Source organism: Microbacterium yannicii PS01, from assembly GCF_000304335.1.
In the GTDB taxonomy this organism is placed as follows: domain Bacteria; phylum Actinomycetota; class Actinomycetes; order Actinomycetales; family Microbacteriaceae; genus Microbacterium; species Microbacterium yannicii_A.
The window spans coordinates 1-57,671 of sequence record NZ_CAJF01000016.1 but is presented as its reverse complement, the minus strand read 5'-3'; the positions used below and the strand labels follow the sequence as shown (position 1 = coordinate 57,671).

The window sequence follows — 57,671 nt, the reverse complement described above, 5'->3', positions numbered from 1 at the left end:
GACCTCAGGATCGTGCGCCCCCAGGCGCGTGCCCTGCTGCGGATGCTCGCCCTCAACGCCGGCGCACCCGTGCACCGCGAACTCATCGCCGACATCCTGTGGGCCGACCTCGGCCTCGACTCAGCCGTGCACGCCCTGCACGTGAGCGTCTCAAGCCTGCGACGCTCACTTCCCGCCGAGATGGTCGGCGCGGCGGTATCCATCGTCGAGCGGGTGGGCGAGGCATACCGCCTCGGCCTCGGCGACCGTCACGACTGCGACCTCGCGGACTTCGACGATCGACTCGCCGAAGCGGCCGCCGCCAAGGTGCGGCGCGACTCCGGCGCCGCGGCCGACGGCCTGCGCAGCGCGCTTGCCCGGTATGTCGGGGACGTGCTCCCCGAAGACGGGCCGGCCGAGTGGGTGACGGGCGCGCGCGAGCGCTACCGAGTACGCGCAGCAGAGGCTGCGTCGTCGTTGGCGCACCTCGAGCTGCGCCTCGGTGACGCCCGCGCCGCGGTCGCGGCCGCAAGCCGTGCCGTGGAGATCGACCCCTGGCTCGACGAGTCCTGGCGCACCCTCGTACTGGTACACCGCAGATCGGGTGACGTCGTAGCCGCGGCCCGCACGGAGGAGGGATACCGCAGCATGCGTGTCGCGCTCGGGGTGGACTGAGCCCTGGTCAGCGAGAACGTTCGGTCACGGAGACCTCAAGATGTGTCGGCAGGTACGCCGGCACGACGCTCGCCGCCACGCGCTCCAGTCGCCGCGCCAGTTCCGCAGGGTCGCCGCCCGCCACGGTGATCGTGATGACGAGCGCGGGGTCGTCCGCGCCGGGCAGTGACGCACCCGGTTCGGTCGACCACGACGTGCCCCCTGACTCCGTCACCTCGACGACAGCATCGGGACCGGCAGCGAGTCGCAGGGCGTCGTGGATACCTCCGACAGTTCCCACACGCCGGTGCAGCCGCGCCGCGTCGGCGACGATGCGGCGCCGTTGCGCTTCGGGCCACTCCTCGTCGATCGCGACATTTACCCAGCCGCCGAGCCACTCCAGGAAGTCGGGTGGCGCGTACGCGGGCCGGATGTACGCTTCGAGGTTGTCGAGCGTGGCGAACACCGGCGCTATGGCGTCGTCGAAGGCGGGCAGCGCCCGGTTGAGGAACTCATCCTCCTGCAGAATGGCGGGAAGCCGGGTGATCATCGGTGCGGGGCTCGCGAGCCGCGGGACGATGCCGCGCATGTCAGACACCCGCCATCACGCGAACGCGGTGCTCGAAACTGAATACCAGCGCGTTCGTTCCGATCTCGATCCGCTGTGCGGGCTCGCCGCGCCTGCCTGTTGCGGGGTCCGCCGTGAAGAGCAGAACCTCATCGACAAGCTCCGTGCCGGGCAGCGACTGCAGTACCGAGTACACCTCCCCCGCGAGGACGGGTCTGCCGAAAGGCCAGCCCGTACCCTTCGACCCGCCCCGGATCGGATCGAAATAGCGATACAGCGCCGCGAGGGCATCGGCGCGGAGTCGATCGACGGCCACCCTCGGATGGGCGACGAGCTTCGCGACCACGGTGATGCCCTGGTAGTCGGGCCCTTCGATCAACAGCCGCGTACCCGCGAGCCTCCGCGGTTCGAGCTCTTCGGCGATGGCGCCGAGAAGTTGGGCGCCAGGTACCAGGTCCTCGAACTCGATGCGGCCGTCGCTTCCGATCGCGGCAGTGGGCACGACCAGCAGGCGCACTCCGAGCGCTTCCGGCGCGGCGACCGCGTGGGCGCGCGCCACCCCGGGCGCGGCGCGCTTGGCGAGCTGCTCGTAGTCCTCGAGCGTCACGGCGCGATCGCGGGTGCGCAGCGCGAGCGGCCCGCGCACCTTCGCCTCGTCGACGGTCTCGCCGTCGGTGCCGTCGTGTGCGGCCGCGCGGTTCTCGGCGCCCCGCACATACGGCACCGTCGACCGCAGCACCGAGAGCGATCCCGCGGCGACGTTGCCGCTCCGCCCACCTCCGACGCGGTACCGCGGTACCCGCAGGGGCGCTCCCTTCGGCGGGACGCCGCCGTAAGTGCGCAGAGTGCCGTCCGGCTCCCGGACGGCGGGCGGGAACGTCACGATCGCCCGCGCTCGGTCGACCATCACATTGCGGCCCTCTTCCTCCGATCCGGCGAAGGAGTCGATCTCGATCCAGTCGTCCCATCCGCTTCCGGAGCCGACCTCGACGACGAACGGCTCGCCGTCGTCGACCACGGGTCGTTCCTGAAGCTCGAACGACTGACCGGGCACGCCTTCCGAGAGGCCGAGAATCTCGTCGTCGATCGTGCGAGCATGCATGGCCTGCACCACCGCGCCCACCGTCGCGGCCGACGCCTCGCGGACCAGCGGCGGCGACTTGTATCGCGGAACCCCCTCGTCGCGTTCGATGATCCGGCACCGCAGCCATCCGGCGCGTTCCTCTCCGATGAGGGATGCGACGTGGTCGCGCGCCACGATGACGACGATTTCGCCCGGCTGGTTGAGTCCGCCCGTGCGGTCCGAGACGAGATCGCACCGCGACCAGCCCGTGCCATTCCACGACTCCCAGACGGTGGGTGGATCCAGGGGATCCACGCCGACCCCACGCACCGCGCAGTCCAGCTGGAGCCCGACCGCCAGTCCGGGTGCCGGCTCGTCCAATCCGAGAAGGAACTCGTCGCCGACCTTCGGCGGATTCGCGAACGCGTCGAAGGAATCCACGCCCGGCCGGGCGCCTCGCACCGTGAGCTCCTCGCCCGACCGGGTGCCGATGCGGGCGAGCCTCCGCGGCGGGATGGCGAGGTCCGCCGTCGTCTGGAACACGGTCGATTCAGTCTGCTCGGTGCGGGGTGTGCCGACCTCGGTGTGCTCCGGCACGATGATCACGTCATCCCTGGGCGCGGCGAGCCAGAACACGAGATCGGCTCGCGCGGCCGTCGGCGGGAAGAGCGTCGTGCCGATGAGGTCGAGGAAGGCGATGTACAGCTTGTCGGGTACCCGATTCAGGCGGTAGAGGAGCTCATCGGTCATGAATGCGAACGTCTCGATAAGGGTCACGCCGGGGTCGGAGACATTGTGATCCGACCACTCGGGACACCGTGCGGCGACGAGGCGCTTTGCGTCGTCGACGAGGTCCTGGAACCGGCGGTCGTCGAGACGCGGAACAGGAAGGGTCATGGCAGTCGCTCCGATGCGCGGTCGGGAATCACGTAGAACGGGAACACGAGATTGCGAGGGTCGTTGGAACCGCGGATCGCGTAGCCGATGTCGATGAGCAGGACGCCGTCGTCGGTCCGATCGAAGGTCACGGTGACACCGGTCACGTCGATCCGCGGCTCCCAGAACGCGAGTGCGACACGAACGGCGTCGCCGACGGCACCGGCCGTCGCCGCATCTGCCGGCGCGAAGACGTAGTCGTGCACTGCGCATCCGAATTCCGGTCGCATCGGTCGCTCGCCGGGTGCGGTAGCCAGGATCAGCCGAATGCTCTCTTCGATCTCGTGCGCGTCCGACGAGAGCGCGATGCGCCCTGCCGCGTCGGCGCGCACGGGGAACGACCAGCCTCTGCCGACGAACTCCTGCGACATCGATGTCTCCTCAGTTGATCTTGACCATGCCGCCCTTGACGACGGTCACGCCGGATGCCGAGAGTTCGGCGGAGCCCGCCGCCTTCACGGCGACTGCGGCCCCGGTGAGATCGAGCGTCGCCGATCCGTCGACCTTCACCTTCGGGGCCGAGATGGTGAGCTCGGACGACGCGTCGAGCGCGATATTCATTGCCGCGAGGGAGATGGCGCCCTGGCCGGCGGTCACGGTCGCGTCGCCGTCGACGGTGACCGTCGCGTCCCGTTTGGCGACGACCGAGACCGATCCCTCGGCGACGATCTGGATGCCCTTCTCCGCGGTCTGTGTGAGGGTGACGTGCTGTGCGCCCCCGTTCGAGGAGATGCGGACGGATTCCTCCCCCGCGCGTTCGAGGAACTCTGCCACCATGCCGGTGCGGGAGGTGAAACTGCGTCTGACCACGCTGCCCGACTCGACGAACGAACCCCAGCCGCCCTGGGGCAGGTCCTTGCCGTTGTAGAGCCCGCCGAGCACGACGGGACGGTCGAAACGCCCCGCCTCGAATGCGACGAGCACCTCGTCGCCGACCTCAGGCAAGATGACCGCGCCACGCTCGGCGCCGGCGCCCGGCTGTGCGAGTCTCGCCCACCCGCTCACGTAGTCGTCGGAGAGCGAGGGGAAGGTGAGCCGCACCCGCCCGTCGTGCCCGGCGTCGCTCCCGGACACGTCGCTGACCAAGGCGCTGACGACACCCGGCACCGTGAGCCCGACAGCGGCGCCCTCCGGGCGTGAGCCCACCCCGAGCAGCGAGCGGTCGGATGCGTCGCTGACGGTGAGAGTCGTCGTGTACCCCTGCTCGGAGCTGAACTCGTGCCGGGACTCGGTGACCGTGTAGCGGCCGTCGAAAGGCACGCCGAACCCCCGGAGCCGTATGGCCACGCCGGAACGGATCAGCGGATTGCCGAGGATCTGCGCCTCGACCTCTGCGAAGCCGCCGGCGATGCGTGCGGCGATCGCCTCGGCGAGCCGATCCTGCGGCTGCTGCGCGCCGACGCCGGCACCGCTGACGTAGCGGGGACTCTCGAACACGTCGGCGACCTTCGACGGGTCGATCGTCGGCAGCTCCGTCGTTCTCGTCTTCGCGGGTGCCGTCGCGACGACCTTCGCCTTGGACGCGACATCCCATCCCCGCACCTCGACTTCCGAGACCTGCTCGGCGCTGGTGATGGTCGCGTGCAGATACGTCGTGTTGCGCCCGTGCTCGACGACCACTGGATCGTCGTCGGCGTTCGCCGCGCTCGACCCAGCCGTGGATGCGTTCGTCGGTGGGCCGAACTGCAGCTTCTTGTCGACGACCGAGAACACGCACCCGGACGCGTCCGCGAGCCGCTTCAGGAACACCCAGTCGGTGATGTTGTCCTGCGTCGTGTGCGCCATGATCGTGGCTGGCCCGCTGACCGAGCCGACTTTGATTCCGGCGCGCTGGGCCACCTTCTGCACGATGTCGGCGACCGACATGTCGACGTAGGCCGCGACCCGGCGGCCACGGAACAGGCGGTGCGACGGGTCGAGGCCGCGCACGCGCGTGCGCAGCTCCCCGCTCACGTCCTCGCGGTCCAGGGCGGTGACCTCGGCGTCGAGCAGTTTCCGGGGTCCGTCGCCCCCGTTCTGGGAGACGGCGAGCGTGACGGCGGCCCCGATGGCGAAGCCGCCCTGTTCGAGCACGATCCCGGCGGAGTCGACGAACTCGAGCTCGAACGAGTCCGGAAGGTTCGCCGCATCCGTCATCCGGCTACGCTCGAGCAGGCTCGCGACCGCCGGAGGGAGAGGATCTCCCCCGACCGAGACGAGCAGAAGGCTCGTGTAGGTCTCAGTGGAGGCGGGCACGGAGCACCTCCCGCCGAGCGGTCTCGCGGCCCTCACTGTGCGACAGCTCCTCGAGGGTGGGAATGAGCACGATGCGCCCCGGGCGCAGGCGGAGCGGGTCATCGATGCCGTTGACCTCAGCGAGCGTGCGCCAGTGCGCCGGGTTGCCATACTCCTGATAGGCGATGGCCGCGAGCGAGTCGCCCTCGCGGAGCGTGTGCGCATGGCGGGGCTGCAGGCCCCCTGACGTGGGATTCTGCTTCTTCGGCTCGTTCGCCAATTCCTCGAGAGCGACCGTGCAGACCGCTCGGAGCGGCTTGCCGTCGGGCGAGAAGAGCGTGTACTTCGCCGACACGCTCTTGATGTAGCCGACGAATCCCGTGAGCACTCCCCAGGTGAACTTCACCCACGGGGCCGACGGCTTGTCACCGTCCTTCGACGCACTCGTCGGTGTGCACGCCTGGAACAGCGCCTCGACGTTCTTCACGACGCTGCCGTCCCGTTGACGCGTCTCGTCGAAGTACATCTCGACGCTCATCTTCTGCGGGTCGGGACCCTGATAGGTCGCGGGAGGCGCGGATGCCGCCTTCTTCTGGTTCTTGCTCTCCCATTTCGCCGACTTGGCGATGGTCAGCTCCTTGGGGTTCAACTGGAACTCGATCGTGGTGAGGAGCGCACCGACCTTGCCCGGGGTCTGTCCAGGCTCATGCACGTCGATCGCAGCGTGAACGAGGCTCTTCGTGTCGGAAGCGGTGTTGGTGATGGGCATGGTTGCGCCTCAGTAGGTCGATCCGGTGTTGACGAACCCGTTGTGGGCGATCTCGAGCGTCTCGGTGAGCACCTTCGGCTGGTCGGCGTTCAGACTCGGTCCGCTCCAGCGCACGGGGATGACGTCATGCAGGTCGTACGTCGCGACGGTCTGACCGTCAGCGGTCTTCGCCTCGATGTGACCTGTGCCTCGCGAGAAGCCCGAGACGGCGGCGACGACCCAGTTCAGGATCTTGTCGGCGGACTGCTTGCTCACCGGCCGGGTGAGCTTGATGTTCGGATACTTCAACCGCGTCGGAAACTGCCAGATGAATCCGTTGTTGCCGCCCTCTTCGCGCGACTCCAGCACGACTTCCACGCCGATGCCGTCACAGCTCGAGAAGTCCCCGAGGTCCTGCTCGTCGAGGTGCACGAGGTAGTGCACGCCGACGGCGATCTCGGTGTCGGTGAGCATGGTTCCCCCTCCCCGTGCCTTAGATCCCGTCGATGCGAATGCCGCGTCGCTCACGGTCGAGCAGCAGTTCAGCCTTGATCCGGCGCACGAGTGGGCCGTAGAGCTTGCGCACGAGCTGTTCGACGTTGTCGGGGGCTCCAGCGGTGGCCGCCTCCCCCGCGGTGGACAGCGCCTGCCCCGCCCGCGTCAGCGTGTCCGACGCGGAACGCGCCGCATCCGATGCCTCCGGCACTGCTTCGGTGGCACGAGACCGGAGCTCATCGGCCGACGGGAGATCCGGCGCGCGCGACGCCAGGGAGGACAGGTCCGGGGTTGACGGCATCGGGGGCGCGAGGGACGAGAGGTCAGGTGCCGACGGGCGTGAGGGAAGGCTGGTGGGAAGGCCGAACGTGCGCTGCACCGGGACGGACGCGGCGACACTCGGCTGCCCGCGCCGGGTCGTGATCGGGGCCGGCACCCAGACAGCAGCGGCCGTGCCCGTCCGCACGGACGTGACCGCAGCGGGGGATGCCGGCGCGGCCGAACCCGTTGCGTTCGTCGCAGCCGACGGCTCCGTGGGCGAGGGCGCGGTGATCGAACGGGCCACCGACACTCGTTGCCGCGGCGCTGTGGCCGGCGATGAAGTCATCGCTGCCGCCTCGCCCGGCGTCGCGGACTCCACGAACGCGGAGTCGGACGTCGTGGTCGCGTGAGCCGGAGGCGCGGCGTCACGGTCCGCCTCGCCGCTGAAAACTGCTCGCTGGATCGGAACGGCCCCGACCGGAACCGGCGTCTTCACACTTGGGCGCGACTCGCGTGCGGCGGTTGTCGGCTCGTCAGAGCTGCTCTCGATCGTGCGGGGTGAGGACCCCGTGACCCGGACCGATCCTTCGCCAGAGGCTTTTTCGCCGATCACGGCGGGCGCTAGGCCTCCGCCGACGGTCGCGCCTGGCGCGATCGCACGCGCGGCGACGACTCTGTGAGCCCGGCCTGACGCAATCGCCCGACCGAGTGGGAGCGGACTGATCGCAGGAGCGATGCTACGCGCCGCGACGATCGGCACGATTCGCCCCGGTTCCGAAGATGGACTCTGCTCGAACGGGGTGCTGACGCGGGTGAGCCGCCCATGCGGCGCGAGCAGCGTCGATGCTGTGGCGGGGGGCGGCGCCGAATCAGGTGACGGCGATGAAGCGGGCGGCGGTGGGAAACCGGATGCGTCGTGGACCAGACGGTGCGCCGCGGCGACGATCAGGTCGCGTTGGACGACGGTCGATTCTGCACCCCCGGGTGCATCGGCTGGAGCCTCAGCCCCATCGGCAGCGATCAGGTGTACGTCGTCTTCACCGGAACGCAAGAAAATCTGCTCTGCGGTCGCTTCCGTGACCTCGCCCTCTACGGTGCCCGACACAGCTTCTTCCGGCACGGCCGTGGGCGCGGTCACCGCGCTTCCAGCCTCGGGGGCGTGAGACGTCGGGAGTGCGAGCGGTGACCCCGGCTCGGATCGTCTCTGCACCGGCGAGACGGTCAGTGCGGGTTGGCCCGTCGGTGAGCCGGCCGGTGCCGGCACGCGAAGAGGAGCGCCCAGTCCGGCCCGCCGCATCGGGGTCGCAGCCGGTGGGCCGACAGCTGCCACCCTCTGAAGGGGAACCATAGGCTGGGGATCCTCTCCGGCCGGAACAGGCTCCGACACGGCTCGACGCTGTATGGACGCGGAAGGAGAATCCGCGGCGTCCGGCGACAGCATCAGTGGAACTGCCGGCTCTGACGACGACGCCGCCGCCGCGCCACCGGACGGCGCCCGTCGCTGGAGCAGCGAGGCGCCAGGCAGCGGCGCGGAGGAGTGGTCGAAGCCGCTCGGTGCGCTCGGCCCCCCGGGGGCTGACGGGTGCACGACCGGGATCTCGCTCGCGTCCGACGAGAACTCGAGTGCGCCGCCGTCCGTGTCTGCGGATGGACCGGCGCCCGCGTCCGCAGGCTGGTCAGACGACTGCGCCGCTGCCGCATCCACCACCGCCAACGCGTCCCGTCGTGTCGCCGCGCCGACGCCTTCGGCACCGACCCCTGCTTGCGGCAGGGCACGCACCGGAGCCGGAGCAGAGGCACGCCGCAGGCTCAGCTCGGTCACGGCCGCGCGCTGCACCGGGGCTGCCGGCGCGCCGTCGTCGATGGCGATCGTCCCTGACGGCGCCCCGTCGTCGACGAGATGCCCCATGCTCCCGAGCAGCGCCGGCACGACGCGGGTCGGCAGCGAGGCCAGGAAGGCCGGCCGCATCGCGGTCGGCGCGACATCGGAGATCTGTCGTTGCAGCGGCGGCAGGAACGCCCACCCCGCGGGGGGCACGATCCGCTCGGCGCGGGATGGTACACCCCCGGCCGTCGCCGAGACGCGAGGAGCGGCATCCGTCATCCGCTCCTCGGATCGCTGCCACGGCCACCGCACGTCTCAGCCGCCTTCGCTCATCCGCGTGTTGATCGCTGCGATCTCGCGCACATAGCGCAGGCGCTCCGTGTGCTCCATGTCGAGGATGTCGTCGAGCGACCAGTGGAAGTGATAGGCGACGTACGCGACCTCTTCATGGATGCGGTCGGCCGAGTACGTCATGATTCCCCCAGGCGACCGCCCGCAAGATCGGCCGTGAAACGGTGCGAGCACTCCGGGCATGTGACCGCGATGCGCGTGTGGCCCTCGGCGTTGATGCGGCGGTAGAAGTCCTGCAGGAACGCGACGTCCGACGCGAACATGTTCTCGATCACCGAGCCGTCCACCGTGCCGAGCGAACCGAGCGAGGTGATCACCCGCCCCAGAAGCACGACAGTCGTGAAGGCGGGATTCTCCTGCACGCGGGCGTCGTAAAGCGGGAGCAGTTCGTCACGGGCCGTCGCCAGCCGCATGACCCCACGGCGGTGCACCGTGCCGTCGGCTCCGACGTAGCCACGCGGGAGCTCGAAAGCGAACTCGGTGCGCATGGCGCCGTCGTCGGTCACGGATGTCGTGGACGGGGGCGCGCCTTCGGCGTTCTCGGCTTCGGGCCGACCCGACCGCGTCGCCAGCACCCGCTGCATCAGGTCACCTCGGACTCGTCGAAGCAGACGGTGAACTTCTCGGTCGCCTGCTCGGTCGCACCGGCCTTGAGCGAGTTGATCTCGACGACTCGCACCCAGCAGTTGCGGAACTCGTACTTCTTGAGCGTGCCGCCCTCGTAATCGAGCAACTCGACGGACGCGTTCTTCCGGGCGCCGGCGACGTCGCCCTTCATCACCACTTTCAGCCAGTCCGAGATCGTCTTGGAGTCGGTGAGTCCGCGCGTCACTGTGAACTCCCCCGTCTTGGCGCGTCCGATCAGCTGCCGCGCGACGTACTTGCCGTCGGCGAGCTGCTGTTTCAGCTCGATCTTGTCGACCTCGTTCTTCAGGCCCGACACCTCGGTCACCTTGGGGATCTCGATGCCGTCGATCGTGACCTTGAAGGCGTAGGCCGGTGAGGAGTCGAAGGAATCTGCAAGTGCCATGTCTAGCTCCTAGTGGTTGCGATCGTCGATCACTCGGTGACCAGGCTCGTGCCGCCCGAGAATTGCGACAGTTGGAACACGACGAACTCCGCGGGCTTCACGGGAGCCACGCCGATCTGGCAGATGACCTGGCCCGCGTCGATGACGTCGGCCGGGTTCGTCTCGTCGTCGCACTTCACGAAGAACGCCTCATCGGCTGAACGCCCGAACAGCGCGCCCTTTCGCCACTCGCCGATCAGGAAGCTCGATATCGAGCGGGTGAGCTTGCCCCACAGTGCCGGGTCGTTCGGCTCGAAGACCGCGAACTGGGTCGCGGCCAGGATCGACTTCTCGAGGTAGTTGAACAGCCGGCGCACGTTCACGTACCGCCACGCCGGGTCGCTCGAGAGCGTGCGAGCACCCCAGACACGCACCCCTCGCCCGGGGAAGCTGCGGATCGCGTTGACTCCGATCGGGTTGAGCAGCTCCTGTTCGGTGCGTGTCAGCTGCGTCTGAGGCTCGAGCGCGCCGCGGATGACCTCGTTCGCGGGCGCCTTGTGCACTCCGCGCTCATTGTCGTTACGGGCCCACACGCCGGCGATGTGCCCAGACGGCGGGATGACCCGGTTCGTTCCCGACATGGGATCGAGCACCTTGATCCACGGGTAGTAGAGCGCCGCGAACTTCGAGTCGTATCCCGCCTCGATCCGCCGCCATCTCACCGCATCCTGCGCAGAAAGCTGCGGCGGCGGGTCGAGGATGGCCATGCGGTCGCCCATGAGCTCGCAGTGCGCGATGACCGCGAGCTGCACCGCCTTCACCGTCTCGAGGTCGACGGAGCCCTGCTCGTACGCGGCCATCAGGTCGGGCACGGCAACCATCGTCACTTCTTCGATCTGCTCCAGCCCGCTGAACCCGGTGCGATCCGCGGCGTCGCCGATGTAGTCGGCTGCGCCGATGTCGTCGAGCACGATGGGCTGCGACTCCGGCTCGGGAACGACCAGGTCGAAGGTGCCGTTGCGCAGCCGCAGCCCGGCCGATGCCGGATCGACCTCCTCGACCGTGACGAGCTTCGAGGCGGCGAGCTTGGTGACGATGAACTGCGGGCTCTCCGGCTTGGGTGAGAGGTTGTCGAACACCTCGGGCGCACGCCCTTCGACCGTGACAGCGACCTTGAAGCTACCCTCTTCGGAGCCGTCCCCGTCAGGATCGGCGACCTCCACCTTGATCGGCTTGGCGTTGGCAGAGGCGGTCTTCGCGGTGAATGAGTACGCCCCGATCTGAGCAGTCTGGGGGCCGGCCACGAGTTGCTTCGCGTCCTTCCTGCTCGCGTTTCCGGCGGACGCCGTGCCGATGCGCACCACGTAGCAGTTGCCGCCTCCGTTGAGGAAGTAGCCGTAGACGGCGTAAGCCAGGTAGGCGCCCTCGGCGAGGCCCCCGAAGGTGTCGACGAACTGCGTCCAGTTCGACACGAGGGTGGGCGCGTTCTCGGGTCCCTTCGGCGCGAAGCCGATGAAAGCGGCGACCGCGGTGCCGACGCCCTCGATCGGGCGCGTCGCGGCGTCGATCTCCTGCACGTAGACACCGGGTGAAAGGTAGGTGGGCATCCCGGACTCCTTCGCTGAATTGCGTCTTTCCAGCGTCGATGAGCGGATGCCGCGGAGGGCAGTCTTTCGGTGCGTGCGGGTGGGTAGCGGTGTGTGCGCGATAGGGCATCCCTAGGCCCTGCGACCGCATGCCTCCACGTGATCAGATACCACGCGACGCGAAGATCGCCTCGATCTGCTGGCGTTCGGTTGCGGCGGCACTGGTGATCGTCGCCGCGTCCGGCTTGAGGGGGTATGCCACGCCATCGGCGTCGACCCTCGTCGATTTGTGACCATTCCAGTCGGTGGCGACCGCGTCTATGGTCCGCTTCACCGCTCCGTTCGACAGCATCGAGAACGCCTTCTTCACGTTTGTGAGGTTCTTCGTCGAGAGCGCGGCCCGGTCGGAGTCTTTCCCGGCTCTCACCGCCTTGGCCCCACCGTAGAAGCCGCTGATCAAGCTGAGGTCGCGATTCGGGCCGAAGTCCTTGTCTCTGCGAGCTGTCCGGTACGTCAAGACGGTTTGCAGGCTGCCATACTCTCCCTTCGTCAGGATCGCCACTCCCCCGACGGACAGCACGGCATTGGCGTAGCCACGAGGGATCACATGCTCCGACCAGAGGCCCGGTCGCGGCGACGGCTGGGAGTCATGAGGCGCGACGGTGCCGACGTGCTTATCCTGTTCGCCCGGTTTGACGGACGACTTGGCGACTCTGGTGGGGTTCACCGCTCCTGAGACCGCCCAGACACCGTCCTGGACGAGCAGCTCCAGCGACGCCATCCGGTAGCGAAGCCGGATCGCGGTCATCAGCGGTGCGACGACAGCCTTGAGGAGGGGCCGCGTTGAAAACCGTTCCACAACTTTGAGCCCCGCCGCGACGCCTTTGTCGAGCCGCTGCTGCTTATCCTTCTCGATCTGCTCCGGGGTTTTCTCCTTGATCCCCAGCTTCTTCTTCAGCTTGCCGAACGCGGCCTTGCCTTTCTCCTTCGCTTTGTTCCAGAGCTTCTTGCCGATGGCGATCGCCTTCTTGCCGAACGCGACCGCTTTGCCGATCACCCAGTCGATGGCCTTGTTGACCGGCTTCTGGACGGTCTCGAGGATCTTCCTGATCTTTCCCGAGATGCCGCCGAGGCCGAGGAGCGAGGCGAGGAAGCCGATCAGCACCGGCACCATCCGCCCGAGGGTCTTCTCGATGTAGCCGGCAACCGCACCGACGCCTCCTGCAGCGATCGACTCGACCGAGTCGAGGATGGAGTCGACGAACGCCTTGATCTGATCCGCTTTCTCGACGAAGAACATGACGACGTCGTAGATCATCTTGCACGCCTTGACGAAGGCTGAGGCCGGGTTCAGCAGCGAAATGAGCCACACGATGCCCGCCTTGACGATCTCGATCGACACCATCTCCTTCACCTGCGTCAGCACCATCTCCTTGATGTCTCCGACTTTCTCGAGGATCACCTTCCACAGTCCGCCGACTCCCTCCTTGATGAGGATCTGGACGATCGTGAACCCCTGCTCGACGAACTCGATCGCGCCCGGCGGCAGCTTGGCGGCGATCTTCGCGCGGATGGAGTCCCAGGTGAGCCCGAGGATCGAGAGGACGAGCTTCAGCACACCCTTGAGATCGAACTTCTCCGGCAACTCGATGCCGGCGTCTGAAAGCGCCCCGAAGAGCCACGACTGGAGGCCGGTCTTGAGGTGGGTAAAGATGTTGTTTCCGAACTGAACGATGCCGCCCTTGACAGCGTTGACGAGGTTGCCGAGGAAGCCGATCGGGTCCTTGATGATCTTCTCAACCGCTGCCGCAGCGCGGGCGAGGACGCCGAGGAGCATGTCCTTCAGTTTGAGGATCGTCTCGATCGCACCGCCGACCGCATCCTTCGCCTTGTCGACGAGACCTTTGTTCTCCTCTTGCATCTTCTTGATCTCGTCGTCGACCGCGGTGCGCGCTTCGACATACTTGTTCGCGAGATCTTCGGCGAGCGCCTGGCCCTTCTCATCGATCGTTCCTACGAGATCGTCGAACCGGCCGCCGACGTCCTTGGCGGTGTCCGCGCCCATCTTCTGCAGCGCGGGCTTGAGCCCCTTCACGTATCGGTCGATGTCGGCCCGACCCTTTGCGACCCGCTCCTTGGCGCGAGTGAGCTCGCGCCCGACGAGGTCGGCGATGGCGTTGATGACCTTGGTCATCTCGGACTCGTACCGGGCGCGCGCCCGCTGGAAGATCCGATCGACCTCTGGCTCCGGACCGAGGAGAAGATCGGCGGCCCACTTGGCAGCGCCGATCATGTCGTAGGAGTACCGCTTGTCGCGGAAGGCCTTCATCTCGGCCGTGTGCTGGTCGGTGAAAGCCTTCTTGGCGGCGGCCTCGCCATCTTTGAACGCCTGGTCGACCTGGGGGTCGATGCCCGTCAGGATGTTGTCGACGTCGTTCTTGGTCGCATCGAAGATCCCCGTCACGTGCGTGGTGACGTCGGCGCGCTCCTGCTCGTCCTTCGAGCGCGCCTGCTGCTGCTTGGCGGCGACTCCCGCCTGCCCGGCGGTGCGGGCACCGAGCAGCGCGGTCGCCGTCCCTCCGCCGGCCGCGCCGGCGTTCTGCTTGACCGCAGCGATGGTGGCCGCCTCACCTTCGCGCACCGGTCCGACCGCGGTTGCCGAGTGCTGCTCGGCGTCCTGCTTCGCGGCGAGCGCTCCGGTCAGCTCCGGTTCGTTCGAGTGCCGGAACTGGGCCTCGGAGACTCCGGCATCCGCCATTTTTCGTTCGGTCTCTGCGGGCCCGTTGCGAAGGTCTGTCTGCTCCGGGGGCGCCCGCGCCGGCGCAGCCTGCGCCGCCTCGATCTTGGGCTTCGCGACCGGCGGCTCCAGGGGGATCGGGATGACCTCTTTCTCGACCGCTCGCGATGGATCGGGCGGCTTCGCGGATGCCTCGGCCATCGGCTTTGCCGCCGCGTCCTTGCCGTGAGCGACCCTGCCCTTCACGTCAGCCGCGATCGCATCCGACTTCCCCGACTTGCCGAACTCGTCGGCTTCCTCCAGCGTCTTGGGCGATTGTCGATCTATCGCGGCCTTCACGGCAGCGACGAAACCGGCCTTGTCGAAGCCGCCCGGCGGCGCGGCTCCCATGGATGCGGCTTTGGCCTCCTTGGCCTGTGCTTCGCGGTCTCCGACCGGCGGCGCCGCGGCCCTGGCTGCCTCTGCGGCCTTCACCGCGGGCGGCGGATGTTTCGCCATCGAGTGCGTCGCCGATCGAAGCGACGCCTTGGCGGCGCGAAGTCCCGGGTGCGCAGCCGGGTTCGCCGGTCGAGGCTGAACGGGCGGGGGCGGGATCGCGCCGCGCTGCAACCGCTGCAGTCGCGCAGGGGTCTCGGCCGCCGACCTGATCATCGCACTGACGGCCGCGTTGCCCGCGGCCTTCTGCAGTTGAAGCACCACTCGGGCGGCCGGGCTCCGCGTCGTGTCGGGCGCGCCGCGGTACGACCCGGTCACGGGTTTTGCGGTGCGATGGCTCCCGTCGGCGTGCAGCAGTGCCACAACGAGTCGCGGCTCAGCCAGCCGCTTCCTCCTCTTCCTCCTCACCTACGCGCTGAACGAACACGCCCTGCACCGGCTCGTCTTCGTCGGTGTCGTCTTGTCGTTGCACCGGCGCCGGTTCGCTCATCACCCGGGTCGCGTTGTCGGCGGCGCCCCGCTCGAAGCGGTCGCCGGGATCGCTCACACTGATGCCGCCGCCCGAGGGCGCTCCGTCGACCGGACCCGACCGCTGCTGTACGACATGGGTCAGCTCGTGCGCGAGCGTGGTGCGTCCGGCGAGCGACGACGTGTCGTATGCGTCGCGCTGGAAGACCACGTTGCTTCCGACCGTGTAGGCGTGCGCGCCCACCGATTTCGCCGAGTCGTGGGCCGCGGCATCCGTATGCACCTTCACGTCGCCGAAATCGTGACCGAGCCGCGACTCCATGTCGGTGCGCACCGCCGGCTCTAGCGGCGACCCGCCCGACGAGACCACGTCGAGCACCGGTGAGCGCTGCTCCTCGACGAGCTCGCTCACCGCGCCGTTGCCGGCCTCGCGCTGCAGGCGCATCAGTCCGGCGCTGCTCAGGATGTCCGGCCTGCGCTCGGCGAGCCCGCGCGCAGGCGCAGCCTGTTCACGGGCAGCCTCGGCAGCACGCCGGCCGCTCTCGACGTCGATACCGTCCCACTCATGTGCGTGCATGGCGCACCTCCATGATCGACCTGTTCCATTGCACCGCGGGCGGGTCGGGCGCTGTGGCTTTCTGCCCGTTCGGGCAACGACTCGTGCACGAGCGGGCACCGTGCATCATCGGCCCACCACCTCCGGCCAGAACGCGCCGAACTCACTCTCCACCACGAGCCTGCCCAGCTTGCGGTACTCCCGGTGGACGGCGACGATGCAGTGCCTCATCAGCACGGTGCCGCGATCCGCCGCAGCCAGGTAGGCCGCGGTCACTGCGGCAGCGCGGATGCCGCCGCCGGCGAGTTCGAACGAACGCCCGAGAAACTCGAGATCGATGTCGTCGGCCCGTCGCACCAGATTGCCGAGGCTGCGGTCCCAGAGGCGCGTGCGTTGCACGGCATCCGGAATCGGGAAATCCACGATGATGTCGAGCCGGCGCGTGAAGGCCTCATCGATGTTCGCCCGCAGGTTCGTCGCGAGGATCGCCAGTCCGTCGAATGTCTCCATGCGCTGCAGCAGATAGGCGCTCTCCACGTTCGCGTAGCGGTCATGCGAGTCCTTCACATCGCTGCGCTTTCCGAAGACGGCGTCCGCTTCGTCGAAGAGCAGCACGGCGTTCGTGCCTGCGGCCGCACGGAAGATGCGCTCCAGGTTCTTCTCGGTCTCGCCGATGTACTTGTCGACGACCGTGGAGAGGTCGACGACGTACAGGTCCAGTCCCAGCCCTCCGGCGACGACCTCGGCGGACATCGTCTTGCCGGTGCCCGAGTCTCCGGCGAACAGGGCAACGACACCATGCCCCCGGCCGCCACCCGGTCGCATGTTCCAGTCACCGAGCACCTGCTCGCGGTGCCGTGCGCGCAGCTCGATCTCGCGCAGCGCGTTCAGCGGCCCAGCCGGAAGAACGAGATCGCTCCAACCCACCGTCGGCGTCACCCGGCGGGCGAGCCTGTCGAGTGCCGACGCATTTTCGGCCCGCGCCCCCGCAGCGACGTGCTCGGCGGTGATGACGCCTGATTTCGAGAGCGTCGCCTGCGAACGCGCGGTCCCGGCCGCCCGTTGCACCTGCTCCGGTCCGAGGCGGAACGGAGCGGTCGCCTCGGCCACGTCCAGCCCATCGGCAGCAGGTCCGAGTGACGTGCGCCAGAGCCCGGCTCGCTCGGCCGTCGTGGTCGGTTCGACGACGCTCGCCACGGGCAGCTCGCTGAACCACCCTGGATCCCACGTCGACTCGCCGACGAATACGGTCGGCTGCGGTGAGTCTGCGAGCGCCTCGATCAGACCGGGCTGAACCTCGGGGGTGACCGGCGCTGCGATGAGACCGACGCCGCGCAGTCGCACCTCGCGGGTGACAAGCCGCGCCAGCGCGATCGCGTCGCGATCGCCGCCGAGTCGCGCGAGGTCGAGCTGGACGACGTCGAGCCCTCGCGAGTGGATCCCGCGAACGGCCACCGCGCTTCCCGATCCGGTCGCCGACTCCCGCAGGTACACAAGACGGATGCCGGCGGCGAGCGCCTGCTCGACACGGCTCGGGTCGCCCCACTCGACCGTCGATGGCTCACTCAGCACGCCGTCGAGCGCCCGGTCCGGCGTATCGTCGCCGAGCAGGTGTCCGACGACCCGGTCGGGCACGCGGACCGCGCGGCCGGGCAGCGGGCGCTCCTCATCCTCGATGATCACGAGCCCGCCCGACACCAGCGGCCCGGAGATGAGTCGGGCACGATCCGCGGCCGACGTCAGCGGGACCCCGCAGAGCTCGAGGGCAACCGACACCGACGGGCGACGGCGCCCCACATCGTCGTTGAGGTAGCCGAAGAACCGCTCGAATCGCGGGTCGAGGTCGGCAGCGAGTGCGATCACCAGGAGATCCACATCGATGGGACTGAGGGTGAAGGCCTGCGCCATGCGCCGAAGGCGGAGCCGGTGCCCTGCTGCCTCGGCCAGATCGGCGTTCTGCTCGGTCTCGGCGAGGCGGGCCGAGGCATCCGACCAGTCCGGAACCCCCGGAACGCCGGCCAGCAGGCGGTCTACCATCTCGTCGCTGAGGTACAGCCCCCGGAACGGGTCGTCGGGCTGCGGGTCGACCGCCCGGCGTGCGGTCACGAGTCGCCGGATGCGATCCTCGATCGCTCCGACCCGCCCCAGCAGGTGGGCGACGCTGGGGTCGTCGATCATCTCACTGCCTCGGCGGTTCTTCGCCGGGAATCGGAGGCGGTTCGGATGCCTCGCGCACAGCGCTTTCCTCGATGCCGAAGGCCGGCGCCGCGAACTGCGCCTCCAAGCCCGCGGTGACAGGCGGCCCGACCGCGTAGGTGAACCCCCGCGCCAACGGGGCGGTGATCACCAGGTCGAGCGACGGCTTCAGTTCACCGCCGAGCGACGACCAGACGTCCGCGAACGCCCGGTCCTCCGGTGGCGGCTGAGCCACCGCGAGCGCGCACGGCAGACCGGTCTCGGCGATGGTTTCAGTGACGAATGAGCCAGGGATGGCGTCGAAGCGAAGGAAGCAGCGCAGCAGCGCATCGAGCAGCCGGTGCTCGTCGTCGGGCCGCTGCGTCCAGGCGGTCACAAGATACGAGAGCTTGAAATAGCGCGGCGCCGGAGCGCGATGTGTGATGAGCCCGCGATCGTCGCGTCGCTCGGTGAAGCCGTACTCGCGGCGTTTCGTGTCTTCTCGGATGTCGTAGAGGAACAGGTCGACCGTCGGCGCGTTGCGCCTGGCTGCCCAGTCCTTCGTCGGCGCGTCGAGCGCGACGTCGATGTCGGCGGCGATGCCGTCCGACGCCTTGACGAGCGCACGGATCGCGTCGTCGATCTCGCCGATCATGCTCTCAGTGTCGGGGCTGCGTGACGGTCGCGCCCCGTGAGTGGGGCACCCATGCGGGCAGGGCTGGATTCCTCCTTGGGCAGAGCCGCCGCCTCCGCTCCACCCTGCTCAAATGAGACCTTCGCGCATCGCATACGCCACGGCGTGCGAGCGGTTCCGCAGCTGCAGGCGCGTGGTCACGTCGTGCAGCACGTTCTTCACGGTGCGTTCCGAATACGACAGCCGGGCGGCGATCTGCGCGGTGTCGCAGCCGTCGGCGACAAGCCTCAGGACTTCGATCTCGCGCGAGGCAAGCCCGGTGAAGGTGATCCCCCGCGGGTCGAGCACGGTGCGCTGCAGGCGCCCGACCTGATCGAGGAGGCGTCCCAGCAGGTCAGGCGGCACGGTTCCCTCCCCCGCGGCCGCGGAGGCGATCGCCGACAGCAGACGATCGGTGGTGGCGTCCGATCGCCGGACGAGGCCGACGACCCCGCATTCGACGGCGCGCACCAGATCCTGGTCATCGAGGTGGGCGGCGATCAGGATGACGTGGGCCTCGCCGTTGCGGCGAACGAAACGCAAGGTGTTCAGGGCCTCCTCGTCGACGGCGTCGACGATGACGAGCACGACGTCAGGAGGCGTTTCCTCGTCTGGCGAGACCACACGCACCTCCGGGCGCGGCCGGAGCGCGCTCGAGACGCCGGCTTCGGAAATGGGATCGCGCGCGTACACGCGTACGGTGGTTCGGTTCATGACGTCCTCCCGGTGACGACGCGAAGCGGTCTGCTCCGCCGAAGGAACGCGGTAAGTCTGGCTGAGCGCGCTCTTCGCGCACTCAACGCGCGCTCAACGGGCAGATCCTGTGCACGAGCGGTCGCACCGCCGGTCTCGTCGGACATGTCCGCTGAACGTACGGTGAGGTCATGCCCACAGGCCCCGCACTTCGCGTCGGTGACGTCGCGCTGTGCGCCCTCGTCGACGGAGTGAAGCCGCACGTCGGCGGGCCCGTCACGCCGGCCGCCGGCGTGCCCACAGTCATGATCGGCGGGATGCCGGCCGCCGTCGCGAATGCCGCGCCCGGTGGCATCGCCTGCGTCTCTCCAGCACCGAACGGCATCGCCCAGGGAAGCCTCACCGTGCTGATCGGCAGCTTTCCGGCCGCGCGGGTCGGCGATCTCACGATGCATGGTGCCCCGATCGCGCCCGGGCCGGGTGCGCTGAACGTCATCATCGGGGGCTGACCACCGCAACGGTGGCGTGCGGGACTCAAAGGGCACGAGATCTGCCCGGACGGCGGGTCGGAGGGCCGACCGCCGTGCGCCTGTCACTCCGTAGCGTCGGATCATGGCCACGGTCGACATCGAACCCGCCTCCCTCGCGGTCACCCCGGGTGAGTCGTACGTGCTCACCCTGACGATCACGAACGACGGCGACGACGTGGAGGCGTACCACGTGGCCGCGGTCGACGACGCGGCAGCGCACGTCACGATCACGCCCGACACGCTCCTCGTACGCGCGGGCGAGACCGCGTCGGCCACAGCGACTCTCACGCTCGAGGGCGCGGGCAGATGGCCCGTCGGAGACATCATCGTGCGGTTCCGCGTCGTGCCCGCCGGACAGCCCGACGAGTTCCTGGTCGTGGAGGCCATCGCCGCGATCCAGTCGTTCAGCGAGGTGGCGGCGGCGCTGACGCCGGACGCTCTCGAGGCCTTTCGCAGCTCCACGGCCGAGGTCACGATCGCCAACGCCGGCAACGCCGACACCTATGCAGAGGTCTCGCTGTCTGCTGTCGAGCTCGAGTTGAGCATCGCCCAGTCGCACGTGGCCCTTCCCCCCGACAGCACCGAGTCGATCGGGTTGCGGGTCGGCGCCAGGTCGCTGCTGTGGCGCGGCGCGGCGGAGCAGCATCCGTTCGTCGTGACGGTCAGCCCTCAAGGCGGGCAGACGATCTCTCTGGACGGCACGTTCACGCAGAAACCCCTGCTTCCCAGCTGGTCGCGCACGGCCGCGATCGCCGTCGGCGCCGTGGTGGCGGTCGCCCTCCTGGTGTGGGGCGTGGCATCCTTCTTGCCCCTGGGCGGCGTCCCCGTCGCATCGACCCCTTCCTCAACGGCCGGCGCGACGCCGACGCCTCCGACCGAGCCTGTCGTCACCGTCGGTCTCACCGTCACCTCCGACGAGGAGGTGAAGGGAGGCGACGATTTCTCGGTCACTTTGGAACCGGACGTCACGGAGGCGCCCACGGATTCATTGCTCTCCATGGCGATCGATTGGCCGGCGGGACTCGTGCTCACCGACTCCGATTGCGAACACTGGCTGCTTCCGGGAACCGAGAAGGTCCTGAAAGGCGACCCTCAGCCCGGCGACGAATGCGTCGTCACCGCGTCCGGGGCGAACCCGAGGGCGACGTTGAACTTCTCGACACCGCCCGCGGGGTTCGAAGAGGAGGAGACTGTGACCGCCACCGCGACTCGCCTCCTCACAAGCGCCGGCGGAAGTATCGAGGAGCTCGAGATCGGACAGGATTCCGTATTCGGCGAAGCCACCGTCGAGGTCGACCTCCCGCCCTACGCGTTCTGGATGGAGATCGAGGACCTGGGGCCGTCGGAGAGCGAGGACGACGTCGTCGTCATCATCCACCACGCCTTGGATGGCGGAGCCGCCAACCCCTTGGAGTTCGACGTCAAGCTGCCGGGCTTCGTCGCGGGAATCGAGGAATCTCACGACCAATGCGGCGATCGCGGGCCGACGAACTGCTTCGCCACGGTCAGCAGCGACGCCGCTGAGAAGAGGATCCCGATGCGTCTCGACGTCGACGAGGGCGGCGGTATCGGACTCTTGGAGCTGACGGGAACGTCCCTCAACGATGTCGCCGAAGGAGTCGACGAGCAGGTCCGAGGAACCGAAGGACTACTGGTGAGCGACTACCTCTTCGATGTGGTCATGCTGCTGGGCTTCGACCCGCAACCGGATGGCGGGGAGACGGCTACCGCGTACATCCGGGTCAGCGGCGCAGAGCTCCCGAGCGGGGTGGATGCGTACAGCGGGGGCTTGTGGGAGAAGACGCTGCAGCTCGAGTGGCCGGACGGGCTCATCCTCGCCGGAGAACCCGAGGGCTGCACGTTGTTGCCCGACAACCGGTGCACGCTGCCCTGGGTCGAAATCGGCAAAGATGCGGACATCACGATGCAGTTCACCGTCGAGAACCGCTTCGGTGGCGGCTCGGTCACGGCGAGCGGCGCCGGTCTCCGCTACGACCCGACGACAGCCGCCGACAAGAGCGACGGCCGGCCGCGGGATCCCGAAGATCTCAGCCGCTTCGCTCATTGGATCGACAGCGCCGGTTGCTCACTGGACGGGCAGTGCGAGTGACGATCGTTCAGGCGGCCGTGAGGATCGCCTCGCGACGCTCCAGCAGCGTGCCGATCCGCGCTGAGGCCTCTACGGCGATCGCGGCGAGGTGTTCTGCGAGCTGAGTGAGGCGGTCATCAAGTTTCTCGGCGCCCGCCCGGGCCTCGGAGATGCGATCCATCACCATCCAGTCGCTGAGGATGTTGTCGAACAGCACATCGAAGACCGCCAGAGTCTCAGAGATATCGACGCCATCGACACTCGCAGCGCCGAGGTCGGCAAGCTCGGTGGAAAGTCGCTCCAGCGCCCGGTTGACCTCGGTGAAGGCGGCCGTGGCCTCGCCGATGTGCGAGTGCTTGACGATGTCCGCCACGAAGCCGCCGCCGAAGAAGGTATCGTACGCCGACCAGCCGCCCGCGCTGTCCAGTTTCACGAGTGCTGCGTCCAGTGCAGCTTTCGTGGCGCCCAGCGCATCGACAGCCTCCGCGATCTCGCCCTGACGTGCCGCGGCCACGCCCAACTGGTCGGCGATCGCAGTCAGTTCCGCCGCGTCGCGGCCGCCAGCCGCGCGCAGGGCGACCTCGTAGGCGGCCAGCGCTTCGCCGTACGCGTGATCCGCGCCGCGCAAGGCATCGCGTTCGCCGCGGACTCGGGCGGCGTCGGCGATGGCTCTATCGAGTCGCGCCTGCGCGCCGGCCACGGCGAGGCCGGCGGCGCCTGCCTCGGCGCGCTCGATGGCCAGGCGATCGGCCGCGTCTCCGCGCAGCGTCGCCCAGATCTTCGTCGGCGAGAGCGCCTCGAGCCGGCGGACGTCGGTCTGCTCGACCTGCAGCCTCCGTCGCAGCTCGGCCAGCTCGCTGCGCCGCGTTTCTACGAGCACCTCGGTCGACTCAAGCTGGACACAGAGCCTCCTGTGATGCGCCCGGGCCTCTGCGGCAGCACGGACGGCGTCGGCGAGCTCGGCCGGATCGGGGTCGGTCACCCCGTCACTGTGCCATATTTCTGCCGCTGCGACCGAGATCCCGCACGGGGTGCGAGGCGAAGGAATGAGTGGGTAGCGCGCTGTACGCGCTCCACGCGACATGCCGGAGGCAAGGCTTGTCATGGGCTCCTGCCGGTGCGAGACTCGTCTACCCGTTGCATTGTCGATGGCGCGGCGATCCGTCGCCCCCCGGAGCTCCGCATCCGTGAGCCCCCGCTCGAACCGCTGTCGGCTCGACCGGGGGCTTTCCGTGACCGACAGCCCGCGCTGATGCGAGCACCGTGGAGGGGTCGGTTCAAGAGTCCGGCAGGCTGCCGGACTCTTGGCTGGTGGCCCTCGAGTGGGAGATGCTGGCGGTATGAGCGAGGTGGAGCCTGCGGACTATCGAGAGACGCTCGAGGCGCTGAAACGTCGTGTGCACGACGCGAGATTCAGGTTGCAGCGCCGCGCGAACGCGGAGCTCGTCGCGCTGTACTGGCACATCGGCGACACCATCCTGAAGAAACAAGACGCCGACGGCTGGGGCGCCGGTGTCGTCACTCGGCTCGCGAAGGATCTGCAAGCAGAGTTCCCCACGATGCGGGGCTTCTCACGAACGAACCTCTTCCTGATGCGGGCGTTCGCGGCCGCCTGGCCCGAGCGGAATGGAATCGTCCAGCAGCCTGTCGGACAACTTCCATGGACCCATATTCAGCAGCTGATGGAGAAGCTCGACGACCAGAAGCTGCGGGAGTGGTACGCCGGCAAAGACATCCAGCACACCTGGAGCCGGGCCGTGCTGGTCCACCACCTCACCACACGTCTTCATGAGCGGGACGGAGCGGCGCCGAGCAACTTCGCGGCCGCGCTGACACGGGCGGATTCGGAACTGGCGCAGCAGCTGACGAAGGACCCGTACACGATGGGATTCCTCGGCGTGGATGCCGATTCGACCGAGCGGGAGTTCGAGGAACGTCTGACACAGCGGATCGTGGACACACTCCGGGAGTTGGGCAGCGGGTTCGCGTTCATCGGCCGGCAGCACCACATAGAGGTCGACGGTGACGACTTCTACATCGACCTTCTGTTCTTCCACATCGAGCAGCTTCGGTATGTCGTGTTCGAGCTGAAGACCCGCAAGTATGACCCGCGAGACGCCGGCCAGCTCGGCTTCTACGTCGCCCTCGTCGATGAACGGCTTCGGCTCCGCGACCGGCACGCACCGACCGTCGGCATCCTGCTCGTGGCGGAGAAGAACGAGACCGTCGTCCGCTACTCGCTCGCCGGCAGCGCACAGCCCATGGCCGTGTCACGCTACGAGTTGTCAGCGGCGGAGCAGGCGGCGCTCCCCACCGAGGATGCTCTCACCAGGCTGGCGGCGGAAGTCGCCGACGCAGCCCCCGAAGAGGACTGAGAGCCAGCCACGAGACCGGCTGGGCAGCCGCGCAACGACGAACCGTGAGCCGACGGCCATTCTCAACCGTGGGCAGGGTGGGGTCACAGCCGATTCCGAGGGCCGCACGAAGGCCAATCGACCCGCGGAAAATCAACGGATTCGAGAAGGAAAGCAGTGCGGAGACGGAGGGATTTGAACCCTCGGTCCCCGTGAGGGGACTCCACCTTAGCAGGGTGGTGCACTAGGCCTGACTATGCGACGTCTCCAGGCAAGAACTCGCAGAGCGGTGTCCTTGCGCCCATCGATCATAACCCGACCGGCAACCCTCGACGGACGCCCACCCCACCCCTCCGCTGCGGCTGTGGGAGCCTGACGGTATGGCAGAGGTCTTCCGTGATGATCTCGGCATCCCCCACATCCGCGCGATGGACGTCGGGGATCTCGCCGAGGCCCAGGGTGAGGTGACGGCGCGCGACCGCGCCTGGCAGATCGAGGTCGGCCGGCTTCGGGCCCCGGGGCGGCTGTCGGAGCTCGTCGGCGAGGCGGGGGTCGCATGGGACGTGTTCGCACGACGTGCGCGCCTCGACGACACCGCGCGCCGGGCGTTCGCCGCGGCCGACGCCGAGACCCGCTCCTTCGTCGCCCGCTACAGCGCCGGGGTGCGGCGGGGCATGGTGAGAGGCGGCGCGCAGGCGGCGGAGTTCCGCGCCCTGGACGACGCATTCGGCGACACTGTTCCACTCACGCCCTGGGATGACCACGACCCCCTCGGCGTGCTGCACGTGGCACACGCGCTGTTCTCGACATTCCCGTTGGTGCTGTGGCGCGAGCATGTGGCGCTGACGCTCGGCGACGAGTGGGTCGACGTGCTGACCGGCTACGCCGAGGGCGGGGCCGAGACGCTGCCGGCGGCAGGAAGCAACGCCTGGGCGCTGCACGGGTCGCGGACGGAGAGCGGGATGCCGCTGCTCGCCGGCGACCCGCACCGGACGTTCGAACTTCCCGGCGTCTATCAACAGGTGCGACTGGCGTGCGACGAGTTCGACGTGCTCGGCCTCGCCTTCCCGGGCGTGCCGGGCGTGCCGCACTTCGGGCACGCCGGCGCGGCGGCCTGGGGCGTGACGAATGCGATCGCGCACAGCGTCGACGTCTTCCGCGAGCGCCTTCGGGGGACCGGCGACGGGTACGAGGCCCTCGGCCCCGCGGGCTGGCGACGCGCGGACGTCGAGCGGTCTACCGTCCAGGTTCGCGGAGGCGCGGATGTCGCCGTCGAGGCGATCGAGACGGAGCGCGGCACGATCGTGACCGACCTCCGCGCGGGGGAAGAAGCCGGCGAGCTGGTCGGATGGAGCGTGCGCATGCCCGCGCGGGCGAACAGCGACCTCGGCGCCGCCGCCCTGCTGGCGGTGCTGCGGGTGCGCACGGCGGGCGACGTCGTCGACGCGTTCGGGTCGTGGGTCGACCCGGTCAACCGCGTGCTGGCCGCCGATCGCGCTGGCACGGTGCTGTCGGCGACCGTCGGCGTGACACCCGACCGAGCGCCGGGCGACCGGCGGCTGCCGCTGGACGGCGCGACGCGGCATCCCGTTTCCGACCGGGCGCCCGCGCCCGCGATCGAGATCCTCGACACCGCGGTCGACGCGAACGAGCGTCCCACGCGCCCCGAGATCGACCTCGGCTGGGCCTATCCGTCGCCCCACCGCGCCGACCGCGTCCGCACCGTGCTCGCCGACGTGCACCCCGGAAGCGTCGACGAGCTCGCACCGGTCTGGGGCGACATCGTCGGCGGCTCGGCGACGGCGCTGCGAGGCCTGCTGCCGACCGGCGACCTTCCGCCGCGCGCGGCCGCAGTGCGTGACGAGCTCGCCGCATGGGACGGACGAATGGATGCCGCGTCCACCGCCGCGGGCAGGTTCGCGGCCTGGCGTGACGCGCTCGTGCGGCAGGTCGCCGCCCACCCGGCACTTTCCGCACTGCATCGCCCGCACGGGTTCGGCGCGGTGTTCGATCCGTGGGTCGCGCCGACGGGTCAGGTCGCCGCGGCGCTGGGCCGCCTCGTGGCGCACCCCGCGTTGCGCGGCGACGTGCCGGCGATCGTGGTGGCTGCCCTCGAGGAGGCCGCCGACGCGCCGGCGTGGGGCGAGACCCATCGGCTGCTCCCCCTGCATGCGCTCGCGGGTGTGCCCGGCGTCGCCGACCCGGGCGCCGAGCTGGGCATCGAGCTGTCGGGCGACGGTGACACGGTGCGCTGCACGGGCGGGACTCCCGGCGTCACCCACCGCGGGTGGCGCGGGTCGGTCGCCCGCTGGGCGTGGGACCTCGCCGAACGCGATGCGAGCCTGTGGAGCGTGCCGTTCGGTGCGGCAGGAGACCCGGAGTCGCCGCACTTCGCCGACCAGCTCGAGGACTGGGCCGGCATTCGTCCCGCCCGCGTCGTCACCGAATGGTCGCGCCTGCGACCCGACGAGCCGACGGGAACCTCCTGACGACCCGCTGCACGCAGTTCGCTTCTTCGCCCGCGCCCGCGGGCGCAGCTGTCAGCCGGCCAGCGCGATCTGGTTGCCGCCCCGACCCTTGGCCACGTACATGGCCTGGTCGGCGCCGCGGATGAGCCGGTCGACGCTGAGCGATCCATCGACCGCCGCGGTCGAGATCCCGATGCTCGAGGCGATCCGCAGCGTCATGGGCAGGAACGGGTAGGGCTGCTGGATGGCGACTCGCAGGCGCTCGGCGACCTCGGCGGCGGTCTTCGTGTCGGCCTCCGAGACAACGACGAACTCGTCGCCGCCGTAGCGGGCGACGACATCGGACTCGCGGACGTTGGACTCCAGCCGGCGCGCCACTTCGCGGAGCAACTGGTCGCCGAGCTCATGTCCGAGCCGGTCGTTGACCTCTTTGAATCCGTCCAGATCGATGAAGATCACCGACACCTGGCGCACGCGCTGCAGATCGGAGGTGAGGGCCTCGAGCCGTCGGCGGTTGGGAAGGTTCGTGGTCTCGTCGTGCATCGCGGCGTGCTCGAGCCGGCGCTGCAGTCGATCCGTCGCCAGCTTCTGCGCCGCCTGGTTGGCGAGCGCCTCGGCGAGCGGCGCGGCCTCCTCGTCGAACTGTCGGGGGTGCCGGAAGAAGCAGGCGTAGAACCCGAACGAGGCGCCCTCGAGGTGCACGGGGGCGACGATCACCGCCTGGACGCCACTGGTCTCCATGGCCCGGGCGAGGTCGGGCGAGAGCGCCGTCGCCTCGGCGATGCCGCTGACCTTGATCACCCGCTGCAGCTCGTCCGTGGCGGCGTCGAGCATGGCGTCGGGCAGCAGTCCCTCGAAGGGGTTGGAACCGGCGATATGGCGGACGCGAGCACCGTCGCGGAGGAAGACCACTGCCTCTTCCGCCCGGTACGCGCGAGCCGCGGTGTCGGCCAGGATCTCGCCGAGCCGCTCTTCGCTGGGGGCGGCGGCGAAGGCGATCGAGGCATCGATGATGAGCTGAAGACGACTCTGCGTGCGGTCGGCGAGCACATGGGACTCGCGAAGGTGATGGCCCGCGGCATAGCGGTCGGACGCGTCCACGACGATGAGGAGCGTTCCGCCGTCCTGCTCCGACCGCACCACGAAGACGGCGCGCTCCTCCGCGATCGGAGACGCCATCATGACCGACAGCCGACCCGCCCCGCTGAGGAAGTCGGCAGCGGGAACCAGGAACTCCTCGACGCGGCGTCCCTCCACCGGGCCGCTGTCGGCCCATCGGTGGAACCAGGCGTTCGCCGCGACGATGCGGTCGTTCGAGTCCAGTCTTACGATGCCGACGGGCAGCCCGTCGATGTCGAGGCCGTCCATGTGTCTCCTTGCTGGGCGAACCCCGTGGTCCTCGTGACGAATTTATCGCACGGGGTCATTCGCACGAGAACTGCTCGTGCCGTGTCATCCGCAGGACGGACGCGCGCCGCCCGCGGGGTGGCTCAGTTCTCGGGCAGGGTGCAGGTGGTCTGTCGGGCTGTCTGGCCGGAGATCTCGGACGGCAGCTCGACGCGCTGTTCGGGAGCTGTCCCGACGGGAGTCTCGGCTACGGGCGTCTCGCCCGCAGCCGGCTCGGTCGGAGCCGGCGTCGCTTCGGGCTGCGGCGGCGCGACTTCGCCGGTGACCTGGACGCCGTCGCCCTGGCTCGCCTCGCCGGTGAGGGCGAGCGGCTGGTTGGTCGCGAGCGCGGCGAAGAGCTCGTCCGCGGCATCCGTCACCGGAAGGACCCTGCTGGCACCGCCGCCCGACGCGTATCGCGTGGGGTACTGCACGAAGACGATGTCTTCGAACGGGACGTCCTTGACGGCCATTGCGATCTGCACCATGAGGGTCGGATTCGTCAGGCCCGAGCTGAGCACGAGCTGACCCTGCTGAACCTGGCTGATCGCGGTCGTCGCCAGGGTGAGCAGGCGTCCCGGATCGGCCAGCACCGAGTCGGACTGGAGTTTGCGCACCATCGACGACATGAACTGCTGCTGGTTCGAGATGCGGCCGAGGTCGGAGCCGTCGCCGATGCCATGGCGGATGCGCAGGAACTGCAGCGCCTCCACGCCCTGCAGCGTGTGCGTGCCGGCGGTGAGGTTCAGCCCGGTGTGCGGGTCGCTGATGTCGCCCGCGACGCACACGTCGACCCCGCCGATCGCGTCGGACATGTTGATGACGCCGCTCCAGCGGATCGCTCCGGCGAAGTGGATCTCCTGCTGGGTGAGCGCCTCGACCGCCAGCACGGTGCAGCTCAGGCCGCCGTACTGGTACGACGCGTTGATCATCTGCGACGACATCGCCGAGTAGCTGCCGCTGCCGTCCTCCTTCGGGCACGACGGGATCGGCACGAGCATGTCGCGCGGGAACGACACGACCGTCACGCGGCGGGGCTCGTCCGAGATGTGCACGAGCATCGTGACGTCGTTGCGCTCGCCCTCGGTGTCGCCCGCCCGGCAGGCACCCGAGAGCTTCGCGTTCTCGCCCTCACACGAGTCGGTGCCCACCAGCAGCAGGTTCACACCGCCCTCGATCGCGCCGAGCGACGGGGGCAGCGGCTTCTCCTCGTCGAGCACCACGGCGCTGGCGCCGATGGCCTGCGTCGCGTCCCACAGGCTGTACGCGGTGACGCCGGTGGCGCTCACCCCGACGACGCCCAGAGCGATGGCGAGCATCGACAGCATCGTGACGAGCGGATGCCGCGACCGCAGCACGCCGTGACGCGCGAGCGGCGCCTGCCCCTCGTGCGAGGGGCCCATCTTGCGCGCCATCAGCCGTTGGCTCTCAGGTTGCCGGCGGAGCAGGTCTGGTCGGCCGCCGACTGGCCCGGGATGTCGTCGAGCGCGACGGCGGTCTCGCTGGGCGCCGGGGTCTCGGTCGAACCGGGGGCGGGTGCCGTCTCGACCGGCTCCTCGGTGGGCTGCGGGTCGACGGTGACCACGCCGCCGGTATCGCTCGGATCCTTGGTCAGCTCGATGGGCTCGTTCGCCTCGATCGCCGCCCAGAGCCGCTCGGCGGCCGCCTCGTCGGGCACGACGCGGTTCGAGTCGTAGGGGTCCTCGACGACCGGGAACTGGACGAAGTTGATGTCTTCGAACGGCACGTCGTTGACGGCCATGGCGATCTGCGCCATCCGCATGGGGTTCGTGAGCGACTCGCTGGGAGTGATGTTGTCGACCGCCGTCGTCGCGAGCCTGTAGAGGGTGGCCGGGTCGGAGAGCACCTCGTCGCTCACCAGCTTGCGGGCCAGGCTCGACATGTACTGCTGCTGGTTGCTGATGCGGGCGAGATCGCTGCCGTTCTCGAGCCCGTACCGGGTCCGCAGGAACTGCAGCGCCTCGACGCCGGCGATCGTGCGCGGACCTGCCGGCCAGTCGATGCCGGTGTTGCGGTCGCGCATGCCGCCGTTGCCGATGCAGACGTCGACGCCGCCGATGGCGTCGGTGATATTGATGACGTTGCCGAAGCTGACCTTGGCCGCGTACGGGACGTTCTGGCCGCTCAGGTCGGAGATCGTCTTGACGACGCACGAGAGGCCGCCGCGCGACCAGGCCTCGTTGATCTGCGTCTTCGACGTCGCGGAGGCCTGCGACCCGTCCTCTCTCGTGCACGCCGGCTGCGCAGTCATGAGGTCACGAGGGAACGAGACCACGGTCACGCGCCTCGGGTTGCTCGAGATGTGGACGAGCATGTTGACGTCGTTGAGCTGACCCGCCGAGTCCGGACCGGTGCAACGGGCGCCGAAGAGATAGGCGTACTCCTCCTCGCACTCGTCGGTCCCGACGAGGACGAGATTGACATCACCCTCGATCGCGCCCATCGAGGGTGGCGCAAGCTCCTCCTGGCCCTCGAGCGCAACGGCCTCATCCGAGAAGCTGGTGGCGAGGTCGGTCAGCGCGTAGGCCGCGACTCCGGCGCCCGAGACGAGCACCACGGCGACGATCACGCCGACGATCTTCAGCAGGAAGGCGAACGGGTTCGGAGACGACAGCTCACCGTGGCGCGCGACGGTACGACGGCCGCGCCTCACGGTCTTGCTCGTCTCGCTCACTCGGTTCCTCTCGGGGGTGCTGCTGCTCGGTCCTCCCCCGAGGTTTGGCCTGCGGAGGGTGTGGGATTCGAACCCACGGGACATTGCTGCCCACTGGTTTTCAAGACCAGGTCCATCGGCCGCTCGGACAACCCTCCCGACCGATGTCGCCTGGGGAGGCGGCATCCGTCGAACAGGCGTCGAGTCTAGCCGACAGCACTGTCGACCCATTGTTCCAACGACGGCTGGGCAGGTCCTGAACGACGCGCGGTTCACGCCCTGCGCGCCTTCGGTACCCGAGCGGCGGTTCTTCCGTCCTTGAGCGGCTCTAAACCCCTGAGCGGCTTCCGGTCCCTGAGCCTGTCGAAGGGCGCTTCGACAAGCTCAGCGACCCGGAAAGCGACGCTTCGACTAGCTCAGCGACCGCGGCTGGGGTCAGCGACGGAGGAAAGCGACGGTTCGACAACCTCAGCGACCGGGGCTGGCGTCAGCGACCGGGGCTGGGCTCAGCGAAGCGGACCGGAGTGAGCCGACCGCGCCGGGGGTCAGAGGGTGCGGAGGACTGCTGCGACGCCGCCGGCCTGCACCGACGTGGTCGTCTCGCCCGCGGCATCCCGCACCTCTTGCGGACCCTGCTCCATCGCGACCGCGCGTCCGCCGTTCTCTCGAGCCCAGCGGAACATACCCAGGTCGTTGCGGCCGTCGCCGATCACGAGCACGTGGGCGGGGTCGATGTCGAGGGCGGTGCGCACGCGCTCGAGCCCCGTGCTCTTGTCCACGCCCTGCGGCGCGATGTCGAGCCACGCGGTCCAGCCGACGGCGTACGAGACCTTGTGCAGCCCGATGCGCTCCACGAGCTCGAGGAAATCGTCCTCGCCCTGGTCGGGTGAGACCACCACCACACGGCAGACCGGGTTCGCGCCGAGCTCGTCGAAGGGCACGTGGCGGGCGTGGGTGAGGTTCCAGTCCTCGAGGTGCTCGGTGTACAGGCGCGTGCCGTCCGGCAGCTCGACGAGGTACCGGGCCTCAGGCAGGTGCTCGAGAAGCAGTGTCAGCACGTCGCGCGGGTCGAAGGTCTCGACGTGCCAGCGCTCGTAGCCCGGGTCCTCGGCGTCCTCCGAGCCGACGCGCTGGAGCACCACGGCACCGTTCGAGCACACGACGAACTCGGGCGCCAGGTTCAGCGCGCGCATGATGTGGTGCGTGCCCTCCCAGCTGCGTCCGGTCGCGATCATGACCTCGTGGCCGGCGTGCTGCGCGTGCTCGACGGCTTCCACGATCCCGGGGCTGAGCGTCTCGTCCTCGAGCAGCACCGTGCCGTCGATATCGAGCACGATGAGCATGCGCGCGACCGCGACGCCGGGCGCCTCGGTCTCGCGGGCGATGTCGTCGACAAGGTCGGCGGCTTCCTGCTGATCCTCGACCTCGACCTCACCGGTGCGCGGAAGCTCGTCCTCCACGGCGCCGACGGTGCCGATTTCGTCCGTCGCGTGCCGCAGGTCGTCGGAGTCCTGAGACGCCGGACTCACTCGACGGGCTCCAGGATCTCGAGGCCGCCGAGGAAGGGCCGCAGCACTTCGGGGACGACGACCGAGCCGTCCTCGCGCTGGTGCGTCTCGAGCATCGCGACGATCCAGCGGGTCGTCGCGAGCGTGCCGTTGAGCGTCGCGACGTGCTGGGTCTTGCCGTTCGCTTTGCCCTCCGGCTCGGCCGCGAGGCGGTGGCGGATGTCGAGCCGCCGCGCCTGGTAGGTCGTGCAGTTCGAGGTCGAGGTGAGCTCGCGGTACGCGTTCTGCGTCGGCACCCAGGCCTCGACGTCGTACTTGCGGGCCGCGCTGGACCCGAGATCGCCGGCGGCGACGTCGATCACGCGGTACGACAGCCCGAGGTCCTGCAGCATCTGCTCCTGCAGCGCGACGAGGCGCAGGTGCTCGGCCTCGGCATCCTCGGGCGTCGTGTACACGAACATCTCGAGCTTGTTGAACTGGTGCACGCGGATGATGCCGCGGGTGTCTTTGCCGTACGAGCCGGCCTCACGGCGGTAGCAGGTCGACCAGCCGGCGTAGCGCTTTGCGCCGCGTGAGAGATCGAGGATCTCGTCCATGTGGTACCCGGCGAGCGGCACTTCGCTGGTGCCGACGAGGTACAGGTCGTCGTCTTCGAGGTGGTAGACCTCGGCCGCGTGCTGACCGAGGAAGCCGGTGCCGCGCATGACCTCGGGCCGCACCAGCGTCGGCGGGATGAGCGGGGTGAATCCCGCCTGCAGGGCACGGTCCAGTCCGAGGTTCATCAGCGCGATCTCGAGGCGCGCCCCGATGCCGGTGAGGAAGTAGAAGCGGCTGCCCGACACCTTCGTGCCGCGCTCCATGTCGATCGCCCCGAGCAGCTCGCCCAGCTCCAGGTGGTCGCGCGGCTCGAACGAGAACGCGGGACGCTCGCCGTGCGTGCGCAGCGTGACGAAGTCCTCTTCGCCGCCGGCCGGGACGCCGTCGATGACGATGTTCTCGATGCGGGCGAGGGCGGCATCGGATGCCTCCTCCGCCGCGGTGACCGCGTGCTGGGCCTGCTTGACCCGCTCACTCAGGTCCTTGGCCTCGGCGACCAGGGCGGCCTTCTCCTCTTTGGGCGCCTGCGCGACCCGCTTGCCGTGCGCGTTCTGCGCAGCGCGGAGCTCTTCGAAAGCGGTGATCGCGGCGCGGCGGGCGCGGTCCGCCTCGACGGCGGCGTCGACGGTGTCCGCCGACTCCCCACGCGCCTCCTGCGAGCGCTTGATCAGCTCAGGGTTGTCGCGAAGCAGCACTGGATCGATCACTCTGCAAGCTTAGTCACGCGCCGTGCCGCGGCATCCGGTCGGTCAATCGTCGAGGGCGGGAGAGCCGCACCTAGAGTAAGACGCATGGCAGCGGCATCCGGCACCGGCGATCAGTCCCCGCTTCCCGAAGAGAACGATCCTCCGCACCCCTCCGACGCGATCTACGCCGACGGCCCCGCCACCGACGAGCTTCAGCTCTCGGAGGAGCAGATCGCCCAGCAGGCCGAGGCTTCAGCCGACGCGATCCCCAAGCCCGATCCCGAGGGCTCCGGCGCATCCGACGGAGCGAAGCGAGAGCAGGACGCGCCGGATCCGGTCGAGGCCGCGAAGCCCGACGAGGTCATCCGCGAGCCCGAAGACGTCGCGCCTGACACCGCGGACGACGAGACCGGTGAGGCGCGCCGCGTCGACACCGAGGGCCGCACCGAGCCCCTCGCCGACACGGAGGACCGCCCGACCCCGAAGGCGGCGCTCGTCTACAACCCGATCAAGGTCGACGCAGACGCCCTGCGGAGGCTCGTCACCCGGGCGTCGGCCGACGCCGGGTGGTCGGAGCCGCTGTTCTATGAGACGACCGTCGACGACCTGGGCGACGATGTGACGCGTCAGGCGCTGCAGGAGAACGCGACGGCCGTGCTCGTCGCCGGCGGCGACGGCACGGTGCGCGCTGTGTCGGAGGCCATGGCGGGGTCGGACGTTCCGCTGTCGATCGTGCCGAGCGGCACCGGCAACCTTCTCGCCCGCAACCTGCGGCTGCCCCTCGCCGAGCCCGAAGCCATGGTCCGCGCCGTCTTCGACGGCGACACCCTCGCGATGGACATCGGCTGGTCGCAGCTGCGCCGCTCCGACGGCGAGACGGCCGAGCACGCCTTCGTGGTCATGGGCGGCATGGGGCTCGACGCGGCGATGATCGCCAACACGAACCCGCAGCTGAAGAAGACGGTCGGCTGGGTCGCCTACGTCGACGGAGCGGCGCGCTCGCTCGCGAACGCGCGGCCGTTCCGCGTCATGTACGAGCTGCCGGGCCACCGCCTGCACTCGGCGCGCGTGCAGAGCGTGCTGTTCGCGAACTGCGGCTCGCTGCCCGCGGGGCTCGAGCTGATCCCCGAGGCCTCCATCACCGACGGTGCCCTCGACATCGTCATCTTCCAGCCCAAGGGTCCGCTCGGCTGGATCTTCGTCTGGCGTCGCGTCGCCTGGGACAACAGCTTCCTGCGCCGCTTCCGTGCCGGCCGGCGCGTGCTCGCACTGCGGACGAAAGACAATGCGGTCCGCTACTCGCGCGGCGCCGGCATCGAGATCGCGACCCACCAGGCCCAGCCCGTGCAGCTGGACGGCGACGAGTTCGGCGAAGCCGTCGCGGTGAACACCCGCGTCGAACCCGGCGCCCTGAAGATCGTGGTGCCCAAGGGCCACTCGACCGACGGCCTCTGACCCCCGTCTTTCCGTTCACGGACCGAACACGCCGCACCGGGCTTCGGCGCTCGCGGCGCGTCTCGTCGGTGAACGGCCGGGAGAAGGGGGTCTGTCAAGAGCGGGCCGCGATCCCGCCGCAGGGTCAGGATGAACCCATGCCGAGCCCGTCGATCGTGTGGTTCCGCGATGACCTTCGTCTCGCCGACAACCCCGCGCTGCGCGCCGCGCTCGACCGGGGCGAGCCGGTGATCGGTCTCTACGTCCTCGATGACGAGAGCCCCGGCATCCGCCCCCTCGGCGGAGCCGCCCGCTGGTGGCTGCACCATTCGCTCGCCTCCCTCGAGGAGCGCCTGCGCGAGCGCGGCTCGACCCTCGTCCTGCGACGCGGCCCGGCCGAGCAGGTGGTGCGGCAGGCGGTGACGGATGCCGCGGCCGGCGCCGTCTTCTGGAACCGTCGCTACGGCGGTCCCGAGCGAGAGATCGATGCCGCGCTGAAGGCGGGGCTGCGCGAGGACGGCGTCGAGGTCGCGTCGTTCGCAGCGTCGCTGCTCTTCGAGCCGTGGACGGTGAAGACGGGAGCGGGTACGCACTTCTCGGTCTTCACGCCGTTCTGGCGAGCGTGCCAGGCGATGCCCGCGCCGCGCGCGCCCCTGCCCGAGCCGCGCGAGGTTGCGGGGCCGCACCGAGCGCCCGCATCGGATGCGCTCGACGACTGGGAGCTGCTGCCGACTCGCCCCGACTGGGCAGGAGGGCTGCGCGAGGCGTGGGAGCCCGGCGAGCCCGCGGCGCGCCGACGCCTGCGCGAGTTCCTGACCGACGACGTCGCCGCCTACGGCCGCGCGCGCGACGAGCCTGCGGCAGGCGCCACCTCGCTGATGTCGCCGCGGCTGCGGTGGGGCGAGATCAGTCCGCACACCGTCTGGCATGCCACCATCGAGGCCGGTCAGGGCGGCCGGTTCCTGTCCGAGCTCGGCTGGCGCGAATTCGCGTGGCACACGCTGTACCGCTACCCCGACCTCGCGACCAAGAACCTGCGCCGCGAGTTCGATGCGTTCCCCTGGCCGCGCCTCGCTCCCCACCGGCTCGAGGCCTGGCAGCAGGGCCGCACCGGCATCGCCCTCGTCGACGCCGGAATGCGCGAGCTCTGGCACACCGGCTACATGCACAACCGGGTGCGGATGGTCGCGGCATCCTTCCTCATCAAGAACCTGCTCATCGACTGGCGGCGCGGCGAGGAGTGGTTCTGGGACACGCTCGTCGACGCCGACGGCGCCAACAATCCGTTCAACTGGCAGTGGGTCGCCGGATCAGGCGCCGACGCGGCGCCGTACTTCCGCATCTTCAACCCGGAGCTGCAGGCCCAGAAGTTCGACCCCGACGGGCACTACGTGCGCGAGTGGGCGCCCGAGCACCTGAGCGAGAGCCCGCCGGAGCCGATCGTCGATCTTCGAGAGACCCGCAACGCGGCGCTGGCCGCGTACGAGCAGGTCAAGAACGCGGCGCGCGCCTGACCCCCGCGTTCACCAGGCGTAAGCCTCGGGAGCCTGGCCGCCCGGGCCGGGGAAGAGCTCGTCGAGAGCGGTCAGGTCGTCGTCGCTCAGGCGGATCTCGAGCGCCGAGACGGCGGACTCGAGCTGCTCGACCGTGCGCGGTCCGATGATCGGGCCGGTCACGCCGGGCTGGTGCAGCAGCCAGGCGAGGCCGAGCGCCGACGGCGTCCAGCCGCGCTCCTGCGCGAACCGCTCGTACGACTCGAGCTGCTCCCGGCGCTGCTCGCGCTGGGCGGTCACGCGCTCCGTTCCCGACCGGGCCTTCGCGTCGGAGGATCCGCCGCTGAGCAGGCCGCCCGCAAGAGGAGACCACGGCAGGATGCCGAGCCCGTAGTTCTGCGCCGCCGGGATGACCTCGAGCTCGATCGAGCGCTGCACCAGGTTGTACAGCGACTGCTCGCTGACCAGGCCCAGGAAGTGGCGCTGCTGGGCGATCTCGTTGGCCTGCGCGATGTTCCACGCCGCGAAGTTCGAGCTGCCGGTGTAGACCACCTTGCCCTGAGCGACCAGCACCTCCATCGACTGCCACAGCTCGGGCCACGAGATGTGCCGGTCGATGTGGTGGAACTGGTAGAGGTCGATCCGGTCGGTCTGCAGACGTCGGAGCGAGCCGATCGCCTCGCGGCGCACCTGCCATGCCGAGGCGCCACGGGCGTTGACCACGTCGCCCTCGGGCGTCGGGTCGACCATCGGCGAGTGCACCTTGGTGGCGAGCACGATGTCGTCGCGCACGCCGGGACGGGCGGCGAACCAGCGCCCGATGATCTCCTCGGTCGTGCCACGGCCGCCTGCCCCGCCGTAGCCGTTGGCGGTGTCGAAGAAGTTGACGCCCAGCTCGAGCGCGCGGTCCATGATCGCGAACGCGTCCTCTTCCGAGGTGCGGTCGCCGAAGTTCATCGTGCCCAGCACGATCCGTGAGACGGAGGTGCCGGTCCGGCCGAGTTGCGTGTAGTCCATCTCGACATCGTCACACAGGCCGGGCAGGGGTCGGCCCGTTTTCAGGAATCGTTTCCTGAGAGGTCGGATATCCGTGTGGATGGAATGCGGGCGAGCGCCGTGCCGTTGCGGGCAGGCATGATAGCGATCGGAATCATCGGTGCAGGACACATCGGCAGCGCGCTTGCTCGCGCCTTCTCGGGACTCGGCTACGACGTCGTGATCGCGAACTCTCGCGGTCCCGAGACCTTGAGCGGTCTCGTCTCCGAGCTCGGGCCGAAGGTCCGTGCCGCGACAGCCGAGGAGGCGGCTCGCGACGCGGACATCGCCGTCGTGACGGTGCCGCTGCGTGCTCTGAAGGACGTGCCGGTCGAGCCCCTCGCCGGCAAGATCGTGCTCGACACCAACAACTACTACTTCGAGCGCGACGGCCACATCGAGGCACTCGACCGCGGCGAGGCGACCACGTCCGGGCTCGTGCAGGAGCACCTGCCGACCTCGAAGGTCGTCAAGGCGTTCAACCACATCCTCGCCGCCGACATCTCGCCGACGGGCGTCCCCGCCGGCGACCCCGCGCGTCGCGCGCTCGGAACCGCGAGCGACTTCCCCGAGGCCGTCGAGTTCGTCACGGGCGTCTACGACGCCCTCGGGTTCGACACCGTCGAGGTCGGCCCGCTGAGCGAGTCGTGGCGCATCGAGCGTGATCGCCCCGCGTACGTGAAGGTTCAGACCGCACCAGAGCTGCGCGAGAACCTCGCGAAGGCGAACCGCCTCCCCTGATCCGGTTCCGGCCCGACCGGAATCCGGGCTGACCGGAATCCGGGCTGGCGTGAAATCCCGCCCGATCCGGAATGCGGATGCCGGGGCGAGGGGTTGCACCTCAGGATGAGTACCGCAGCCCCCGCCCCGGCCCTGTCCATCCTCGACCTGGTCCCGGTCCGCTCGGGTCAGACGAGCGCGCAGGCGGTTGCGGCATCCCTCTCTCTCGCCGAGACCGCCGATCGGCTCGGCTTCCGCCGTTTCTGGTTCGCCGAGCACCACAACATGCCGGCCGTCGCGTCGACGACGCCACCGGTCCTGGCCGCCGCCGCCGCGGCCCGCACGTCGCGCATCCGCCTGGGGTCGGGCGGCGTGATGCTGCCCAACCACTCCCCGCTGGTCGTGGCCGAGCAGTTCGCAGCGCTGGAGTCCATCGCGCCGGGGCGCGTCGACCTCGGCATCGGCCGCGCACCGGGATCGGACCCGGTCATCACGCAGCTGCTGCGCCAGACCGGCACGACGAGCGACGTCGAGCGGTTCCCCGAGCATGTCCGCGACATCGTGTCGCTCGTCTCGGCCGACGGCGCGAGCCTGCGCTTCACCAGCGGCGGCACCTACGACGTGCACGCCACCCCCGCCGCCACGACGGTGCCGGAGGTGTGGCTTCTCGGCTCGAGCGACTACTCCGCCCAGCTCGCCGCGTCGTTCGGCCTGCCGTACGTGTTCGCGAACCACTTCTCGGGCGAGGGGCTCGAGCGTGCGCTCGAGCTCTACCGCACGCAGTTCCAGCCGAGCGAGACGCTCTCGGCGCCCCGCACGTTCCTCACCGCGAACGTCCTCGTCGCGCCCACGGACGACGAGGCCGAGGCGCGCGCCCTTCCCAACCTGCGCATGACCGCGCGCCTGCGGACGAACAAGCCGCTGGTGCCGCTGGAGACCGTCGAGGAGTCGATCGCCCGCGCCGCCGACTTCGCCGGGCTCGGCGAGACGTTCATGACGTCCGCTCGCGCGAAGTGGTTCGTCGGCACACCCGAGGCCGTGGCATCCGATCTCCGCTCCTTCGCCGCCCAGCACGGCGTCGACGAGGTGATGATCTCGCCGATCGCGGGGTCGTACGAGAACGAGCCCATGGACGTCTCGCCCGGCCGTACCCAGACCCTGGAGCTGCTGGCCGCGACGATGTCCCTCTGAGTCGGAGGTACGGGGCCACCCGGAGGATGTGCGGAGCCGGTCGCTCTACTCCTGGTCCCCCGGCTCCCCGGAGATGAGGCCGCGCAGCCAATCGCGGGCCTCGACGAACACGTCGTCGGAGTATCGGTCGGGGTAGTGGACGACTGCCCGATCGGCTCGTGGGTACGAGCCCAGGAAGATCACCTTCGGGCTGAAGCGACGCAGCCCCAGCAGCGCGTCGGCCATGCGCTCGTCGAGAATGTGGCCGTCGGCGTCGACGACGAAGCGGTACCGGCCGAGGGCGTCGCCGATCGGGCGCGAGGCCAGCAGCGACAGGTTGATGCCGCGGGTGGCGAACTGCTCCAGCATCTCGAGCAGGGCGCCGGGGTGGTCGTCAGGCAGCTCGACGATGAGCGAGGTCTTGTCGGCCCCGGTGGGCAGCGGCGGCGAGACGGTGCGGCTCACCAGCACGAATCGCGTGACCGCGTTCGCGTTGTCGCCGATGTTCGAGGCCAGGAGCTCGAGCTCGTGGTGCTCGAGGATCCCGGGCGGCGCGATCGCGGCATCCGCATCGCTCGACCCGTCGATGAGGCCCATCGCACTGGCGACGTTGCTCGAGGCCGGCACGTGGGCGTGCGCCGGCAGCGCCTGCGACAGCCACTGCAGGCACTGCGCGTACGCGACGGGATGGGCGGCGATGAGCCCTGCGTCCTCGAGGCGCGCGCCGGGGCGCCCGACCAGCACGAACTCGACCGGAACGAGGTACTCGCCCACGATCCGCAGGCCCGGAACGGTGGCGAGCGCGTCCTGCGCGGTCGAGACGCCGCCGTCCACCGAGTTCTCGATCGCGATCATCGCCGCGTCGGAGCGGCCCTCGACCACGTCCGCGAGCGCCTCGGCGACGTTGCGCACCGAATGCCACGCCTGCCCGCGCGCCTCGGGCACCTGCGCGAGCGCGGCTTCAGTGAAGGTGCCGGCTGGGCCGAGATAGCTGTACGTGCGGCGGGCGGGGGCGGATGTCTCGACGGAGACGGCCTCGGAAGTCACGCGTGCCAGCCTATCCGCGTTCACAATTCAGTCTCCTCTCGCGCCGCGACGTGGCCGAGCCCCGTGATTCCGGCAGTTTCTCCGCCATCTCGCGCGATAGGGACTGAATACCGAACACATCTTGCCCGGTCCTCCGCCATCCGAGTCGTACAACGCGGCTGCCGCCGGTGCAACCTTCGTGCGCGGGTGCCGTGCGAAGGGCAGACTGGACTGTATGACGCGCGCAGGACAGCCGGCCGAAGCCTCCGACCTCATCGACATCGACGAGCTGATCGCGGCGTACTACGACCTCAGCCCCGATCCGAACGTCCCCGAGCAGCGAGTCGCGTTCGGCACGAGCGGCCACCGTGGCTCGAGCCTGTCGTCGAGCTTCAACGAGACCCACATCCTCGCCACGACGCAGGCGATCGTCGACTACCGGCGCGGCCAGGGCATCGAAGGCCCGCTGTTCCTCGGACGCGACACGCACGGCCTGTCGCTCCCGGCCGAGCGCAGCGCCATCGAAGTGCTCGTGGCCAACGGCATCGACGTCCGCGTCGACTCCCGGGACTCGTGGGTGCCGACGCCGGCGCTGAGCCATGCAATCCTGACGCACAACCGGGGAATGGATGCCGCGGACCCGCGCCGCGCGGACGGCATCGTCGTCACCCCCAGCCACAACCCGCCGCGCGACGGCGGCTTCAAGTACAACCCGCCCAACGGCGGCCCGGCCGACACCGACGCCACCGGATGGATCGCCGACCGCGCGAACGCGCTCATCGCGGCGGGTCTCGAGGGTGTGCAGCGCACGCCGTTCAAGGACCTCGACGCCGACACGATCGGCGAGTACGACTTCCGCGACGCGTACGTGCGCGACCTCGCGAACGTGATCGACATCGACGCCATCCGCGCCTCGGGCGTCCGTATCGGCGCCGACCCGCTCGGCGGCGCCTCGGTGGAGTACTGGGCGCTGATCGCCGAGGTCCACGGCCTCGACCTCACCGTGGTGAACCCCGACGTCGACCCGACGTGGAAGTTCATGACGCTGGACTGGGACGAGAAGATCCGCATGGATCCGTCCTCGCCCTCGGCGATGGCGGGGCTGATCGGGCGGCGTGATCAGTACGACGTCCTCACCGGCAACGACGCGGACGCCGACCGCCACGGCATCGTGACGCCCGACGCCGGCCTCATGAACCCGAACCACTATCTGGCCGTCGCGATCGACTACCTGTTCTCGCACCGCGAGGGGTGGCCGACGGATGCCGCGGTCGGCAAGACCCTCGTCAGCTCGATGATCATCGACCGCGTGGCCGCATCGCTCGGCCGTCCGCTCCTCGAGGTTCCGGTGGGCTTCAAGTGGTTCGTTCCCGGGCTGCTCGACGGCACCGTCGCCTTCGGCGGCGAAGAGTCGGCCGGTGCCTCGTTCCTTCGCCGGGACGGCTCGGTGTGGACGACCGACAAGGACGGGATCCTGCTCTGCCTGCTGGCCGCCGAGATCCTCGCGGTCACGGGCAAGACGCCGTCGCAGCGCTACGCCGAGCTCGAGGCCGAGTTCGGGGCCTCGGCATACCAGCGCGTGGACGCGCCGGCCTCCCCCGCGCAGAAGGCCGCGCTCGGCAAGCTCGCACCCGAGGCGGTCACCGCGACCGAGCTGGCCGGCGAGCCGATCACCGCGAAGCTGTCGCACGCGCCCGGTAACGGCGCCGCGATCGGCGGGCTCAAGGTGCAGACCGAGCACGCGTGGTTCGCCGCCCGACCATCGGGCACCGAAGACGTCTACAAGCTCTACGCCGAGTCGCTGCGGGGGCCCGAGCACCTCGCGCAGGTGCAGGAACAGGCCCGCGCCGTCGTGACCGAGGCGCTCGGCGACGCGTAGATCGAGCCGTCCGGGTCGCGGGTCAGTACTGTGGCGCCGGACCGGTGGACTCGCGCCAGATGACGCGGTGCACCGAGCCCTCGGGCGTTGGCGGCTGCGGCTGGCTGCGGATCGCTGCGACGACGCGTCCCGCCGCCTCGGCTCCGATCCGCTCGTAGTCGGCGTCGACGGTCGTGAGCGCGGGAGAAAGCAGCGCACCCAGCGCGTGATCGTCCCATCCCGTCACACTGAGGTCGTGCGGCACGCGCCAGCCCCGCTCGGCCGCCGCGCGGATCGCCGCCGCCGCGACGACGTCGTTCGCCGCGATGAGTGCCGTGGCGGCGGGGCGCTCGGGGTCGAGTTCGGCGAGAGCGTCGACGGCGTCGCGGCCCGACTGCGCCGACCAGTCACCGTCGTGCACCAGCACCCTTTCGAGCCCGAGTCGACGCACGGTCGCATCGAACACCTCGAGCCGCGACCGTGCGGAGGGGAAGGCGAGATCTCCGGTGATGTGGGCGAAGCGCCGATGCCCGTCCGTGGCGAGACCCTCGACGAGATCGGCCACCGGGGCGCCGTCGGCCAGTCCCCCGATGGTGCGCATGCGGTCGTCGTAGTCGGCCGAGGCGAGCACCACCGTGCCGTCGAAGGTTCCGAGCGCCCCCTCGGCGGTCGGCGCGAACGAGAGGATGCCCTCGAACTGCCCCGACACCGCCAGTTCGCGGATGCGCTGGGCACGTTCGGCGCTGTCGCCCTCGACGCTGACGACCTCTACCGCGAAGCCGGCGTCGTGCGCGACCTGGACGGCCGATCCGATGAGACGGCCGGGGCTCCACACCGGCGACCCCGGGAAGACGATCGCGAGCCGTCCGGTGCGCCGCGTGCGCATCGATCGGGCGATGAGGTTCGGGGTGTAGTCGAGCTCGGCGATCGCCGCTTCGATCGCCTGCACCGTCGCCGGCTTCAGGCCCCCGTTGTGCCGGAGGTAGCGCGACACTGTCTGGTGCGAGACCCCGGCGAGCCGGGCGACGTCGCGCAGGGTGGCGCTGCGCCCGGCCGCGAGCGGGTCCGCCGCAGTCGCGGTGTCGTGTGTCATCGTCGCCTCCGACGTCCGCGGCTTGACGGTCCACGGCATCCGCGACTACGGTAGCACGCGAATAGTGAACGTTCACCTTTGCGAAGGAGCAATCCGCATGACCACCGCCCCCCTCCGCGTCGCCGTCGTCGGCGCCGGCGGCATCGCCCGTGGCATCCATCTTCCGGCCCTCGCGGGCATGCCCGGCGAGGTGGAGATCGTCGCGGTGGTCGACGTCGAGGGCGACCGTGCCCGTGATGTCGCTGCCGAGTTCGCGGCGCCGCTGGCCTACACCGATGTCGACGCGATGCTCTCCGCCACGCGCCCCGACCTCGTCGTGGTCGCCACGCCGCCCGGCGCGCACAAAGACGCGACTGTGGCGGCGTTGCGGGCGGGCGCGTGGGTGTGGTGCGAGAAGCCGCCGACGCTCTCGCTCGCCGACTACGACGAGATCGCCGCGGAGGAGGGAGCGAACGGCCCCTATGCGAGCTACGTCTTCCAGCACCGGTTCGGGTCGGCGGCGCGGCGCCTGCGCCGGCACGTCGAGGAGGGCACGCTCGGCGCCGTCCGCGTCGCGCAGTGCCACACGCTCTGGCACCGCGACGACGCGTACTTCGAGGTGCCGTGGCGCGCCAAGTGGGCGACCGAGGGCGGCGGGCCGACGATGGGCCACGGCATCCACCAGATGGACCTCGCGCTCTCGATCCTCGGCGACTGGACCGAGGTCACCGCGATGATGGGCACCCTCGCCCGCCGCACCGAGACCGAGGATGTCTCGGCGGCGATCGTGCGGCTCGAGTCCGGCGCGATGTGCGTGCTGACCAACAGCCTGCTCTCGCCGCGAGAGACCAGTCAGCTGCGCTTCGACTTCGACGACGCCACCGTCGAGGTCGAGCACCTGTACGGGTATGACAACTCCCACTGGCGCTGGACGCCCGCGCCCCACGTCGGCGATGCCGAGCCCGCCGGCTGGCTGCCCGACGCCGACGAGGCGAGTTCGCACGCCGCGCAGCTGCGGGTGCTCGTCGACGCGTTCCGCCGGGGGGTGCGCCCGCCGGCCAGCGGCGATGACGGCCGGCGCAGCCTGGAATTCATCGCCGGCATGTACAAGTCGGCCATCGAGGGCCGGCCGGTCCGCCGCGACGAGCTGACGCGCGACGACCCGTACTACGGCGCCATGCACGGCGGAGATCCGGATGCCGCAGCCCGCGCCTTCGCGAAGGAGCCCGCCCGTGTCTGACCTCCGCATCGCCCTGCGAGAGACCGAACTGACCGTCACGATCGCGGGCGTCGACATCGCGCGATACGCCTTCGATCCGGGCGGCGCGGCATCGGAAGGACCGAAGCCCTTTCTGCACCCGGTACGCGCACTCGACGGCGCGCCGCTCTCGGCGTTCCGGCCCTGGGACCACCGCTGGCACAAGGGCCTGCAGATGACCTGGACGCACGTCTCGGGCGAGAACTTCTGGGGCGGCCCGACCTATCGGCGCGACACGGGCTACCAGCCTCTCGACAACGTCGGCCGCATGCGTCACGACGGCTTCACCCGTGTGATCGAGTCGGGCCCCGAGGTCTCGTTCACGCAGGAGCTCACGTGGATCACACAGGGCGGCGAGACCTGGGTGTCGGAGCAGCGCACCCACCGCTTCCATGGCGTCGACGCCGATCGCGGCCTGTGGATGCTCGACTTCTCGACCACGCTCCGCAATGTGTCGGACCGCGACCTCGAGTTCGGCAGCCCGACCACCGAGGGGCGCCCGAACGCGGGCTACACCGGTTTCGTGATCCGGATGCCGCGGGCCTGGACCGGTGCGCGCGTGCTGGCCGGCGGGCTCGGCGACGGCGCCGGCGCCGACGCCGTCATGGGCGCGGAGGCGCCATGGGTCGCGGTCTCGGGCGAGCACGACGAGCTCGACGGCGGGGGCACGGTACTGGTTTTCGCCGGAACGTCGTCGACGAGCGCGCACCCGGCACCGCCGCTGAAGTGGTTCGTCCGCAGCGAGCCCTTCCCGATCGTGGCGCCGTCGCCGTCGTTCGACGAGCACATCGTGCTGGCGCCGGGAGACGGGATCTCGCTCTCGCACCGGCATGTGTTCGGCGACCGCGTGTGGACGCCGGACGAGACCCGTGCGATCGCCGAGGAGCTTCAGCCGTGACTCCTCTCTTCCCCGGCGGCGTGGCCGTCAGCGGACTGCAGGTCTACGACTGGGAAGCCGAGGATTACTGCCGAGGAGGCTCGCCGCACCTGCACACCGCCTCGACCGAGGGCTATGTGGTCACCGCCGGCGCGGGAGAGGTGCACACGGTCTCGGCCGCAGGCCGCGGCATCCGTCCGCTGCACCCCGGTGAGGTCGTGTGGTTCTCGCCCGGCACCGTGCATCGGCTGGTCAACCACCGGGAACTGGAGCTGGTCGTCGTCATGCAGAACGCCGGGCTGCCCGAGGCCGGGGACGCGGTGCTCACGTTCCCGGCCGACGTGCTCGACGACCCCGCGGCCTACGCCGCCGCCGCCGCGCTTCCCGTCGACAGAGGCGAGGACGAACGCGCCGCTGCCGCCCGGGCGCGCCGGGACCTGGCCATGAGCGGCTATCTCGAGCTGCTCGCCGACCTCGAGACCCGCGGGACCGCCGCGCTCGCCGACCTGCACGCGCGGGCCACGCGGCTCGTGCAGCCGAAAGTCGAGCACTGGCGGCGAGTGTGGCAGTCGACCGTCGAGGCCGAGACGGCGCGGACCCGTGCACAGCTCGACCAGCTGGCGAGCGGGGCGCCGGGCCTCATGGCCGATGCAGCGGTCGAGCGGGGCGAACCTCGCGAGGGCCCGCGTGCGTTCGGCATGTGCGGGCGGCTGCAGACCTGGGCTTGGCCCGAAGTGGCCGACGTGTAGTGTCAGCCCCACAGGGTCACCGCGGCTCTCAAAGGAGCGAGAACCCCATGGGCGACAAGTCCACGCGCAAGGAAAGCGGCAAGACGGCACCGGCGAAGACGCTGAAGGAGAAGCGCGTCGCCAAGGCGGACAAGCGAGCGGCGAACAGCCGCGCGGCTGAGACCGACACCGTCACGAACATCAAGAAGCGCTAGAGCCCGCTCGGTCGGCTTCGCCGCGACGCGGGGCCGGCCCTCCGCCGAACCGCCTCGGGTAAACGCCTACCATGGGTCGCAGCAGAGCCGCATCCGGCTCGACGATTCACGGCGCTGACGGAGGCGAACATGAAGCGGGTCGGCATCCGCGATGTCGCCGAGCGCGCCGGCGTCTCGATCAGCACGGTCTCGAACGCGCTGAATCGTCCGCAGATGGTGAGCGAACGACTAGTCGAACGCGTCCGCACGGCCGCCGACCAGCTCGGCTACGTGCCGCTGCAGGCGGCGCAGCAGCTTCGCGCCGGACGCAGCGGCCTGCTCGGGATGACGGTGATCAACATCGCCAACCCGTTCTTCGCCGACATGGTCGCGGGAGCCGAAGACGCCGCGTCCGCCGCCGGGCTGCGCGTTCTCGTCGGCAACTCGAGCGATGACATCGCCAAGGAGCGCGACCACCTCGAGCTCTTCGAGCGGGTGCAGGTCGAAGGCGCCCTGGTGAGCCCGTTCGGGCCGCTCGAGCCGTGGCTGCAACGGCTGCGCGGCCGCGGCATCCCGGTCGTGCTGGTCGATGCGGTCGACGACACCGGTGAGCTGCCGTCAGTATCGTTCGACGACGTCGGCGGCGGCCGGCTCGCAGCCGAGCACCTGCTGTCGTCGGGTCGCCGCCGGCTGGCGTTCGTCGGAGCCCGCGGCGAGGTGCGACAGGTGCGCGAGCGGCTCGAGGGCGCGCGCCGGGCGGTCGCCGCGCATCGGGGTGCGACGCTCGAGCCGATCTGGACCACGGGCTCGACTTCGGCGCTCGGCCTCGCCTTCGGCGAGCAGCTGGCCGAACTCGATCCGTCGAGCCGGCCCGACGGGCTGGTCGTCTCGAACGACCACCTTGCGATCGGGCTCGTGCACGGGCTCATCTCCCGCGGCGTCCGCGTGCCCGACGACGTCGCCGTGGTCGGCTACGACGACATCGAGTTCGCTGCGATCGCCGCCGTGCCGCTGACCTCGGTGCGTCAGCCCGCGCGTGAGATGGGACGCACGGCAGCCGAGCTTCTTCTCGCGCGCATCTCGGGCACCGCCGGCGCCGACCTCGGCAACATCGTCTACGAGCCGGAGCTCATCGTGCGGGCCTCCACCGCCGGCATCTGACGGAGCGGACTTCCGCCGGCGAGCCCAGTCCTCACCGACATGATCCGTTCCGGCGGACCGCGGCCGCGGCATCCGTCGTTACGATGTAACCCATCATGGCGCAGAAAGCGTTTACCGGAACATCCACCGGCACCATCCGCATCGTCCAGAGTCCCCGGCCCGCGCGGTCGGTGATGCGGCTGCTCCTGCGCCGGCCGGGCAGGCTGACCATCGCGCTCCTCGCGTTCGCGTTCAAAGAGATCCCGCTGTGGTTCCTTCCGGTCGTCACGGCTGAGATCATCGACCTCGTCGCGACGGGCGGCGAGGTGTCGACCGTGCTCGTGTGGTTCGGGATCGCGGCCGTGCTGCTGCTGCAGAACTATCCGAACCACATCCTGTACACGCGCAACTTCATGACGGTCGTGCGCGACACCGGCGCCGACCTGCGCAACGCCCTGGCCGCGCGGCTGCAGAGCCTGTCGATCGGCTACCACACGCGCGTGAGCTCGTCGATCGTGCAGACCAAGGTCGTGCGCGACGTCGAGAACATCGAGTTGATGCTGCAGCAGGTCACGCACCCGCTGCTGTCGGCGACCATGGTGCTCATCGGCGCGATCGCGATGACCGCCATCGCCGTGCCCGAGTTCCTGCCGGTGTACGCGCTCGCGGTGCCGATCGCGCTCGGCCTGCGCTGGGCGCTGGGGCGGCGATCGCGCGCGCGCAACGAGGTGTTCCGCCGCGAGGTGGAGGGCTTCGCAGCCAGGGTCGGCGAGATGGCCTCGCTCATCCCGGTCACGCGGGCACACGGTCTCGAGCAGACCGCCGTCTCGCGCGTCTCGGCCGGCGCCGACGGCGTGCGCCGCGCGGGCCTGCACCTCGACATGCTGAACGGCCACGTCGCCTCGATCTCGTGGGTCACGATGCAGCTGCTCGGGCTCGGATGCCTCGTGCTCGCGGCGGTCTTCGCGCTCACCGGCATCCTTCCCATCACGCCGGGCGAGGTCGTCCTCCTGTCGACCTACTTCACCCTTCTCACGCAGGGCCTGACGCAGCTGCTCATGCTCATCCCCGTCGGAGCCCGCGGCATGGAGTCGATGCGCTCCATCTCGGAGGTTCTGCAGGAGCCCGACCTCGAGCAGAACGAGGGCAAGGTCACGGTCGGGCGCGTGAAGGGACACCTGCAGCTCGAGCATGTGAGTCACCGCTACGACGGGTCCGACCGGGACGCCGTGCACGACGTGTCGCTCGACATCGAGCCCGGTGAGACGGTGGCGTTCGTCGGGTCGTCGGGCTCGGGCAAGTCGACCATGCTCAACCTCGTGCTCGGGTTCGTGCGGCCGACATCTGGGCGCATCCTGCTCGACGGGGACGACATGCAGGGGCTCGATCTGCGCTCCGTGCGCCGGTTCGTCTCGGTGGTGCCGCAGGAGTCGGTGCTGTTCGAGGGCACCATCCGCGAGAACATCGCCTACGGCCTGCCCGATGCCACCGACCAGCGCCTGCGGGCGGCCCTGCGCGACGCGAACGCCGCCGAGTTCGTCGACGCGCTGCCGGACGACTGGAACACGGTGGTCGGCGAGCGCGGTGCGCGGCTGTCGGGAGGCCAGCGTCAGCGACTGGCGATCGCCCGCGCGCTCGTGCGCGATCCCCGGATCCTGCTGCTCGACGAAGCGACGTCGGCGCTCGATCCCGAGTCGGAGGAGCTCGTGAAGGACGCGCTCAACCGCCTGATGCGCGGCCGCACGACCCTTGTCGTCGCGCACCGCCTCTCGACCATCCGCCAGGCCGACCGCATCGTGGTGCTCGAGCACGGTCAGATCGTCGAGCAGGGTCCGCACGACGAGCTGCTCGGCCTCGGCGGCCGCTACGCGCACCTGCACGCAACCCAGTCGGGCCTCCCCCGCTGACTCCGGCTCGCCCCATCCGGAAACCGGAGGCGTCGCACCCTTCCGGGGACGAGGCGCCTCCGCGATCCGGGAACGGTCTCGGCGTCCGGTTTCCGGATCCGCGCAGCGTGGGTGGAAGACCGCGGTCCCACGTCGGCGCGCCTTCGTCGCGAGGCGCGCCGCCGCGAGCGATTCGAGCGAACCGACTGGGATAGCGCTTTCCAGCGAAACGTTTTAGGCTGGCGGATGCCGCGGGCCGCGGCATCCGGAATCGAAGGGGCTCAGATGACCGACACCCTCCGCTGCGCGATCGTCGGCACGGGCGCCATCGCGCACGCCCACGCCTCGGCGATCGCGGCGTACCCGCACGCGCAGCTCGTCGCGGTCACCGACCTGTCGCAGGAATCGGCGACGGCCTTCGCCGAGAAGCACGGACCCGCAGAGGTCTACGACGACCTCGGCGGGCTGCTCGCCGCCGCACGGCCGGATGTCGTGCACGTCTGCACGCCCCCGGCCGCGCACCGCGATCAGGCGATCGCCGCCCTGCGCGCCGGCGCCCACGTCGTCGTCGAGAAGCCGCCGGCTCCGAGCCTGGAAGAGCTGGACGACATGCGCGCGGCCGCTCGCGAGGCTGAGCGCGAACTCGTCGTCGTGTTCCAGCAGCGGACCGGAACCGCCGCCGCGCACGTGAAGAGGCTGCTCGACGACGGCGCCTTCGGGCGACCGCTGATCGCCCAGTGCCAGACGCTCTGGTACCGCGATCCGGCTTATTTCGCCGTGCCGTGGCGGGGGAAGTGGGAGACCGAGGGCGGCGGCACGACACTGGGTCACGGCATCCACCAGATCGACCTGCTCGCCTATCTCCTCGGCGACTGGGAGAGCGTGCAGGCACAGCTGTGGCGCCTCGATCGCGAGACGCAGACCGAGGATGCCTCGACCGCCACGATCGCGTTCGCGAACGGCGCGGTCGCCTCGGTCGTGACGAGCGCGGTGTCGCCGCGGGAGATCAGCTCGATCCGCATCGACACCCAGCGCGCGACGATCACGGTCGAGCATCTCTACGGGCATGGCCACGAGAACTGGTCGATCACTCCGGCCCCGGGTCACGAGGCCGAGGCCGCCGAGTGGGCGCTGCCCGAGACCGAGGAGCGCAGCGGTCACGAGCCGCTCATCCGCGAGGTGTTCGATGCGCTCCGCGCCGGGGCTCCTGTCCCGGCGATCGTCACGGAGCCGGCGCGGTCCTTCGAGGTGGTCGCCGCGATCTACGCATCGGCCGCCGCCGGCGGCGCCGTGGTGACACCGGACGTCCTTGCCGCGCACCCCACGCACCGCCGCAGCTTCGCCAGCCCGGTCGCGGACCGGCGGTGATGCGGGCCGGTCTTCCGGAAAGCTCCGGCGGCGGCGACCCCGACCTCGACGCCCCTGCGCCTCGGGAGGTCTACCGCGACCCCGTCTACGACGGAGCGACGGATCCGACGGTCGTGCGGGATCCCGACGGCGGCTTGTGGATGTTCTACACGCAGCGACGCGCGACCCACCCCTCCCCCGGCCCCGGCGTGGCATGGGTGCATGGCTCGCGCATCGCCGTGGCGCGAAGCGCCGACGGCCACGCGTGGAGCTACGCCGGCACGCTCGAGCCCGAGGCGTCCGGGCTGACACTGCGGCCAGGGATGCCGCCGGCGCTCGTGGACCGCACGCATTGGGCACCCGAGGTCATTCACGACGGCACGCACTGGCGCATGTACCTGACCGAGATCGACGGGGTGCCGGCGCGGTGGGAGGGGCACGAGCGCCGCATCGTCGAGTACACCTCGGACGACCTGCGCTCCTGGTCACGCCGGGGCGCACTCGCTCTGGCCAGCGACCGTGTGATCGACGCCGCCGTCGCCCGCTGCCCGGATGGCCGGTGGCGGCTCTGGTACAAGGACGAGGCCGCCGGCTCGGTGACGGGTGTCGCCTCGTCGCACGATCTCGACAGCACCTGGCGGCTCGACGGCACCGCGATCGACGGGCGCCCTCACGAGGGTCCGTTCGTCTTCGCGCTCGGCGGCTGGTGGTGGATGCTCACCGACGAGTGGCGAGGGATGGCGGTGTACCGCTCCTCCGATGCGGTCACGTGGGAACGCCGAGGGGGGACGGATGCCGTCATCCTCGGCGAGAGCGGTCCTCCAGCAGCGGGCATCCAGGTCGGGCGCCATGGCGCCGTTCTCGTCGAAGACGAGGTGGGCCGGCTGTTCTTCTTCTCGCACCCGTGGTGGGACGGAAGCGAGCTCGAGCACACGACGGACCTGGCGCATCGTCGCAGCGCCGTGCACGTCGCCGCACTCCGGGTCGAACACGACGAGCTTCACTGCGAGCGCTGAGCGCGTTCGCCCAGGGGACGAGCGTCGAATGCTTGACCAAATAGTGATCGTTCACTATTCTCGGGTATCCACAGTGAACGTTCACTTTCTCGCCGCCCACCGCGCATCGCCGCGCCATAGGAGGAACCGATGACCCGCTCGAACCGACTCTCGCGCCTGACGCTTCCGGTCGCCCTCGCCGCCCTCGCGCTCTCGGGGTGCGCGGGCGTCCAAGCACCTCAGAGTGCGGCGACCCTCGATCCCGACGAAGAGGTCACGATCGATTTCAACTACTGGGGCAACGACGTGCGCGCCGAGCTCTACAACGAGGCGATCGACGCCTTCACCGAGGAGCACCCGAACATCACCGTCCGCACGTCGTTCCTCAGCTGGACCGAGTACTGGGAGAAGCGGCAGACCGAGGCCGCCGGCGGCGGCCTTCCCGACGTCATGCAGACCGACATCAACTATCTGCGCCAGTACGCCCAGAACGGTCTTCTTCTCGACCTCGACCCGTACCTGGACTCGGTCATCCAGACCGACACCATCGCTGCGGGCGTGCTCCAGAACGGCGTCGTGGACGGCGCGACGATCGGCATCCCGGTCTCGACCAACGCGCTCGGGATGTTCGTGAACCCGGGCCTGCAAGAGGAACTCGGCATGGAGGCCTTCACCGGCGGCGACTGGGACGACTACGAGGCGTGGCTGGTCGATGCGCGTGCCGCCGCTGCCGACGCGGGACGGCAGGCGTGGGGCGGAGCGAACTTCGCGAGCTCCATCCAGGTCTTCGAGATCATGCAGCGCGCGAAGGGCGAGGACCTCTTCAGCGAGGACGGCGAGCCCAACTTCACGCGCGAAGACCTCGCCGAATACTGGTCGACCGGCGTGCCGCTCATCGAGGACGACGTCGTGACCCCGCAGAAGCGCTTGGAGGAGCTCCTGCCGCTGACCGCTTTCGATGCCGCCGAGCAGGTGTCGGAGATCACCTGGGACACGATGGGCGCAGGCTACCTGGCCAACCTCGGCGAGGCCTACCCCGAGCTCGAGATCGTCGCGCCTCCCGTGACGGTGGAGGGTGCGAAAGACCTCTACCAGAAGGCGGGCATGCTGCTCTCGGGAGCCGCGACCACCGATCACCCCGAAGCGGTCGCCGCGTTCATCGACTTCATGACGAACAGCCCTGAAGCGGGCGCGATCTTCGGCACGAACCGCGGAATTCCCGCCTCGTCGTCCGCGCTCGAAGCTGCAGACATCACCGGCATCAACGCACAGGTGCTCGAGTACGAGGAGTCGATCTCGGATCGCCTCGGCGACGCGCCGCCGGTTCCGATCGTCGGCTACGGCCAGATCGAGCAGGAGTTCCGCACGATCAGCCAGGAGATCGGCTTCGGCACGATCACCGTGGACGCCGCGGTCGAGCGGCTTTTCGCCGAGATGGACGTCGCTCTGCAGAACTGAGTCTGCTCGGTGGCAGAGGGTACGCCGGCCGCACCGGCAGGTCAACGGGCGCCCCGCAGGGGGTTCGGCGGCGGCATCCTCCTCTGGAAGGCCGGCTGACGTTCAGAGAAGCGAATCGACGAGTGCCCCAGCCGCGGCCGTCGTTACTGAATCGTTCAAACGGATCGAGGAATCTCCTTGCGAAACGTTTTTACGTCGGGTACCGTTGCGGGCAAGCGCTTTCCAGATCTGCACCCGAGGAGGCGCCCACACACTGCACCATCGGACGACGAACGTCTCACGTGGCACACGGACGCAGACGTTCAAGAGAGGACAAAGATGTTCAGCAAGAAGCGGGCATCCGCGGCAGTCGCGATCGCGACCGGCGCCGCCCTGGCCCTGGCCGGCTGCGCCGGCGGCAGCGGCGGCGCCCCCGACGCCGAGCCGACGTTCAACCCCGACGAAGAGGTCTCGCTCGATCTCGCGTTCTGGGGCAACGACGTGCGCGCCGAGCTCTACAACGAGGCGATCGCCGCGTTCAACGAGGAATACCCGAACATCACCGTCAACGCCAGCTTCCTCGGCTTCCCGGAGTTCTGGGAGAAGCGCCAGACCGAGGCGGCGGGCAAGAACCTGCCCGACGTCATGCAGTTCGACTACTCGTACCTGCGTCAGTACTCGCAGAACGGCCTTCTGCTCGACCTGAACCCGTACCTCGGCAACATCATCGAGACCGACGCGCTGCCCGAGAACATCCTCGGCATCGGCGTGGTCAACGACGCCACCACCGGCATCCCGACGTCGACGAACGCGTGGGGCCTGTTCACGAACCCGGTGCTGCTCGAGCAGGCCGGCGTCGAGAACTTCGAGGGCGGCACGTGGGACGACTACACCGAGTGGATGGGCGAGGTCACCGACGCTTCGGGCGGCACGGTCTGGGGCGGCAGCGACTTCACCGGCCGCATCCAGAACTTCGAGCTGCAGCTGCGCGCCGAGGGCGGCAACCTCTTCAACGAAGACGGCACCCCCGGCTTCGACGAGGAGCGCCTCGCCGAGTTCTGGGAGTCGGGGCAGGATGTCCGCGACGGCATCGGCGTCCCCCAGCAGCGAGTGGAGGAAGTGTTCCCCCTCAGCCCGTTCGACACCGCGATCACCGCGAGCGAGCTCACGTGGGACAACTTCGGTTCGGGCTACCTCGGCAACCTCGGCGAGGGATACACCGAGCTGAACCTCGTCGCTCCCCCCATCACCGAGGAGGGTGCCAAGGACCTGTACCTCAAGCCCTCGATGCTGCACTCGATCTCGGCCTCGACCGAGCATCCCGAGGCCGCAGCGACCCTGGTGAACTTCCTGGTCAACTCGCCCCAGTCGGGTGAGATCTTCGGCACCAACCGCGGCCTGCCGGCCTCGGAGACCGCCCTCGAGGCGGCGGAGCTCGACCCGCTCAGCCAGCAGGTCGCAGACTATGAGGCATCGATCGCCGACCGCCTGGGCGACGCGCCGCCGGTCCCGATCGTCGGCTACGGCTCGCTCGAGGAGAAGTTCCGCCAGCTCGGCACCGAACTGAACTTCGGCACCGTCACGGTCGACGAAGCCGTCTCGCAGTTCTTCGCCGAGATGGACGTGGCCCTGGGTCAGTAAGTCCCCTCCGGGCCCGGTCGCACCGACCGGGCCCGGATCATCCTCATCACCATCGGAGAGTTCCTGTGAGCACCACAGCCACCCGAGTGATCGTCACGGGCGAGAAGGCCTCGCGTCGGTCGCTGGTCCGAAAGTCCCGTCCGGAGCACCGCGAACGCCCCGGGGCGCGGGGCCGCGAGCGCCGCGAGACTCTCGCCGGCTACGGGTTCCTGGTGCCGTGGCTCATCGGCTTCTTCGGCCTCACGCTGATCCCGATGGCGTACTCGCTGTATCTGTCGTTCACCAGCTACAACATCTTCTCCCCGCCGCGGTGGATCGGGCTGGACAACTACGTCCGGATGTTCACCAGCGACCCGAACTTCATGCAGTCCGCGCAGATCACTCTGATCTACGTGCTCGTCGGCACCCCGATCACCCTGGCCGCCGCGCTGGGCGTGGCGATGCTGCTGAACTACCGCGACCGCGGCGCCGGCTTCTTCCGCTCCGCGTTCTACGCCCCGTCGCTGATCGGCGGCTCGGTGAGCGTCGCGATCGTGTGGCGCGCGATGTTCGGCAACGACGGGCCCGTCGACAACTCGCTCAGCTTCTTGGGCATCGATCTCGGCGGCTGGATCGGAAATCCCGATCTGGTGCTGCCCGCGATGATCCTCCTCGCGGTGTGGCAGTTCGGCGCGACCATGGTGATCTTCCTCGCCGGCCTCAAGCAGATCCCGAAGGAGCTGTACGAGGCGGTCGAGATGGACGGCGCCAACGCCTGGCACCGGTTCCGGGCGGTCACGATCCCGATGCTCTCGCCGGTGATCTTCTTCAACCTGCTGCTCGGCCTGATCGGCGCGTTCCAGGTGTTCGCGTCGGCGTACATCATCTCCAACGGCTCGGGCGGCCCGGCCGGCATGACGAACTTCATCACCCTCTACCTCTACAAGCGGGGATTCAGCGACGGGCAGATGGGCTACGCCGCCGCGATCGCGTGGGTGCTGCTGGTCGTCGTCGCCATCATCGCCTTCATCCTCTTCCGCACGCAGCGCTCCTGGGTGCACTACTCGGGAGACAACCGATGACCACCACATCCTCATTCGGCGAGAACGCCCTCACCCTCACCGAGAATCAGGTCGACCCCGACCCGAAGACCTCGCCCCGCCGTCGGGTGAAGCGCAAGACCTGGCAGACCGTGATCTGGTTCGTCGTGCTGCTCGCCCTCACGGCGATCGTGCTGTACCCGCTGGTGTGGCTTCTGATGTCGACCTTCAAGCCCAACAGCGAGTTCGGGTCCAACACGGGCCTGCTCCCCAACGCTCCGACCATCGACAATTACGTCAAGGTGATGGAGGGCATCGCCGGCGTGCCGATGTGGCGCTTCTTCGCCAACAGCCTCCTCATCGCCGTCGGCTCAGTCATCGGCACCGTGCTCTCGTCGGCCCTGGCCGCCTACGCCTTCGCGCGGATCCACTTCAAGGGACTCGGCATCCTGTTCGCGGCGATGATCGGCACCCTGCTGCTGCCGTTCCACGTCGTGATCATCCCGCAGTACATCATCTTCAACTCCCTCGACCTGGTCGACACGTTCTGGCCGCTGCTGCTGCCGAAGTTCCTCGCCACCGAGGCGTTCTTCGTGTTCCTGCTCGTGCAGTTCATCCGCCAGATGCCCCGCGACATGGACGAGGCGGCCCGCATCGACGGCGCCGGCCACCTGCGCATCTTCTGGTCGATCATCCTGCCGCTGATCAAGCCCGCGCTCATCACGTGCTCGATCTTCGCCTTCATCTGGGCCTGGAACGACTTCCTCGGGCCGCTGCTGTACCTCACCAGCCCCGAGAACTACCCCCTCCCGATCGCGCTGCGCCTCTACAACGACCAGACCTCCACCAGCGACTACGGCGCGACCGTCACCGCGTCGTTCATCGCCCTGCTTCCGGTCCTGCTGTTCTTCCTGGTCTTCCAGCGCTTCCTCGTCGACGGCGTCGCCACCCAGGGCCTGAAGGGATAGCGCCGTGAGCCGCCGCGAACTGCGCGCCGCGAAGCGCGCCGACGCCTCGGGCAGCGGCCCGGTGCTCGACGAGCGCCCCGCCGCGCGGTTCCCGGGCGCGACCGGCGCCTTCGCGCTGTTCGGCGAAGTGCTGCTGACGGGACTGCTCGTCACCGCCGCCGGAATCGCGGTCATCACCCTTCCCGCCGCACTGGCCGCCGGCATCCGTCACCTGCGGCGCTATGTCAACGCCGAGGCGTCGCACGCGAAGATGTTCTGGCACGACTGGCGCAAGGCGCTGCCCGGCGGACTCGTGGTCGGCGTCGTCGCTCTTGTCGCCGCGCTCATCCTGGTGCTCGACATCGACCTCGCCAGCTCCGGGTTCCTCCCCGGCGGCCCCGTGATCGCGGTGTTCGGCTGGGCCGGCCTCGTGGTCGGTGCCGTGGCGCTGCTCGCGGCCACAGCCGCGTGGACGCCGGAGCGCGGATGGCGGCCCGCGGTCCGCGGCATCCCGTCCGCCCTCACCGCCGACCCGGTCGGCACGCTCTACCTCACGGCGGCTGCGGTGCTCGTGGGTGTCGCCACGTGGATGCTCTTCCCCCTCCTCATCCCGGCGCTCGGCTGCGTCGCGCTTGCCGTCGTCGCCGTTCCGGTCCGTCGCGGGCGCGGCTGAGGG

49 protein-coding genes and 2 tRNA genes (1 of these 51 running past the window's edge) are annotated in these 57,671 nt (G+C 69.6%); 24 read left to right on the top strand and 27 right to left on the bottom strand.

Features of this window, described 5'->3' with window-relative positions; translation table 11 throughout:
* A protein-coding gene (locus tag WYM_RS10765; RefSeq protein ID WP_019180841.1) for a BTAD domain-containing putative transcriptional regulator crosses the window boundary here: on the top strand, positions 1-654 show its final stretch. 1,647 nt of this gene lie to the left of the window's left edge; only the last 654 of its 2,301 coding nucleotides appear in the window; the start codon falls outside the window, past its left edge; the stop codon is at positions 652-654.
* A gap of 7 nt (positions 655-661) precedes the next feature.
* On the opposite strand, the gene WYM_RS10760 is transcribed toward WYM_RS10765, so the two are convergent.
* The 7 genes from WYM_RS10760 to WYM_RS10730 are packed head-to-tail and all read right to left on the bottom strand — an operon-like array spanning position 662 to position 6,958.
* Positions 662-1,222 (bottom strand): phage tail protein, encoded by a 561-nt coding sequence (locus WYM_RS10760; protein WP_019180840.1) that lies wholly within the window; start codon positions 1,220-1,222, stop codon positions 662-664.
* A 1-nt stretch (position 1,223) separates the two neighbouring features.
* Complete coding sequence (locus WYM_RS10755; protein ID WP_019180839.1) at positions 1,224-3,161, bottom strand: putative baseplate assembly protein; 1,938 nt, start codon at positions 3,159-3,161, stop codon at positions 1,224-1,226.
* Positions 3,158-3,571, bottom strand: coding sequence for a GPW/gp25 family protein (locus WYM_RS10750; protein WP_019180838.1), 414 nt, complete (start codon positions 3,569-3,571; stop codon positions 3,158-3,160). Before WYM_RS10750 ends, WYM_RS10755 begins: the two co-directional genes overlap by 4 nt.
* A gap of 10 nt (positions 3,572-3,581) precedes the next feature.
* The gene (locus WYM_RS10745) at positions 3,582-5,435 is read right to left on the bottom strand and encodes a VgrG-related protein (RefSeq protein WP_019180837.1); all 1,854 of its coding nucleotides are present in this window, start codon (positions 5,433-5,435) and stop codon (positions 3,582-3,584) included.
* Positions 5,419-6,183 carry a LysM peptidoglycan-binding domain-containing protein gene (locus tag WYM_RS19925; protein ID WP_019180836.1) on the bottom strand — a complete coding sequence of 255 codons (765 nt, stop codon included), beginning with the start codon at positions 6,181-6,183 and terminating at the stop codon, positions 5,419-5,421. The genes WYM_RS10745 and WYM_RS19925 overlap by 17 nt, the downstream gene beginning before the upstream one ends.
* A gap of 9 nt (positions 6,184-6,192) precedes the next feature.
* The gene (locus WYM_RS10735) at positions 6,193-6,636 is read right to left on the bottom strand and encodes a phage tail protein (protein WP_019180835.1); all 444 of its coding nucleotides are present in this window, start codon (positions 6,634-6,636) and stop codon (positions 6,193-6,195) included.
* Between the two features lie 19 nt (positions 6,637-6,655).
* Entirely contained in the window at positions 6,656-6,958 is a 303-nt protein-coding gene (locus tag WYM_RS10730; protein WP_157525090.1) for a hypothetical protein, read from the bottom strand.
* Positions 6,959-7,010: 52 nt separating this feature from the next.
* Between WYM_RS10730 and WYM_RS10725 the strand changes: the two genes are divergently transcribed.
* Positions 7,011-7,328, top strand: a complete 318-nt coding sequence (locus tag WYM_RS10725) for a hypothetical protein (protein WP_157525088.1) — start codon at positions 7,011-7,013, stop codon at positions 7,326-7,328.
* 1,730 nt (positions 7,329-9,058) lie between these two features.
* On the opposite strand, the gene WYM_RS21750 is transcribed toward WYM_RS10725, so the two are convergent.
* The 9 genes from WYM_RS21750 to WYM_RS10675 form a co-directional block, all read right to left on the bottom strand.
* Positions 9,059-9,217: a DUF6760 family protein gene (locus WYM_RS21750; RefSeq protein ID WP_019180831.1), complete on the bottom strand. Its 159-nt coding sequence runs from the start codon at positions 9,215-9,217 to the stop codon at positions 9,059-9,061.
* The gene (locus WYM_RS10710; protein ID WP_019180830.1) at positions 9,214-9,678 is read right to left on the bottom strand and encodes a hypothetical protein; all 465 of its coding nucleotides are present in this window, start codon (positions 9,676-9,678) and stop codon (positions 9,214-9,216) included. The genes WYM_RS21750 and WYM_RS10710 overlap by 4 nt, the downstream gene beginning before the upstream one ends.
* Positions 9,678-10,124: a phage tail protein gene (locus WYM_RS10705; protein ID WP_019180829.1), complete on the bottom strand. Its 447-nt coding sequence runs from the start codon at positions 10,122-10,124 to the stop codon at positions 9,678-9,680. The genes WYM_RS10710 and WYM_RS10705 overlap by 1 nt, the downstream gene beginning before the upstream one ends.
* Positions 10,125-10,153: 29 nt before the next feature.
* Positions 10,154-11,710, bottom strand: coding sequence for a phage tail sheath family protein (locus WYM_RS10700; RefSeq protein ID WP_019180828.1), 1,557 nt, complete (start codon positions 11,708-11,710; stop codon positions 10,154-10,156).
* A 142-nt stretch (positions 11,711-11,852) separates the two neighbouring features.
* The gene (locus WYM_RS19920; RefSeq protein ID WP_237739394.1) at positions 11,853-14,924 is read right to left on the bottom strand and encodes a phage tail protein; all 3,072 of its coding nucleotides are present in this window, start codon (positions 14,922-14,924) and stop codon (positions 11,853-11,855) included.
* Positions 14,925-15,237: 313 nt separating this feature from the next.
* Complete coding sequence (locus tag WYM_RS10690) at positions 15,238-15,906, bottom strand: DUF4157 domain-containing protein (protein WP_019180827.1); 669 nt, start codon at positions 15,904-15,906, stop codon at positions 15,238-15,240.
* A gap of 105 nt (positions 15,907-16,011) precedes the next feature.
* Positions 16,012-18,063, bottom strand: a complete 2,052-nt coding sequence (locus WYM_RS10685; RefSeq protein ID WP_019180826.1) for an ATP-binding protein — start codon at positions 18,061-18,063, stop codon at positions 16,012-16,014.
* 1 nt (position 18,064) lies between these two features.
* On the bottom strand, positions 18,065-18,715 hold the full coding sequence (locus tag WYM_RS10680) for a DUF4255 domain-containing protein (protein WP_019180825.1): 651 nt from the start codon (positions 18,713-18,715) through the stop codon (positions 18,065-18,067).
* A gap of 108 nt (positions 18,716-18,823) precedes the next feature.
* Positions 18,824-19,447: a helix-turn-helix transcriptional regulator gene (locus WYM_RS10675; protein ID WP_019180824.1), complete on the bottom strand. Its 624-nt coding sequence runs from the start codon at positions 19,445-19,447 to the stop codon at positions 18,824-18,826.
* Between the two features lie 170 nt (positions 19,448-19,617).
* Between WYM_RS10675 and WYM_RS10670 the strand changes: the two genes are divergently transcribed.
* Positions 19,618-19,935: a PAAR domain-containing protein gene (locus WYM_RS10670; RefSeq protein ID WP_019180823.1), complete on the top strand. Its 318-nt coding sequence runs from the start codon at positions 19,618-19,620 to the stop codon at positions 19,933-19,935.
* 103 nt (positions 19,936-20,038) lie between these two features.
* Positions 20,039-22,066: a hypothetical protein gene (locus WYM_RS10665; RefSeq protein WP_019180822.1), complete on the top strand. Its 2,028-nt coding sequence runs from the start codon at positions 20,039-20,041 to the stop codon at positions 22,064-22,066.
* Between the two features lie 7 nt (positions 22,067-22,073).
* On the opposite strand, the gene WYM_RS10660 is transcribed toward WYM_RS10665, so the two are convergent.
* Positions 22,074-23,027 carry a hypothetical protein gene (locus WYM_RS10660; RefSeq protein WP_019180821.1) on the bottom strand — a complete coding sequence of 318 codons (954 nt, stop codon included), beginning with the start codon at positions 23,025-23,027 and terminating at the stop codon, positions 22,074-22,076.
* A gap of 358 nt (positions 23,028-23,385) precedes the next feature.
* On the opposite strand from WYM_RS10660, the gene WYM_RS10655 reads away from it, so the two are divergent.
* Positions 23,386-24,420 carry a PDDEXK nuclease domain-containing protein gene (locus WYM_RS10655; RefSeq protein WP_019180820.1) on the top strand — a complete coding sequence of 345 codons (1,035 nt, stop codon included), beginning with the start codon at positions 23,386-23,388 and terminating at the stop codon, positions 24,418-24,420.
* A 159-nt stretch (positions 24,421-24,579) separates the two neighbouring features.
* On the opposite strand, the gene WYM_RS10650 is transcribed toward WYM_RS10655, so the two are convergent.
* Positions 24,580-24,668: transfer RNA gene (locus WYM_RS10650), tRNA-Ser, on the bottom strand.
* A gap of 111 nt (positions 24,669-24,779) precedes the next feature.
* Between WYM_RS10650 and WYM_RS10645 the strand changes: the two genes are divergently transcribed.
* A complete protein-coding gene (locus WYM_RS10645) occupies positions 24,780-26,888 on the top strand; it encodes a penicillin acylase family protein (protein WP_019180819.1) in 2,109 nt (702 codons plus the stop codon).
* Between the two features lie 51 nt (positions 26,889-26,939).
* Here WYM_RS10645 and WYM_RS19915 read toward each other — a convergent pair whose 3' ends face one another.
* The 6 genes from WYM_RS19915 to serS form a co-directional block, all read right to left on the bottom strand.
* A complete protein-coding gene (locus tag WYM_RS19915) occupies positions 26,940-28,235 on the bottom strand; it encodes a GGDEF domain-containing protein (RefSeq protein ID WP_019180818.1) in 1,296 nt (431 codons plus the stop codon).
* 122 nt (positions 28,236-28,357) lie between these two features.
* Positions 28,358-29,668: an LCP family protein gene (locus WYM_RS10635; RefSeq protein WP_019180817.1), complete on the bottom strand. Its 1,311-nt coding sequence runs from the start codon at positions 29,666-29,668 to the stop codon at positions 28,358-28,360.
* On the bottom strand, positions 29,668-30,948 hold the full coding sequence (locus WYM_RS10630; protein ID WP_019180816.1) for an LCP family protein: 1,281 nt from the start codon (positions 30,946-30,948) through the stop codon (positions 29,668-29,670). Before WYM_RS10630 ends, WYM_RS10635 begins: the two co-directional genes overlap by 1 nt.
* A 52-nt stretch (positions 30,949-31,000) precedes the next feature.
* Positions 31,001-31,085 (bottom strand) — tRNA-Ser (locus tag WYM_RS10625).
* 387 nt (positions 31,086-31,472) lie between these two features.
* Positions 31,473-32,456: an HAD family hydrolase gene (locus WYM_RS10620; protein WP_019180815.1), complete on the bottom strand. Its 984-nt coding sequence runs from the start codon at positions 32,454-32,456 to the stop codon at positions 31,473-31,475.
* Complete coding sequence (gene serS, locus WYM_RS10615) at positions 32,453-33,739, bottom strand: serine--tRNA ligase (RefSeq protein WP_026059733.1); 1,287 nt, start codon at positions 33,737-33,739, stop codon at positions 32,453-32,455. The genes WYM_RS10620 and serS overlap by 4 nt, the downstream gene beginning before the upstream one ends.
* A gap of 84 nt (positions 33,740-33,823) precedes the next feature.
* Between serS and WYM_RS10610 the strand changes: the two genes are divergently transcribed.
* Positions 33,824-35,173 (top strand): diacylglycerol/lipid kinase family protein, encoded by a 1,350-nt coding sequence (locus tag WYM_RS10610; protein ID WP_019180813.1) that lies wholly within the window; start codon positions 33,824-33,826, stop codon positions 35,171-35,173.
* Between the two features lie 137 nt (positions 35,174-35,310).
* A complete protein-coding gene (locus WYM_RS10605; protein ID WP_019180812.1) occupies positions 35,311-36,666 on the top strand; it encodes a cryptochrome/photolyase family protein in 1,356 nt (451 codons plus the stop codon).
* A 9-nt stretch (positions 36,667-36,675) separates the two neighbouring features.
* Here WYM_RS10605 and WYM_RS10600 read toward each other — a convergent pair whose 3' ends face one another.
* Positions 36,676-37,662 (bottom strand): aldo/keto reductase, encoded by a 987-nt coding sequence (locus WYM_RS10600; protein ID WP_019180811.1) that lies wholly within the window; start codon positions 37,660-37,662, stop codon positions 36,676-36,678.
* Between the two features lie 117 nt (positions 37,663-37,779).
* Here WYM_RS10600 and WYM_RS10595 point away from each other — a divergent pair, with 117 nt between their 5' ends.
* On the top strand, positions 37,780-38,421 hold the full coding sequence (locus WYM_RS10595) for an NADPH-dependent F420 reductase (RefSeq protein WP_019180810.1): 642 nt from the start codon (positions 37,780-37,782) through the stop codon (positions 38,419-38,421).
* Positions 38,422-38,526: 105 nt separating this feature from the next.
* Entirely contained in the window at positions 38,527-39,591 is a 1,065-nt protein-coding gene (locus tag WYM_RS10590) for an LLM class flavin-dependent oxidoreductase (protein ID WP_019180809.1), read from the top strand.
* Between the two features lie 45 nt (positions 39,592-39,636).
* On the opposite strand, the gene pheA is transcribed toward WYM_RS10590, so the two are convergent.
* A complete protein-coding gene (gene pheA, locus WYM_RS10585; RefSeq protein ID WP_019180808.1) occupies positions 39,637-40,617 on the bottom strand; it encodes a prephenate dehydratase in 981 nt (326 codons plus the stop codon).
* A 214-nt stretch (positions 40,618-40,831) separates the two neighbouring features.
* Between pheA and pgm the strand changes: the two genes are divergently transcribed.
* Positions 40,832-42,475, top strand: a complete 1,644-nt coding sequence (gene pgm / locus WYM_RS10580) for a phosphoglucomutase (alpha-D-glucose-1,6-bisphosphate-dependent) (protein ID WP_019180807.1) — start codon at positions 40,832-40,834, stop codon at positions 42,473-42,475.
* Positions 42,476-42,497: 22 nt separating this feature from the next.
* On the opposite strand, the gene WYM_RS10575 is transcribed toward pgm, so the two are convergent.
* The gene (locus WYM_RS10575) at positions 42,498-43,547 is read right to left on the bottom strand and encodes a LacI family DNA-binding transcriptional regulator (RefSeq protein WP_026059732.1); all 1,050 of its coding nucleotides are present in this window, start codon (positions 43,545-43,547) and stop codon (positions 42,498-42,500) included.
* Between the two features lie 97 nt (positions 43,548-43,644).
* Here WYM_RS10575 and WYM_RS10570 point away from each other — a divergent pair, with 97 nt between their 5' ends.
* The 13 genes from WYM_RS10570 (at position 43,645) to WYM_RS10510 (ending at position 57,668) form a co-directional block, all read left to right on the top strand.
* Positions 43,645-44,766 carry a Gfo/Idh/MocA family protein gene (locus tag WYM_RS10570; protein ID WP_019180805.1) on the top strand — a complete coding sequence of 374 codons (1,122 nt, stop codon included), beginning with the start codon at positions 43,645-43,647 and terminating at the stop codon, positions 44,764-44,766.
* Positions 44,759-45,682 (top strand): PmoA family protein, encoded by a 924-nt coding sequence (locus tag WYM_RS22210; protein WP_019180804.1) that lies wholly within the window; start codon positions 44,759-44,761, stop codon positions 45,680-45,682. The genes WYM_RS10570 and WYM_RS22210 overlap by 8 nt, the downstream gene beginning before the upstream one ends.
* Entirely contained in the window at positions 45,679-46,410 is a 732-nt protein-coding gene (locus WYM_RS10560; RefSeq protein WP_019180803.1) for a cupin domain-containing protein, read from the top strand. Before WYM_RS22210 ends, WYM_RS10560 begins: the two co-directional genes overlap by 4 nt.
* Before the next feature lie 47 nt (positions 46,411-46,457).
* Entirely contained in the window at positions 46,458-46,604 is a 147-nt protein-coding gene (locus WYM_RS21745) for a hypothetical protein (protein WP_019180802.1), read from the top strand.
* 129 nt (positions 46,605-46,733) lie between these two features.
* Positions 46,734-47,744 carry a LacI family DNA-binding transcriptional regulator gene (locus tag WYM_RS10550; protein ID WP_019180801.1) on the top strand — a complete coding sequence of 337 codons (1,011 nt, stop codon included), beginning with the start codon at positions 46,734-46,736 and terminating at the stop codon, positions 47,742-47,744.
* Between the two features lie 95 nt (positions 47,745-47,839).
* The gene (locus WYM_RS10545) at positions 47,840-49,630 is read left to right on the top strand and encodes an ABC transporter ATP-binding protein (RefSeq protein ID WP_019180800.1); all 1,791 of its coding nucleotides are present in this window, start codon (positions 47,840-47,842) and stop codon (positions 49,628-49,630) included.
* Positions 49,631-49,894: 264 nt separating this feature from the next.
* Positions 49,895-50,977: a Gfo/Idh/MocA family protein gene (locus WYM_RS10540; RefSeq protein ID WP_019180799.1), complete on the top strand. Its 1,083-nt coding sequence runs from the start codon at positions 49,895-49,897 to the stop codon at positions 50,975-50,977.
* Complete coding sequence (locus WYM_RS10535) at positions 50,977-51,972, top strand: family 43 glycosylhydrolase (RefSeq protein WP_019180798.1); 996 nt, start codon at positions 50,977-50,979, stop codon at positions 51,970-51,972. Before WYM_RS10540 ends, WYM_RS10535 begins: the two co-directional genes overlap by 1 nt.
* Positions 51,973-52,101: 129 nt before the next feature.
* Positions 52,102-53,409 (top strand): ABC transporter substrate-binding protein, encoded by a 1,308-nt coding sequence (locus WYM_RS10530; RefSeq protein ID WP_019180797.1) that lies wholly within the window; start codon positions 52,102-52,104, stop codon positions 53,407-53,409.
* Between the two features lie 318 nt (positions 53,410-53,727).
* Complete coding sequence (locus WYM_RS10525) at positions 53,728-55,029, top strand: ABC transporter substrate-binding protein (RefSeq protein WP_019180796.1); 1,302 nt, start codon at positions 53,728-53,730, stop codon at positions 55,027-55,029.
* A gap of 65 nt (positions 55,030-55,094) precedes the next feature.
* Positions 55,095-56,090: a carbohydrate ABC transporter permease gene (locus WYM_RS10520; protein WP_026059729.1), complete on the top strand. Its 996-nt coding sequence runs from the start codon at positions 55,095-55,097 to the stop codon at positions 56,088-56,090.
* Positions 56,087-57,016 carry a carbohydrate ABC transporter permease gene (locus tag WYM_RS10515; protein WP_019180794.1) on the top strand — a complete coding sequence of 310 codons (930 nt, stop codon included), beginning with the start codon at positions 56,087-56,089 and terminating at the stop codon, positions 57,014-57,016. The genes WYM_RS10520 and WYM_RS10515 overlap by 4 nt, the downstream gene beginning before the upstream one ends.
* A gap of 4 nt (positions 57,017-57,020) precedes the next feature.
* Positions 57,021-57,668, top strand: a complete 648-nt coding sequence (locus tag WYM_RS10510; RefSeq protein WP_019180793.1) for a DUF624 domain-containing protein — start codon at positions 57,021-57,023, stop codon at positions 57,666-57,668.
* Positions 57,669-57,671 lie beyond the last annotated feature (3 nt).

Excerpts from the sequence above, each read along its gene's own strand:
- WYM_RS10760 (WP_019180840.1), bottom strand. The coding sequence starts at position 1,222 with ATGCGCGGCATCGTCCCGCGGCTCGCGAGCCCCGCACCGATGATCACC.
- WYM_RS10755 (WP_019180839.1), bottom strand. The coding sequence starts at position 3,161 with ATGACCCTTCCTGTTCCGCGTCTCGACGACCGCCGGTTCCAGGACCTC.
- WYM_RS10750 (WP_019180838.1), bottom strand. The coding sequence starts at position 3,571 with ATGTCGCAGGAGTTCGTCGGCAGAGGCTGGTCGTTCCCCGTGCGCGCC.
- WYM_RS19925 (WP_019180836.1), bottom strand. The coding sequence starts at position 6,183 with ATGCCCATCACCAACACCGCTTCCGACACGAAGAGCCTCGTTCACGCT.
- WYM_RS10735 (WP_019180835.1), bottom strand. The coding sequence starts at position 6,636 with ATGCTCACCGACACCGAGATCGCCGTCGGCGTGCACTACCTCGTGCAC.
- WYM_RS10730 (WP_157525090.1), bottom strand. The coding sequence starts at position 6,958 with ATGCCGTCAACCCCGGACCTGTCCTCCCTGGCGTCGCGCGCGCCGGAT.
- WYM_RS21750 (WP_019180831.1), bottom strand. The coding sequence starts at position 9,217 with ATGACGTACTCGGCCGACCGCATCCATGAAGAGGTCGCGTACGTCGCC.
- WYM_RS10710 (WP_019180830.1), bottom strand. The coding sequence starts at position 9,678 with ATGCAGCGGGTGCTGGCGACGCGGTCGGGTCGGCCCGAAGCCGAGAAC.
- WYM_RS10705 (WP_019180829.1), bottom strand. The coding sequence starts at position 10,124 with ATGGCACTTGCAGATTCCTTCGACTCCTCACCGGCCTACGCCTTCAAG.
- WYM_RS10700 (WP_019180828.1), bottom strand. The coding sequence starts at position 11,710 with ATGCCCACCTACCTTTCACCCGGTGTCTACGTGCAGGAGATCGACGCC.
- WYM_RS19920 (WP_237739394.1), bottom strand. The coding sequence starts at position 14,924 with ATGGCGAAACATCCGCCGCCCGCGGTGAAGGCCGCAGAGGCAGCCAGG.
- WYM_RS10690 (WP_019180827.1), bottom strand. The coding sequence starts at position 15,906 with ATGCACGCACATGAGTGGGACGGTATCGACGTCGAGAGCGGCCGGCGT.
- WYM_RS10685 (WP_019180826.1), bottom strand. The coding sequence starts at position 18,063 with ATGATCGACGACCCCAGCGTCGCCCACCTGCTGGGGCGGGTCGGAGCG.
- WYM_RS10680 (WP_019180825.1), bottom strand. The coding sequence starts at position 18,715 with ATGATCGGCGAGATCGACGACGCGATCCGTGCGCTCGTCAAGGCGTCG.
- WYM_RS10675 (WP_019180824.1), bottom strand. The coding sequence starts at position 19,447 with ATGAACCGAACCACCGTACGCGTGTACGCGCGCGATCCCATTTCCGAA.
- WYM_RS10670 (WP_019180823.1), top strand. The coding sequence starts at position 19,618 with ATGCCCACAGGCCCCGCACTTCGCGTCGGTGACGTCGCGCTGTGCGCC.
- WYM_RS10665 (WP_019180822.1), top strand. The coding sequence starts at position 20,039 with ATGGCCACGGTCGACATCGAACCCGCCTCCCTCGCGGTCACCCCGGGT.
- WYM_RS10655 (WP_019180820.1), top strand. The coding sequence starts at position 23,386 with ATGAGCGAGGTGGAGCCTGCGGACTATCGAGAGACGCTCGAGGCGCTG.
- WYM_RS10645 (WP_019180819.1), top strand. The coding sequence starts at position 24,780 with ATGGCAGAGGTCTTCCGTGATGATCTCGGCATCCCCCACATCCGCGCG.
- WYM_RS19915 (WP_019180818.1), bottom strand. The coding sequence starts at position 28,235 with ATGGACGGCCTCGACATCGACGGGCTGCCCGTCGGCATCGTAAGACTG.
- WYM_RS10635 (WP_019180817.1), bottom strand. The coding sequence starts at position 29,668 with ATGGCGCGCAAGATGGGCCCCTCGCACGAGGGGCAGGCGCCGCTCGCG.
- WYM_RS10610 (WP_019180813.1), top strand. The coding sequence starts at position 33,824 with ATGGCAGCGGCATCCGGCACCGGCGATCAGTCCCCGCTTCCCGAAGAG.
- WYM_RS10605 (WP_019180812.1), top strand. The coding sequence starts at position 35,311 with ATGCCGAGCCCGTCGATCGTGTGGTTCCGCGATGACCTTCGTCTCGCC.
- WYM_RS10600 (WP_019180811.1), bottom strand. The coding sequence starts at position 37,662 with ATGGACTACACGCAACTCGGCCGGACCGGCACCTCCGTCTCACGGATC.
- WYM_RS10595 (WP_019180810.1), top strand. The coding sequence starts at position 37,780 with ATGATAGCGATCGGAATCATCGGTGCAGGACACATCGGCAGCGCGCTT.
- WYM_RS10590 (WP_019180809.1), top strand. The coding sequence starts at position 38,527 with ATGAGTACCGCAGCCCCCGCCCCGGCCCTGTCCATCCTCGACCTGGTC.
- pgm (WP_019180807.1), top strand. The coding sequence starts at position 40,832 with ATGACGCGCGCAGGACAGCCGGCCGAAGCCTCCGACCTCATCGACATC.
- WYM_RS10575 (WP_026059732.1), bottom strand. The coding sequence starts at position 43,547 with ATGACACACGACACCGCGACTGCGGCGGACCCGCTCGCGGCCGGGCGC.
- WYM_RS10570 (WP_019180805.1), top strand. The coding sequence starts at position 43,645 with ATGACCACCGCCCCCCTCCGCGTCGCCGTCGTCGGCGCCGGCGGCATC.
- WYM_RS21745 (WP_019180802.1), top strand. The coding sequence starts at position 46,458 with ATGGGCGACAAGTCCACGCGCAAGGAAAGCGGCAAGACGGCACCGGCG.
- WYM_RS10550 (WP_019180801.1), top strand. The coding sequence starts at position 46,734 with ATGAAGCGGGTCGGCATCCGCGATGTCGCCGAGCGCGCCGGCGTCTCG.
- WYM_RS10545 (WP_019180800.1), top strand. The coding sequence starts at position 47,840 with ATGGCGCAGAAAGCGTTTACCGGAACATCCACCGGCACCATCCGCATC.
- WYM_RS10540 (WP_019180799.1), top strand. The coding sequence starts at position 49,895 with ATGACCGACACCCTCCGCTGCGCGATCGTCGGCACGGGCGCCATCGCG.
- WYM_RS10535 (WP_019180798.1), top strand. The coding sequence starts at position 50,977 with ATGCGGGCCGGTCTTCCGGAAAGCTCCGGCGGCGGCGACCCCGACCTC.
- WYM_RS10530 (WP_019180797.1), top strand. The coding sequence starts at position 52,102 with ATGACCCGCTCGAACCGACTCTCGCGCCTGACGCTTCCGGTCGCCCTC.
- WYM_RS10525 (WP_019180796.1), top strand. The coding sequence starts at position 53,728 with ATGTTCAGCAAGAAGCGGGCATCCGCGGCAGTCGCGATCGCGACCGGC.
- WYM_RS10515 (WP_019180794.1), top strand. The coding sequence starts at position 56,087 with ATGACCACCACATCCTCATTCGGCGAGAACGCCCTCACCCTCACCGAG.